Source organism: Nonomuraea sp. B5E05 (assembly GCF_039880665.1).
Taxonomy (GTDB): domain Bacteria; phylum Actinomycetota; class Actinomycetes; order Streptosporangiales; family Streptosporangiaceae; genus Nonomuraea.
Map to the genome: position 1 here is coordinate 1 of NZ_JBDPMJ010000009.1, position 54967 is coordinate 54967.

Consider the following 54967-nt stretch of genomic DNA (forward strand, 5'->3'; position numbering starts at 1 on the left):
TCCGAACCCGGAAGTTAAGCTTCTCTGCGCCGATGGTACTGCACTCGGGAGGGTGTGGGAGAGTAGGTCACCGCCGGACAATCTTTGGAGGGGGTTTCGACGCCTAGCGCGTCGAAACCCCCTCTTTGTGTTTCCGTCAGGTGACGGCGTCTGCCAGGAGCGGTTCGATCCGGTGGGGGATCTGGGTGGACAGGGCGATGGTGGAGTCCGTGCGTTGCACCGCGGGGGACGTCAGGATGTGGGCGATGATCTCCTGGAGGTGTTCCGTGGTTCTGGCGACGACCCGGCACAGTAGGTCGTGTTGTCCGCTCGTCCCGTGCACCTCCAGGATGTGCGGTACGGCGCGCAGGGCTTCCACCGCCTCCTCCAGGCGCCCCTGGGCGATCTGCAGCCAGACGAATGCCAGGATCGGATAGCCTGCGTCGGCCGGTGAGACGGTGGGGCCGAAGTCCTCGATGACGCCTCTGGCGGTCAGCTTTTCGACCCTGGCCTGCACCGTGCCCCTGGCCACCCCGAGCAGGCGGGCGAGTTCGGTGAGGCCGATGCGAGGGTGGGCTCGCATGGTCACGAGCAGGCGGGCGTCTAGATCGTCCACGAGGGCGTCCTCCGCAGCTGTGCGATTCGTCCAGGAAACGCGTGTTCTGGCATGCGGGAACTAGCGTATCGCTCAGTCAAGCTGGTCGCTCTTGCCAGCGAAAGCGGGACTTGTTGTCATGTGGGGCATGTTTGAGGAAGCGCAGTACTTCGCCCCAGTTGCGGCTCAGGCGGACGGCTCCGTGGTGGTCGAGTTGTCCGCCTCGCATCCGGGGTTCGCGGATCCGGTGTATCGGTCGCGGCGCAACGCCATCGCAGGGCTGGCGGTCAACTATCAGCCGGGCACGCCCATCCCGGTCGCCGAGTACACCGAGCAGGAGCACGAGGTGTGGGCGACGGTCACCAGGGAGCTGGGGATCAAGCACGCCAAGTACGCCACGGCGGAATATCTCGACGGCGCCGCCAGGCTGGGGCTGCCTCAGGAGAGGATCCCGCAACTGGAGGAGGTCTCCCAACTCCTGGAGCCGCTGACCGGTTTCCGCTATCTGCCGGCGGCGGGACTGGTGCCGCTGCGGGATTTCTACGGCGTGCTCGCGGACGGGTTCTTCCACTCGACGCAGTACATCCGGCACCACTCCGTGCCCTTCTACACTCCGGAGCCCGACGTCATCCACGAGGTGATCGGGCATGCCAACGCGCTCGCCCACCCTCGGTACGCCGCCCTCTACCGCCTGGCGGGCCAGGCCGCACGGCGCGTCGAGGGGGAGGAGGCGCTGGAGTTCGTGTCGAAGGTGTTCTGGTTCACCATGGAATTCGGGGTCATGCAGGAGACCGGCGAGCTCAAGGCGTACGGGGCGGGAATTTTGTCGTCGTACGGGGAGATCGAGGAGTTCCGCGGCATGGACATCAGGCCGCTGGACCTGTCCGCCATGGGCACCACGCATTACGACATCACGAAATATCAGGATGTCCTGTTCCGGGCCGAGTCGCTCCAGCACCTGGAAGACGTCGTCGGGGACTTCTGGGATACGTGTGACGACGATTCCATCGCGAAGCTGGCCGCCGCTCGCGTCTAGCGCTGTGGCCGAATGATCATCGGGTTGGGGTGGTGGTCAGGCTTCGACGGTTGACGTCGCTCCGTTGCCGGCGACGCGACGTCGACGGCGGTGCTGGAACCGATGCCGGTGTCGCGGGGCCGGGGGTGCGCGTTCGGCGTGGCGGACGGTGCCCGGCGGGGTAGCCTGTCCGGCCAGGGCCGATGTGTCCGGCTGGGCCGTGTCCTGCCGGGGTGCAGCGATCAATGTCCCCCGTCGGCCAGATGCCGTCATGGGTGAACCGGTGGCCCGCGCCGGTCGGGCGCGGACGGTCGGGCACCGACCACGGGGCGTCGTTCGGAGCGGAGTGGGCGTCAGAGGGTGTCGCCTGCGTCCGAGGTCTCAGGTTCCGGTGGGTGGTCATCCCCGGTCCGAGCCATCCGGTGCAGGTGGTCGATCGCCGGTCACCTGTCGGAGACGAGCTCTGCCAGGTGGTGCAGCGAGCTGGTGAGATGGTCAGGGCCGAACGGCGGGAACCGGAGGTATGCCCGGATGGAGTCGGGCACCGCCGACCAGTCGTAGGTGAGCGTGACCTCGGTCTTGGACGGACCGAGCGGGGTGAGGTCGTACCGCCAGATCCAGCCGCCGAATTCCAGTTGACCGTCGCCCTTGTCATAGCCCGTCAGCCAGCCGATGGCGTGCGGTGGGTCGAGCACCTGGACCTTGTTGACCACCTGGTAGTCACCGTTCGGATGGCCGGCGTGATGCATGTCCATCCGGAAAAGCTGCCCCACCTTGGTGAGCGGTGCCTGGTTGACAGCTTCGTGAACCCAGCCGGTGCCGTCGATCGCGGCATGGGTCGTCGGGTCCGCCAGCGCCGCGAACACCCTCGCGGCGGGCATGGCGATGGTCAGGGTGGCGCTGACGTTCTCCTGGTCCATGGTGTGCACGCTCCTTACCGTCTCGTCCCCGGCCGCCCGCAGGCGAGGATGGGGACGTTCCCTACTACAGGCAGACGATGCGGCGAGGCGGAACTCATCGGTCGTGTGGGCGGGTCGGGACGTCCCCGAGCGGTACGGGGCCTTGGCAGACCTGCTACGAGCGGTCCAAATGCTGGGAACGGGACGGCACCCGGGCCCGGCTACTGGAGGAGACGCAGGTCAAGGACGACGCTCTCGGCCAGGTCGAGTCAACCTGCCTCGTCCGGTGAGGCAGCCGGTTCGACGGCCAGCCTCTCCAGCGAGAAGGCCGGCCTGGTGAGCCACTGACCACGCGCACGATCCGGCGCTGCGGTGTTGTGCGTCTCCTCAGCGCCGGGAGGGCCTCGATGCGCGTCTCCTCATCCACACCACAGGCCGACCGGGTTCGCCGCCCGATCCCGATCTCCTCGTCGTCGTTTCCGTCAGGCGGGTCGATGACCGACCCCGCGACCACGCATGGGACGGCAGTCGAAGAGGCGGGCTCACCAGGCACGGGCCCGAGCGGGGCCCTGGTGCAGCGTCCAGCCCTGGCGGCGCGGATATCGAGTGTGTTCTCGAACCGGCGAGACCTCTCATCAGCGGGCGATACGGCTCATGAGGGCTCGACGATCTGCTGGAACTTGTCGAGCACCGCTCGAGGGTCGCCGCTGGGGCCGACGGCGGTGCCCAGTTCGGCTGCCACCGTGCCGCGCAGCTCGGCCCACACCGGTTGCGAGGTCGGGTCGAAGCGCGCCTTGGCCACCATGTCGACGATGGGGCTGACCTTCGGGTCCTCGCGCATGATCGCTGAGGCGGACGACGTGGTCGGCAGCAGGCCCTCGACCTTCAGGTATTCGGCGTAGTTGGCGGCCTGGTAGAAGTAGTCGAGGAACTCGCGGACGAGCTGCTGATTGCCGTCCTTCTTGAAGGCCATCAGGTAGTCCTGGATGCCGTGGGTGGCCGGTTCGGCGCCGTGGTTGGTGGGGTGCGTCGCGGTGCCGTAGTCGACGCCCGACTTCTCCACCTGGTCGAGGAAGGCACGGGTGCCGAAGGAGGCGTATACCATGGCCGCCTTGCCCTGGGCGAACAGTGGCCAGGTGCCGTCGGGGCGGTTGGTCTGGCCGGGGTTCGGCTGGGTGTAGCCGTCCTGGGTCAGCGACTTGAGGAACTGCAGGGTCTCGACGGCCCGCTCGTCGTTGACGGTCCACCGGTCACCGGTACGCCAGTCGCCGCCGTTGGCCCGCATCCAGGTGCCGAACTCGTAGTCGCCGGCCTCGGCGCCGAGCGCCATCGCGTAGGGCACGTAGCCGCCGGGTAGCGCCTTGATCGCCTTGACCGCCGCGCGGAACTCATCCCACGTGGCCGGGGGCTCGTCGAGACCGGCTTCCTTGAGGATCGTCTTGTTGTAGTACAGGCCGTTGACGGTCGCGACGAACGGCAGGCCGTACTGGGCGCCGTCGAAGGAGGCGTTTTCGGCGAAGGACGGCAGGAAGTCCGACAGGACCTCCTTGGAGACCACCTCCTCGGCGCGGTACAGCAGCCCGGCCTCCGCGTAGTCGGCGAAGACGTTGATGTTCAGGATGTCGGGGAACTGCTTCGTCTGCACCATGGTGTTCACCTGGCTCTGCAGGTTTCCCCAGTCGATCACTTGCAGGTCGACGTTCTTGCCTGGGTGCGCCGCCTCGAAGGAGGCGATCAGCTTGTCCCAGTAGGGGCGGGTGCCCTCGGTGTACTGGGCGACGACCAGCTTGATGGAGTTCTGGCCGCCGGAGCCGCCGTCCGCGCCGCCCGGCCCGCCGCCGCACGCGGCCAGCGCGAGCACGAGACCTGCGAGCGCGACCAGAGCGCCGAGCCGTGGTCTGGTTCTGGAGGTCATCTCACACCGATCTTTCTCGTTGTCACTTGGTGCTCCCCGCGGTCAGGCCGCTCACCAGATGCTTCTCGATGAACGCGAACAGGATCACCGCCGGCACGATGGCCATCAGCGCCGCGGCGAAGAGATACTGGTAGTTGGTCTCGTACAGGCCGATGAACTGCTGGACGCCGACCGTGAGGGGCACGCGCCCGCCGGCCGGGTCGTTGAAGAGCGTCAGGGCGATGACGAACTCGTTCCACACCTGGATGAAGGTGAAGATCGCCACGGTGACGAGGCCGGGCGCGGCCAGCGGGAGGATCATGCGCAACATGATCCGGAACTTGCCGAGACCGTCCATCATGGCGGCCTCGTCGATCTCGACGGGGATCGCGCTGAAGTGGGCGTGCAGGATCCACACGGCGAAGGCGAGGTTGAAGGCCGAGTTGATGGCGATGATCACGCCGTAGCTGTTGATCCCGTCGACGAACACCGCCTGCCGGTACAGCCCGATGAGCAGCGCCACGGCGGGGAACATCTGCGTCACCAGGATCACGCTGAGGAACGCGGTGCGTCCCCTGAACCTCATGCGGGCCAGCACGTACGCCGCCGGTGCGGCCAGGACCAGCACCAGTGCCGTGGAGGCCAGCGCGATCGTCAGGCTGACACGGAAGAAGTCCGCCAGGGGGATGCGCCGCCACACGTCCGCGTAGTTGGACCACGCCCAGGTCTCGGGCAGGTAGTTCGCCGGTACGGCGAACAGCTCGGCGTCGGTCTTGAGCGAGCCGAACAACATTGCGGCGTAGGGCGCGATGAAGAACAGCGCCACCGCGAACCCGATCACCGGGAGCACGACGGGACGGATCCGCCGCCACCCGCGCCCCGCCCGCGCGAGCGCCGCCGGCCGTCCGCGGCGCCGCCCCGGCGCCGGGCTCCTGGAGGGTCCGGCGGGCGGACCCACCTGGCTCGCGACCGGCGCAGGCTCTGGGACGGCGGGCGACGGAGCGGGGGGCGCGCTGCTCGCCGAGGGATTGCGGTGCGGCCGCAGCACCAGTACGAAGGCCAGGATGAGCAGCAGCAGGAAGGCGACGTTGAGCACGCCGAGCGCCGCCGCCTCACCCGAGTCGAGCTGCGCGGTGAACGCGATCTTGTACAGCCACGTCACGGTCGTGTCGGCGTGGTTGCCCGCCGTCTTGCCCATGATCACCCAGATGACGGTGAACGCGTTGAAGACGTGCAGCATGTTGAGGACGAGCGCGATCATGATCGACGGCCGCAGGATCGGCAGCGTCACCCGCCGCCAGGTCGCCCACGCGCTCGCGCCGTCGATCCGCGCGGCCTCCAGCACGTCGTGCGGCACCGTCTGCAACCCGGACAGCAGCACGTACGTGGTGAACGGCATCGAGGTGATGATGCCCACGGCCATCACCGAGTACAGCGCCGTGGCCGGATCCTTGTACCAGTCGACGGGCGCGGAGATGATCGACAGGTCCATCAGCATCCGGTTGAGCAGGCCGTTGCCGCCCTCGTAGATGAAGCGCCACACGGTCGCCGTCATCACCAGCGAGGTCGCCCACGGCACCACCAGCGCGAGCCGGACGAACTTGCGGCCGAAGAAGTCCTTGGCCAGGAACTGCGCCAGCGCGAGCGAGAGCAGCATGGTCAGCCCAACGACGATCACCAGCCACAGCAGCGTGTTGCCGACGACGAGGCCGAGGGCGTCCTCGGTGAGCAGGCGGGCGTAGTTGTCCAGCCCTGCCATCCCGGTGACCAGCCCGATCCTGCTGATGTCGAGGAAGGACATCCAGACCATGTAGAGGGCGGGGAATCCGATCACCCCCGCGATGAGCACCGTGCTCGGCGTCAGCCAGCGCCATGGCACGGTGCGCTGCCACAGGCCCGCGACCCGGCCCGTCAGCCCGGGGGCCGCGCCGGAGCCCGCGCGGGGGCCCGCCGTCCGGATGCTCATCGGGGGTTTCTGAGATTGGCGGTCCAGGAGTCCAGCGTCGCCTGCCACTCCGCGGGCTCCTCCGGCCTGCCGGGCACCCCCGGCCGACGCTGCCAGGGCAGCGGGCCGGACTCGCGCCGGTACTCGACGCCGATCGCGTCCAGGCGCGGCAGGTGCGCCTCCAGGCGGCGGCGGAAGTCGGCCAGGTCCCGCTCGGGACCCGACCAGACGGTCTCCGCGAAGGCCGCCAACCGGGGGAAGGCCATGTAATCGACGTGGCGGGTGGAGTCGATCAGCTCGGTCCAGATCCCGCACTGGGCGCCCAGGACTCGTCCCGCGGCCGGGTCTCCGCGCAGCTCGGCGGGGACGGGCTCGAAGGCGTAGACGTCCTCAAGAGTGAGCACGGTCCTGAACGGCAGCGGCTCGTCCTCCAGCGGGCTCTGCCGGTAGTCGAGGTAGACGGCGGTGTTGGAGCAGTTGATGACGTCGTGACCGGCGCGGGCGGCGGCCACCGCGCCCACGTCGGCGCGCCAGGCGGCCACCACCGCGCCCGGCGCGAGCCCGCCCTCCAGGATCTCGTCCCAGCCGACCAGGCGCCGGCCACGCTCGGTCAGGTAGGCGTCGAACTGGTGGATGAACCAGCTCTGCAGCTCGTCCTCGTCGCGCAGCCCCAGCTCGGCGATCCGGCGCTGGGCCGACGGGCTGGCCCGCCACTGGTCCTTGGGGCACTCGTCCCCGCCGACGCACACGTACGGGCTGGGGAAGAGCTCCAGCACCTCGTCGAAGACGTTCTTGAAGAACGTGATCGTGGCGTCCTCGACGTTCAGCACGTTGGAGCCGACCCCCCACGTGGTGCCCACGCCCAGCGGGGTGTCCACGTTGCCCAGCTTCGGGTAGGCGGCGATGGCCGACTGGGTGTGGCCGGGCAGGTCGATCTCGGGCACGACCGAGATGTGGCGGCGCGCGGCGTAGGCGACGATCTCCCTGAGATCGTCCTGGGTGTAGAAGCCGCCGTGCGGCCGGCCGTCCATCGCGCCCATCCAGCCGACCTGGCTCTCCTCGCGCCAGGAGCCGATCTCGGTCAGGCGCGGGTAGCGCTTGATCTCGATGCGCCAGCCCTGGTCGTCGGTCAGGTGCAGGTGCAGGACGTTCAGCTTGTGCAGGGCCATCAGGTCGATGAAGCGCAGCACGTCTGCCTTGGTCATGAAATGCCGGGCCACGTCGAGGATGGCGCCGCGCCAGGCGAAGCGGGGCTCGTCGGCCACGTGCACGGCGGGCAGCTCCAGCGCCTCGCCCGTCCCCGACCGGCGGAAGGCGTGGGCCGGCAGGAGCTGGCGCAGGGTCTGCGCCCCGTAGAAGGCCCCGGCCGCCGATCCGGCGTCGAGCGTGACCCCGCCAGGGGTGACGGTGAGCCGGTAGCCTTCCGGCGGCAGGCCGTCGCCGAGAGCGAGCCGGATCGCCGGCCCCGGGCCGCCCGACGGCAGCAGCTCGCCTCCGGTCACCGGGGCGAGTTCACCGCGCAGCCAGGCCGCGACCGGGCCGAGCACCGGGTCGGCGGTGAGCGCGGTCTCCCTGTCGATGACGAAACGGCCGGGACGCGGCTCGTACCGCAAGGGCTTGGGGACGATCATCGACCGGTCCCCTCGGAACGGACCAGCGCCGGGACGCGGGCGCTTCCGGCCTTCCCCACGTGCACGAACGGCATCGGCTCCACCTCTCTCATAATTACGAAGGAGCCTTTCATTATTAGCATCCGCCCAGATCACGGGTCAATGCTCATTTCTGCGCAGATCTGGCGTTCTTGGTCATCTTTGCGCACTCAACTCCTGGCATAATGAAGCGGCTTACACAGGAAACCTGCGTTAGGACGGACGATGGCAGCCACACTTCGCGGCGGCGACCTGTCACGGCTCAGGCAGCTCAACGTCCTGGCCGCGATCGGGACGCTGCGCAGCGCCGGCCCTCTGACGCTGTCGGCCCTGGCCGAGCGCACCGGCCTGTCGCGCCCCTCCACGAAGGAGGTCGTGGACGAGCTCAAGCGGCTCGGCTGGGTCGAGGAGACCCCGCCCGCCCAGGGCATCGTCGGCCGGCCCGCCCGCCGCTACCGCTTCCGCGCGACAAGCGGTCACCTCGTGGGGCTCGACATAGGCGGCCACAACATCCGCGCCGCCCTGTCCGACCTGAACGGCGAGATCCTCGCCGAGACTCGCCAGCCCGTGCAGCCGGACACGCCCCTGGACGAGCGGCTGGCCGCCATCGAGCGGACGGTCGCGAACTGCCTGGCGCTGGGCGGCAAGACGATCGACGACGTCTGGATCGTCGCGGCGGGCACCATCGGCGTGGTCACCCCGGAGGGACGCATCCGCTACTGCGCCGCGATCCCCGCCTGGACCGGGCTCGACCTGGCCGGGCGCCTTCGAGGGATGTTCCCCTGCGAGGTCCTCGTCGAGAACGACAGCCGCCTGGCCGCCAAGTCCGAGGCCGTGCGCGGCGCCGCGCGGGATGCGAGCGACGTGGTGTTCCTGCACGTCGGCCGGCGGTTGGGGGCGGCGGTCATCATCGACGGCAAGGTCCACCGCGGCTTCGGCGCCGCGGCCGGAGAGATCGCGATGCTGCCGCAGGCGCAACTGTTCGACGCCTCGGAGCACCTGCAGAACTGCCCGGTCATCCCCGACGACACCTCTCCGGCGGACGCCGCCGGCTACACCCTGGCCGCCGCCCGCGCCGGCGACCCGGTGGCGCTCGCGGCGGTCGAACGGTACGTGGACGACCTGGCCGTGGGCACCAGCGCGATGGTCCTGCTGCTCGACCCGCAGGTCGTCGTGCTCGGCGGCGGCTTCTCCCGCTCGGCCGACGTCCTGCTGCCCCGGCTGCGCGAACGCCTGGAGCGCGCCTGCATCCGCCCGCCGGAGCTGCGCGCCTCGACGCTGGGGGACGAGTGCGTGGTCACGGGCGCCATCGACTACGCCGTCGCCCACATCGACGACCGGCACTTCACCCCGGACATCACCCTGCCCACCTCGCGCTGACCACGGATCTCCGGCACGGGCCTCCTGGGCAGAGTCTTCGGCGTGCCGGACCATCAGCCGGGCTCAGGTGCCGTCCCTGTTCCCGGCGTGTGGACCGCTCGTAGCAGGTCTAGCGGCGTGTTGTGAAATGTCGTGATAATGCTTGGATGATCGCGCTTGGGGCGAGAGCGATACCACGACTGGTCATCATTGTCGCCCTGCTCCTGCCGCTGGTCCCGATGCCCAGGCCCGTGCCCGCGAGGATGCACGCTGCCCTGCCGGCCGTGCTGGACGTGACCACGTTCTCCGAGGTGCACCGGGAAGCGCAGGGAAGGATCGAGCAGAGCGCGCGCGAGGAGGCGCTGCCGCCGATCCCGGCCAAGAAGATCACCGAACGCCTCGACCGTTATCTGCGGAGCCGTCCAGGGCCGGTCACGGCCATGGTCAAGGAGCTGGAGACGGGGCGGGTCTACCGCTACCGTCCCGGCGAGCGGCTGATCACGGCGAGCACCGCCAAGGTCCAGATCCTCATGGCGCTCCTGCTCGACACCCCCTGGAAGAAGCTCCCCGCGGCCGTCAGGCACGACGCCGACCTGATGATCCGCTACAGCGACAACCACGCCGCCGACCGTCTCTGGCTGCGCATCGGCGGGGCGCCCGGGTTCACCAGGGCGGGGGAGAAGCTGGGCCTGAAACACACGCAGGGCGTGCCGGGGGACTGCCTCGACCTCTATTGCTGGGGAATCACCCGAACGTCCGTCGAGGACCAGATCCGCCTCATGCAGGCACTGGTATCCGGTAAGAGCCCGCTCAGGGCCAAGGACCGGGAGCAGGTGCTCGACCTCATGGGCCGGGTCGTCGACGGCCAAAACTGGGGGATCAGCGAGGCGACGTGCGAGGGTGAGCGCGCGGCGCTGAAGAACGGGTGGCTCAGGCGCGTTTCGACCAAGCGCTGGGCCACGATCAGCGTGGGGCTGATCAGGGGCGACGGCCGCGACTACGCCGTTGCCGTGCTCACCGAGGGGAGCCCGGAGGTGTGGCACGGCATAGCGACCGTCGAAGGCGTCACCGAGCGCATCATGCGGGATTTCCGGAAATGCTCGGAGTGACGAGGCGGTAACCCACACCGCGTACGGTCTGGATGAGCTGGTCGTCCTCGTCGCCCAGGCGCGCACGCAGGCGTTTGACGTGCACGGCGATCGTGTTGGTCGACGTGGTCGCCGCGGCGTTCCACACGTGACGCATGATCTGTTCGCGGGTCACCGTACGGTCGGCGTTGCGCATCAGATACTGCAGCAGCTCGAACTCCCGCAGCGGCAGGTGCACCGTGCGACCGCCCACGCGCACCTGGTAGGCCTGTACGTCCAGCTCGACCCCGCCCACCGCCAGCACCTTGTGCGACTCGGGAGAGGCCGCCTGGATGAACGGCAGCAGTTCGGGCACCCGGTAGGGCCTGGCCACGCAGGCGGCCGCCCCTGCCGCGAGCGCGCGTACGGCCTGCTCGGCGTGCCCCTCGCCGACGCCGAGCAGCACCGGTACGGCCCGCGCGAGGCGTACCGCGCGGACGAAGTCCACAGCGTCGATGACCGGCAGCGTGGCCGAGACGAGCACCACGTCGGGCTGCAGGGCACCGGCCTGCAGCAGCCCCTGGGCGCCGTCAGGCGCGCCCGTGACGGCCACGCCCTCGCGTTCGAGGGCGGCCGCCAGGGCGTCCACGACGGCGCCGTCAGGGTCGGCGATGAGCAGTACGGGTTTGGTCCTCGTGTCCCCGTTCATCGTGGCTGCCGTCTGCTGTCGGGTCATCAACCGAAGCGTCCCGTGATGTAGTCCTCGGTGGCCTTCTGGGACGGGTTGGTGAACATGCGGGACGTCTCGTCCATCTCGATGACCTTGCCGGGCTTGCCCTGCTCGGCCAGGTTGAAGAAGGCGGTCCTGTCGCTGACCCGGGCGGCCTGCTGCATGTTGTGGGTGACGATGACGATCGTGTACTCGTCCTTCAGCTTGGCCATGAGGTCTTCGATGGCCAGCGTCGAGATGGGGTCGAGCGCCGAGCACGGCTCGTCCATCAGCAGCACCTGCGGTTTGACCGCGATGGCCCGCGCGATGCAGAGCCGCTGCTGCTGCCCGCCGGACAGGCCGGCGCCGGGTTTGCTGAGGCGGTCTTTGACCTCGTTCCACAGGTTGGCGCCCTTCAGCGACTCCTCCACGGTGTCGTCGAGGTGTGCCTTGCTGACGCGGCCGTTGAGGCGGAGGCCGGCGGCGACGTTGTCGTAGATCGACATCGTGGGGAACGGGTTGGGGCGCTGGAAGACCATGCCGATCATCCGGCGTACGGAGACGGGTTCGACGTTGCTGCTGTACAGGTCGTCGCCGTCGAGCAGGACCTTGCCCTCGACCCGAGCGCCGGGGATCACCTCGTGCATGCGGTTGAGCGTGCGCAGGAACGTCGACTTGCCGCACCCGGACGGGCCGATGAACGCGGTGATCGAGCGCGGCTCGATGGTCATCGACACGTCTTCGATCGCCTTGTGCGACCCGTAGTACGCGTCGAGGCCCGAGACCTGGATCTGCTTGGACATATCTGCGGTTACCCCCTATCGGCGCCTGGCGGGTGAACGCCACCAGGCGATCAGACGCGCCACCAGGTTGAGCAGCATGACGATCAGGATGAGCGTGAGGGCGCCGGTCCACGCCCGGTCGATGGCGGTGTCGTTGGGACGCGCCGCCTGGTCGAAGACGTAGAGGGGCAGGCCCATCTGCGGCCCGTTGAACGGGTCGTTGTTGATGGAGTCGGTGAAGAACACCGTCAGGAGCAGCGGCGCCGTCTCGCCCGCGACCCTGGCCACGGCCAGCATGACGCCCGTCACGATGCCGGTGAACGCGGTCGGCAGCACGACCTTGAGGATCGTGCGCCATCTGGCCACGCCCAGCGCGTACGAAGCCTCACGGAGGTCGTCGGGCACCAGCCGCAGCATTTCCTCGGCGGATCTGACCACGGTCGGCATCATGAGGATCGACAGCGCCATGGCGCCGGCGAAGCCGGAGTAGGGCATGCCGAGGAACAGGATCCAGAACGCCAGCACGAACAGGCCGGCGACCACCGAGGGGATGCCGGTCATGACGTCGACGAAGAAGCTGATGGCCCGGCTCAGCCGGCCGCCGTTGCCGTATTCGACCAGGTAGATCGCGGTGAGCAACCCGATGGGCACCGAGATGAGCGAAGAGAGCAGGACCTGTTCCAGGGTGCCGATGATGGCGTGGTAGGCGCCGCCGCCCACGTCGCGCGCGCCGATTCCGCGCATCGAATGGGTGAGGAACGTCATGTCGAACCGCGCCAGGCCGTTGGAGATCACCAGCCAGAGCACGGACACGAGCGGCACCACGGCCAGCGCGAACGCCAGATAGACCAGCCCCTGGACGATGCGGTCCTTGAGCCGGCGGCCGGTCGAGATGTGCTGGATGGTGGTCATGTGTCGGCCTTCATGAGCTCTTTGCGCCGGTTGATGATCATGCGGGCGGCCATGTTGACGAGCAGGGTGATGATGAACAGCACCAGTCCTGAGGCGATCAGCGCGCCACGGCCGATGTCGCCGGCCTCGCCGAACCCGTTGGCGATGTTGGCGGCGATGCTGTTGCCCTGCGGGGTGAGGATCTGGAAGCTGATGCCGAACGTCGCCGGGAAGATCAGCGCGACCGCGATGGTCTCGCCCATGGCCCGGCCCAGGCCGAGCATCGCGGCGCTGATCACGCCGGGGCGGCCGAACGGCAGCACCGCCATGCGGATCATCTCCCAGCGGGTGGCGCCGAGGGCCAGCGCGGCCTCCTCGTTCATCCTCGGAACCTGCAGGAACACCTCACGCGAGATGGCCGCGATGATCGGCAGGATCATGATCGCGAGCACGATGCCGCCGGCGAGCATGGTCTTGCCGCCGATCGCGCCCTCGCCGGCGAACAGCGGGAACCAGCCGAAGTTCTCGTTCAGCCACTGCGACGGCTCCCGGAGCAGCGGCACGAGGAAGGTCACGCCCCACAGGCCGTAGATCACGCTGGGCACCGCGGCGAGCAGGTCGATCAGGTAGCCGAGCGGCCCGGCCAGGCGGCGCGGCGCGTAGTGGGAGATGAACAGCGCCACGCCCACCGCGATGGGCATGGCGATGACGAGTGCGAGTGCCGAGCTGAGCACGGTGCCGAACGCCAGCGCGCCGATGCCGAACACCTGGCTGCTGTTCGGGTCCCAGGTCAGCTCGGTGAGGAAGTCGCCCTTGTTGGCCCGCAGCGCGGGGATGGCCTCGCCGATGAGGAAGACGGCGATGGCCGCCATGATTCCCAGCAGGAGGATGCCGGCCCCGGTGGACAGGAAGCGGAAGGGCGCTTCACCATGGCTGCGCCGCGAGGCGGACCGGCTCGTGACCGGTCCGCCTTCACGGATTTCCGTTTTGGTCGTCATCAGCTCTTAGGAGATCGCCTCGACAGTGGAGCGGACCTTGGTGAGCAGCTCGCCGGACAGCGGGGCGTAGCCCAGGTCCTTCAGCGCCGCCTGGCCCTCGTCGCTGGCGGTGTAGGTAAGGAACGACTTGACCAGCTTCGACTCCTCGGCCGGCAGGCCCTTCTCGCAGGTGATCTCGTACGTCACCAGCACGATCGGGTAGGCGCCCGGCGTCTTGGTGGCGTAGTCGATCGACAGGGCGAGGTCGTTGCCGGTGCCCTTGATCTCGGCGGTCTCGACGGTCTTGGCCGCGCTCTCCGGGGTCAGCTCGACGAACTCGCCGGAGCCGTTGGCGACCTTGGCCTTCTGGAGCTGGGAGTTGTCGGCGAACGACATCTCGACGTAGCTGATCGCGCCCTCGGTGTCCTTGACCGAGGAGGCGATGCCGTCGGAGCCCTTGGCACCCTGGCCCTTGGCCTCGGCGGGCCAGGCCTTGGCGGCCTCGTACGGCCAGTCGGCGGTGGCCTCGAGGAACTTGGTGAAGTTGTCGCTCGTGCCCGACTCGTCGGCCCGGTGGAAGGCCTGGATCGGCGTGGACGGGAGCGTTGCATTGGGGTTGTCGGCCTTGATGGCCGGGTCGTCCCACTTGGTGATCTTGCTGTTGAAGATGCCACCGAGCGTCTTGGGCGACAGCTGCAGGCCCTCGACGCCGGGCAGGTTGTACACGACCGCGACGGGGCCGGTCACCATGGGGATGTTGAGGGCCTTGCCGGTCTTGCAGCGGGCGTCGGCCTTGGCGGGCTCGTCGTCCTTCAGGGCCGAGTCGGAACCCGCGAGCGCGACCGTGCCCTGGATGAACGCCTGGATGCCCGCACCGGATCCGCTGGGCTGGTAGTTGATGCTCACCCCGGAGTTCTTGGCCTGGAACTCCTTCTTCCACTGGTCGATCGCGTTGGCCTGGGCAGAGGAGCCCGCGGCGTTGATCGTGCCGCTCAGACCGCTGTCAGCCGCGGCCTCGGTGGCGGCGGTGGTGCCGCTGGCCCCGGTGTTGTTGTCTGTGCCGCACGCAGCGAGCGAGAGCGCGCCGACGAAGGCGACGGCGGCGAGCCGGCCTGCATACTTCACGGTTGGGTTCCTCCCACTTGGTCCTTAGTCGCCATGAAGCTATGCAGCGAAGGTGACTCAGACCCCTAGCAAGGGTGAACGTTCGGTGAACGCACCAGGTCACCCTCATGATGGGAGCTATGACTTATCGCGTATGCCTCGTATGCATGGGGAACATCTGCCGCTCCCCGATGGCGGAGGCGGTGCTCCGCCAGACGCTCGCCGGCCGCGGGCTGGGGGACCGGGTCACCGTCGACAGCGCCGGGACCGGCGAGTGGCACGTGGGGGACCCCATGGATGAGCGGGCACTCGACATCCTGGCGCGGCACGGGTACGACGGGTCGGTGCACCGGGCGCGGCAGTTCGCGGGCGACTGGTTCGCCCGTTACGACCTGGTTCTAGCCATGGATCGGGACAATCTGTCCACTTTGCGGCGGATGGCGCCGTACGAGGTGGAGGTGCTGTTGTTCCGTTCCTTCGACCCCGCCGCGCCGGAGGGGGCCGAGGTGCCCGATCCGTACTACGGGGGCACTGAAGGATTCGAGGAGGTGCTCGCGCTGGTCAAGGCGGCATCCGAGGGCGTGGTTGAACACATCGCCGATGAGCTCGCCGATGAGACTGACTGAGGACCTCGGCTCGTCGCACGGCTGGCGGCTCCAGCGGGGGGTGCTGGACGACGGGCGCGAGGTGTTCGTGAAGAGCGGCCAGAGCTCCGAGGCGTTCGTGGCGGGCGGCCAGGGCGGCGGGGAGACGTCCGTGGCGGGCGGCCAGGGCGACCGGCGCCGCTCCGAGGTGTTCACCTCCGAGGCCGCTGGGCTGCGCTGGCTGGGCGAGGTGATCGCGGTGCCCGAGGTGATCGAGGTCGGGCCGGACCGGCTCGTGTTGTCGTGGGTACGACAGGAGCCGCCCAGTGCCACGGCGGCCGAGCGGTTCGGGCGTGAGCTGGCCCGGCTGCACCGCGAGGGCGCGGACGATTTCGGCGCGCCCTGGCCGGGGTTCATCGCCGAGTTGCCGATGGACAACGCCCCCGCGGCCGACTGGCCGTCCTTCTACGCCTCGCGGCGGGTGCTGCCGTTCCTGCGGCGGGCCCGGCTGCCGGCGCGGGACGTCTCCCTGGTCGAGCGGACGGTGGACCGGTTCGCCGAGGTGGCGGGGCCTGCCGGGCCGCCCGCGCGCATCCACGGTGACCTCTGGAGCGGGAACGTGTTGTGGTCGGGCGGGTCAGGGGTGCTGGTCGATCCGGCCGCCCATGGCGGGCACAGGGAGACCGACCTGGCCATGCTCGACCTGTTCGGGCTGCCGTACCTCGATCGGGTGCTGGGGGCCTACCGGGAGGAGTGGCCGCTTGCGGAGGGGTGGCGGGATCGGGTGCCGCTGCACCAGTTGCATCCGCTGCTCGTGCACGTGGTGTTGTTCGGGGGCGGCTACCGGGACACCCTGATGGACGCGGTGCGGCGGGTGCTGGCGCTCTAACCGTTCCTGCGTCTGCGGTATGCGCGCTGCTGGCAGGCGCGTGAGCAGTAGACGCGGGGGCGGCCGGACGGGGCCGGTTCCAGCGGGCCGCCGCATTCCGCGCACTTTTCATCACGAATTTCGTCACGCTTTCGAACGAGGACCTCGACGCCGTCGAGCAGCCGGCGCAGGCCGAAGTCGAAGGAGTCCTCGGGGTGGTCCCAGCCGCCCGCGGTCCACAGGTGGGAGAGCGTCGGATAGCGGTCGAGGCGTTCGTAGAGCGAGTCGCGCGAGCCCCACCACTCCTCCTCCGACACCCCGCTGCGCCGCTCCTCCCGCCGGGTCTCGACCAGGACCAGGGCCTCGGCGTCGACGAACCGGCCGACCATGCCCACGACCGCGATGACCTCCGAGGGGCGCAGCGCCGTGCCGGCGAGCGTGCTCAGCATGTAGTCGTAGTGGGCGACGGCGTTGGGGCCGGGGACGTGGCGGCTGCCGCGCACCTCGGCCAGCCACGGGTGCCGCTTGCGGATCTCCCAGGCATGCCTGGCCACGGCCTCCAGGCGGGCCCGCCAGCCGCCCGTCTCCATGGGCTGCGGGTGCTCGCCGAGAACCTCGTCGAGCATCAGGTCGACGAGCTGGCCGCGGCCGGGCACGTGGCGGTAGAGCGACATGGTCGTGAAGCCGAGCCGGTCGGCGACCTTCCGCATCGACAGGCCCGCCAGGCCTTCGTCGTCGGCGAGTTCCACGGCGGCGCGCACGATTCTGGGCAGGCTGAGGCCCTGCCTCGGCTCGCGGTCGCCGGCCCGCCACAGCAGCTCGACACCGTGGTCGGGGTCGTCGGCCCTGCCCCTCGCCATGTGCGCCCTCCCTCGTTTATGGTGTACTACTTCGTGTACGCCATAAACAGCAAAGGTGGTTCAGATGTTCCAATTCCACGTCGCGCCCTCCGGCGACGACTCCTGGCCCGGATCGGCTGGGCGCCCCTTCGCCACCCTCGACCGCGCCAGGGCCGCGGCCCGCGAGGCCGGCGGCGACGCCGTCGTACACCTTAGGGGTGGCGTGCACACGCTCGCGCGGCCGTTCGAGCTCACCGGGGACGACTCGGGGATCGTCTTCCAGGCGTACGGCTACGGCACCTCCGAGCAGGAGGAGCCCGTGATCAGCGGCGGCCGGGTCATCACGGGGTGGCAGGAGCGCGACGGCGTCTGGGTGGCCGAGGTCGGCGAGCTCGACACCCGCCAGCTCTACGTCGACGGGCGCAGGGCCGAGCGGGCTGCCGTCCCCGGGCTGCCCGGCGAGGTCCGCGCGACCGCCACCGGCTACGTCACCGACGGCGGCGAGCCGCTCGGCTGGCGCAGCCCCGCGGACGTCGAGTTCGTCTTCCGGGGCGTCTACCCCTGGACGGAGGCCCGCTGCGGGGTCGCAGGAGTCTCCCGCGACGGGGACGAGACCGTGATCACCATGGCACAGCCCGCCTTCGGGTGGGCCGGCGAGCTCTACAACTCGACGTGGGAGGGTCAGTCGTCGAGCGGGCCCGGCCTGCCCACCCGCATCGAGAACGACGCCGCCTTCCTGGCCGAGCCGGGCACCTTCGTGCTCGACCGGTCGCGTCCGGGGCGGCACGTGCTGATGTACCTGCCCCGCCCCGGGGAGCACCCCTCCCGTACGCGGGTCGTCGCACCCGTCCTGGAGCGCCTGGTGAGCGCCGCGGGGGCGCGCGACGTGTCGTTCAGGGGCCTGGTGTTCGCCGAGGCCACCTGGCTGCGCCCGAGCGCGGCCGAGGGGTTCCTGCACTACCACGGCACCGGCTACTACGAGGGCGGCGGCGTCGAGACGGCGGTCATCGGGGAAGGGGCGTCTGTGACGTATCCCACCGCTTCCGTCACGATCCCCGGCTGCGTCACCTTCGACGCCACCGAGAACGTGGAGATCGAGGGCTGCCGGTTCACCCGGCTCGGCGCCTCCGGGCTGGGCGTCACCGGCGGCGCCGGTCTCGCGGTGCGCCGCTGCACGTTCGACACGTTGTCCGGCGCCGGCATCGAGGTCTCCGGCAGCCGGGCCACCTCGATCGAGGACAACCGCGTGCACCACACCGGGCTCGAGTTCAGCGGCGCGCCGGGCATCTCCGTGTCGGGCACGCGTGACTGCGTGGTCGCGCACAACGAGGTGGCCCACGTGCCCCACTGCGGGATCGTCGTGGGTTCCGGGCAGGGCGCCCAGATCCTGCGCAACCGCACGGCGGACACCATGGAGGTGCTGGCCGACGGGGGCGGCGTCTACCTGTCGGGGCCGCAGGGCGACTCCCCGGACAACCAGGCGCTCGTCCAGGGGAACGTCATCAAGGACACGCGCACGCCGTACAACTTCGGGCTGTACACCGACTACGGGGCCTCGTGGGTGACGGTGGAGGGCAACGTCGTCCTGCGGGCGGACAACACGGCCGTCCTCATGGTGGGGCCGCCGCTGGAGAACGTGGTCTACCGGGGGAACTTCTGGGACCAGGATCCGCTGGGACACGACAATCCGCCCAGCGGTGTCACGTATGGGGGAAATGTGACGTACAAGGATGAACAGGAGCTGAACGCCGCAACCGCCGGCATCCAGTCCGAGGCCGGTCCTAGGCGTTGAGCCGGCGGACGACCTCGCCGTGGAGGGTGCCGTTGGTGCAGACGAGGCTGCCGCCCTCCAGGCCCTTCACGCCCGCCACGTCGGTCCACACGCCGCCGGCCTCCTCGACGATCACGGTGAGCGCCGCCATGTCCCACGGCGACAACTCGGGCTCCGCGGACACGTCCACCGAACCCTCCGCGACCATCATGTGCGACCAGAAGTCGCCGTACGCCCTCGTGCGCCAGCAGGCGCGGCCGAGGTCGAGGAAGTTGTCGAGCCGGCCCGTCTTCTCCCAGCCGTCGAAGCTGGAGTAGGAGAACGACGCGTCCTCCAGGGTCGAGACCGACGACACGGTCATCCTGGACGCCTTGGTTAGGCTCTTGCCGGTCCACGCGCCGCCCCCGGCGGCCGCCCACCAGCGTCTGCCGAGGGCGGGGGCCGACACGAGGCCGACGACGACCTCGCCGTACTCCATGAGTGCGATCAGGGTCGCCCACACGGGCACGCCGCGCACGTAGTTCTTGGTGCCGTCGATGGGGTCGATGATCCACGACCGGGCGCCCCACCCGGTCTTGCCGAACTCCTCTCCCACGACCGCGTCGCGCGGCCTGGCACGGCGCAGCGTGCCCCGGATGGCCTCCTCCACGGCGCGGTCGGCGTCGCTGACCGGCGTCAGATCGGGCTTGGTGTCGACCTTCAGATCGACCGCCTTGAACCGCCGCATGGTCAGGTCATCGGCGGCGTCCGCCATGACATGCGCGAGGCGAAGATCATCGTTGTAACCCTGCACGGTCGCCCACGCTACCGTGAGTCGTATACCGAACATCAGTCACCAACGTCTCTTTTCTGGTAACCGGTATCCCTTTTCACCGTCAGCGGTAAGTACGTCATGTCGAGAGATGTCACTGATCTTCCCCGGCGATCCGCCCCATTTGCCCGCCCATTGACCGCCAGAAATGCGCTGCGTACGAGCGCGCCATGACGGCACCTAAGGGCACGTGAAAGGCTCAGGGAGCGTCGTCGGGTGAGCCCTCGCGGCTGGACAGGAGGCGGCGGAGCGACTCCAGGCGGGCGGGGTCGGCGTTGCCGGCGGCCACCCAGGCGTCCAGGGCGCAACCGTCGCCCAGGTGGGTGCAGCCCTTCGGGCAGTCGACCGTGCCCTCCACCAGGTCGGGGAACCCGGCCAGCACCGTCTCCACCGACACGTGGGCCAGGCCGAAGCTGCGCACCCCCGGGGTGTCGATGATCCAGCCGCCCTCCGGCAGCTCCAGGGCGACGGCCGAGGTGGAGGTGTGGCGGCCGCGGCCCGTGACGGCGTTGACCTGGGAGACGGCGCGGTTGGCGTCGGGGACCAGGGCGTTGACCAGGGTGGACTTGCCGACGCCCGAGTGGCCGACCAGGACGCTGATGCGCCCGGTCAGGTGGTCGCGCAGCTCGTCGAGCGAGCCTCCCTTGCGCACGACGACGTGCGAGACGCCCAGCGGTTCGTACAGGGCGACCAGGGGGTCGGGCGGGGCGAGATCCGGCTTGGTGAGGCAGAGCAGAGCCTCGATCTCGGCGTCGAACGCGGCCACCAGCATGCGGTCGATCATGCGGGGGCGGGGCGGCGGATCGGCCAGGGCGGTCACGATGACGAGCTGGTCGGCGTTGGCGACGACCGGGCGTTCGATGCCGTCGGTGTCATCGGTGTCGTCGGCCGAGCGGCGCAACATCGAGCTGCGCGGCTCCACGCGGACGACCCTCGCCAGGGTGTCGGGACGGCCGGAGACGTCGCCGACCAGGGCGACCCGGTCGCCCACGACGATGCCCTTGCGGCCGAGCTCGCGGGCCTTCATGGCGACCACCAGGCGGCGCTGAGGCTGCTGCCTGCGTTTCTGGGCCGACCCGCGTTCGGGCTCGACCAGGACGGTGTAGCGGCCCCGGTCGACGGCGACCACGAACCCTCCGACGGCGTCCTCGTGCGCAGGACGGATTCGGGTGCGCGGCCGTGACCCCTTGCCCGGCCTGACCCGTACGTCGTCCTCGTCGTACTCCCGCTTTCTCAGCGGTCCGCTCCCATACGCTCGCTTCCCCTCTGTGGTCGGTGACAGGGTGTTCGGTGACGCGGGCCGGGTGCGGCGGGTCGGTGCGGGCAGCGCGCAGTCACGTCTCGCCCATCTCCGACGTGCCCGGGGCTTCCCCCATGAAACCGGCGGCGGGCAGCGGCCGGATCACCGTCGTCATCGGGGGTCCAGCATCGCCGCCCACATCTGGACGAACTCCGGCAGGGTCTTGGCGGTCGTCGCGACGTTTTCCACCCGCACTCCCGGGACCGCGAGCCCGATCACCGCTCCAGCGGTGGCCATGCGGTGGTCGTCGTAGCTGTGGAAGGTGCCGCCGCGCAGCGGGCGGGGGTGGATGACCAGGCCGTCGTCCGTCTCCTCGGCGTCGCCGCCGAGGCGGTTGATCTCGGTGGCCAGCGCGGCCAGGCGGTCGGTCTCGTGGCCGCGCAGGTGGCTCACGCCCCGGATGCGGCTCGGGGTGCGCGCGAGCGCGGCCAGCGCGGCGATCGTCGGGGTCAGCTCGCCGACCTCGTGCAGGTCGGCGTCGATGCCGGTGATCTCGCCCGTGCCCGTGACGACCAGGTCGGCCGTGCGGGTGACCGTGGCGCCCATGGAGGTGAGCAGGCCCCGCAGGGCGTCGCCGGGCTGGGTGGTCTCGGCGGGCCATGCCGGAATGGTGACCGTGCCGCCCGTGACCAGCGCGGCGGCCAGGAACGGGGCCGCGTTGGACAGGTCGGGCTCGACCGTGACGTCTCTCGCCGCGATCGGGCCGGGCTCGACGCGCCACACGTCGCGCTCGCCGTCGTCGACCGTGACGCCGGCCGCCCTGAGCATCTGCACCGTCATCTCGATGTGCGGCTGCGAGGGCACGGGCGGGCCCACATGGCGAATCGTGACGCCCTTTTCGAAGCGCGCGGCCGCCAGCAGCAGCCCCGAGACGAACTGCGACGAACCCGACGCGTCCAGCGTCACCTCGCCGCCCGTGACGGGCCCGGTGATCGTGAACGGCAGCGCGTCGTTGTCGACCCGCGCGTTCAGCGAGCGCAGCGCGTCGAGGATGGGCCCCATCGGGCGCTTGCGCGCGTGCGGGTCACCGTTGAAGTGGACCGGGCCGTCGGCCAGCGCGGCCATCGGCGGGACGAAGCGCATGACCGTGCCCGCCAGGCCGGCGTCGATGCTCGCGCCGCCGCGGACCGGGCCCGGCGTCACGTGCCAGTCGACCCCCGCGGCGCTCTCACCGCCGGCCACCAGCGTGGTGCCGAGCGCCCGCAGCGCGGCCGCCATCAGGTCCGCGTCGCGGCTGCGCAGCGCACCGCGCACGACGCCGGGGCCGTCGGCGAGCGCGGCGAGCAGGAGCGCGCGGTTGGTCACCGACTTGGAGCCGGGCAGCGGGACGGTGGCGCTGACGGGGGTCGTCGCCGTCGGTGCGGGCCAGAGCGGAGCGGGCATGGTCAAAGAGTACTGGGAGTGGCGGGACGCGGTCGAAGTCCGCGCGTCGCCGCCGGGCGGACACGCGAGTGGGAGAAGGACATGGCAGTGTGGTGTCATGTGCGGTAGATACGCCTCGGCGCGCAAGAAGCACGAGCTGCTCGAGGAGTTCCAGATCGAGCAGGACGGCGAACCCGACAAGGAGCTCGGCGCCGACTACAACGTGGCGCCGACCAAGAACGTCTACGCCGTCCTGAGCCGCGTGCCCCACGAGGCCGAGCGGGCGGTCCGCCAGCTCAGGATCCTCAAGTGGGGCCTGGTCCCCGCCTGGGCGAAGGACCCGTCGATCGGCTCGCGGCTGATCAACGCCAGGGCCGAGACGCTGGCGGAGAAACCGTCCTACCGCCGGGCGTTCGCCAAGCGCAGATGCCTGCTCCCGGCCGACGGCTATTTCGAGTGGATGCCGGTCGAGCCGGAGCGCACGAACCCGGACGGAGAGAGCGAGGGCCGAAGCGGGCGCGGCCACAAGCAGGGGAAGAAGAAACAGCCCTACTTCATCCATCCAGCGGACGGCGGGGTGCTGGCCATGGCCGGCCTGTACGAGTTCTGGAAGGATCCGTCGCGCGCCGACGACGACCCGCTCCAATGGCTCGTCAGCTGCACCGTTATCACGACCGACGCCGAAGACCACCTGGGACGCATCCACGACAGGATGCCCATGATGATCGAGCGCGACCGCTGGGCCGAATGGCTCGACCCCAAACTCACCGACACCGAGCGGGCCTCCGAGTTGCTGGTGCCCGCCGAGTCGGGGCGGCTCACGGCGTACGCGGTCTCCACGGATGTGAACAACGTCAGGAACAACGGCCCCGACCTCATCAAACCGCTCCCCGAGGCGGGGGAGCCCGCGCTGTTCTAAAGGTGTAAGAAGCGCGGTAAGTGGGCATTCGGTGAGGAAAGCGATGCAACCGTTCACTCGGTGTCACCGCCACATAGGCCCCCATTGATCGCGCCGGCGGGGACATCCGGGGAGTCCTGGCCGCAGGCTTCCCTCATTCACCCGGAGGTGCGGATTCGTGGACGTCACGACCGCTCGTGAGCGGCTGAAAGACATGCTCGCCGAATTGGACCGCTCGATCGGGGTCCTCAAAGGCGACCCCGTCGCGGTGCGGGAATACTCCGCGGCCGACGCGGGCTCCGACCTGACCGACGCCGACCGCGCGCAGGCCATGCTGACCGTGGCCACCGCGCAGCGCCGCGCGGTGGTGGAGGCGATCGAGCGCATCGACGAAGGCGTCTACGGCAGGTGCGTCGACTGCGGCAAGCCGGTCCCCGAAGGCCGGCTGGAGGCCCGCCCGGAGGCCGCGCGGTGCGTGCAGTGCCAGGGAAAGCGGGAGCGCCGCCGCTGACCTCCTCGGGGCCGCCGGCCACGAAGAACGGCGGCCCGGCCAGGAGGCAGGGCCGGTCGGCAGGGCCTGCCGGCAGGCGGCTGGCGGAACCGCCGGCAGGGCCGTCGGCAGGCGGTCAGCGCTTGCGGGCGCTGGCCACCAGGTGGATGCCGACGGTGTCGTCGTCGTCGGGATGGGCCTCGAGCTCCGTACGCACCAGATAGGACAGGGCGCGCGCGTCGGACGAGAGCACGTGGTCGACCGTGGACGGCGACAACACCGTGCGCGGCCGCATCCACTCCACCTCCAGCCCGGTGCCCGCCAGCAACTCGCGCAGCTGCCCGCTGCTGAAGCAGCGCGTGATGCTGCCGTCGGGCCACGGCACGAGCATGACCTCGCCGGTCTGGCGCAGGTGCTGCCACTGACCCTGCTCGGCCAGGATCGCCATGCCCAGCACGAGCGAGTCGACGCACACCAGCGCCCGGCCGCCGGGGCGCAACACCCTCGCCACGTCGCTCATCGCCGACTCGGCCATCAGCTCGACCGACATCGCACGCTCTTCGGCGAGGACGGCGTCCACGCTCTCGTCGGGCAGGAACGACAGATCGTCGGCGCGTATGTGACGGACGCGGTCGGCGTCGCGCAATCGGGACTGCGCGTCGACCGTGCGGCGGAAGTCGAGCACCTCGATCACCCGGTGCCCGGCCCTGGCCGCCTGGCCGGACCACCGGCCGCGGCCACCGGACAGGTCGAGGATCACGGAGGGCTGGCTGGGAAGCCATCGGTTCAGTTGCTCGGCGGCGACGGCGCGATAGAAGGTCCAGTACGGCCCGAGCGTCCCTGAGCCGTTCAGTTCCTCGGCCGGAATGGGCAGCACACGCGACTCCTGGGTTACGGAAAAAAGGGCTACCAGCCGGTACGTATGACGTTCCCCGCACCGGGTCCTTCGTACCTTCTATCTTGCGGGAACAGACGAGGGCACGGGGGTGTTGCGACGAGCATGCTCACATTGCTCAGCCCCCAACCCGCTGACCAGGAGGTCACGGGCCAGCGGGTATCCTCCCCTGAGTACGGTGTTCCGCCACGGTCGGCCACCGGTGATCTTAGGGGGGTGGGTCCGGTGCCCGCGACAGGCGCGGAGACGCTGGAGCAGCGAAGCGAGCGATTCGAGCGCGACGTCATGCCGTATCTCGAGCAGCTCTACTCCGCGGCGCTCCGGATGACCCGAAATCCCGCGGACGCGGAGGACCTGCTGCAGGAGACCTTCGCCAAGGCGTTCGCGTCGTTCCACCAGTTCCAGCAGGGCACCAACCTCAAGGCGTGGCTCTACCGGATCCTGACCAACACCTTCATCAACAGTTACCGCAAGAAGCAGCGCGAGCCGAAGCAGTCGGGCGCCGAGGAGATCGAGGACTGGCAGCTCGCGCGGGCTGAGTCCCACACCTCGAGCGGGCTGAAGTCGGCCGAGGTCGAGGCGCTCGAGCACCTGCCCGACGGCGACATCAAGCAGGCGCTGGCGGCCCTGCCCGAGGAGTTCAGGATCGCCGTCTACCTGGCTGATGTCGAGGGCTTCCCCTACAAGGAGATCGCCGACATCATGGGCACTCCGATCGGCACCGTGATGTCGAGGCTGCACAGGGGACGCAGGCAGTTGCGGGGCCTCCTTGAGGACTATGCTCGCGAGCGTGGCCTGGTCCCGGCGGAGGGATCGAAATGAGCTGTGGCAACCCGCATGACACCGACTGTCGCGAGGTGCTCGACAAGGTTTACGCCTATCTCGACGGCGAGCTGACCGAAAGCGACGTCGCCGACATCCGCGTGCATCTCGACGAGTGCAGCCCGTGCCTGCAGGAATATGATCTGGACAAAGCGGTCAAGGCGCTTGTGCACAAACACTGCGGCTGCGACCCGGTCCCGGCAGACCTGCGATCCAAGGTTCTGGCCCGCATCGCGCAAGTGAGGTCGGAGCTGGCCGACTAGGATCGACCGCATGCGCGCGTTGGTCACCGGGGGTGCCGGGTTCATCGGTTCGAATCTCGTCGATCGTCTGCTGGGCGACGGGCACGAGGTCGACGTGGTCGACGACCTGTCCTCAGGGCGCCGGGACAACCTGGCGCAGGCTAGCGGCAGCGACCGCTTCCGGCTGCACGAGATCGACGTGCGCGATCCCGCGCTGATCGCCCTGGTCGCCGACCTGCAACCCGAGGTCATCTGCCACCTCGCCGCGCAGATCAGCGTGCGCAAGAGCGTCGCCGACCCGGTGCACGACGCCGGCGTCAACGTCGCGGGCACGGCGTCCGTGCTGGCCGCGGCCCACGAGGGGCGCACCCGCAAGGTGGTGTTCGCCTCGTCGGTGGCGGTCTACGGCAGGCCGTCGGCGATCCCGGTGCCCGGCGACGCGCCGACCGACCCGCGTTCCCCCTACGCCGCGTCCAAGCTGAGCGGCGAGACCTACCTCGCCACGTTCCGGGCCCTCTACGGTCTCGAATACACCACGCTGGTGCTCTCCAACGTCTACGGCCCGCGCCAGTCGCCCGAGGGCGAGGCCGGCGTGGTCGCCATCTTCACCGACGCCCTGCTGTCGGGCACGCCCACGGTCCTCTACGGCGACGGCACCCAGACCCGCGACTACATCTACGTCGACGACGTGGTCGACGGCTTCGTCAGGGCGTGCGGGGCGGAGGGCAACGGCCGCAGGTTCAACCTCGGCACCGGCATCCAGACCAGCGACCGCCGGCTGCACTCGCTCATCGCCGACGCGGCGGGCGCCCAGGACAAGCCGGGGTTCGCGCAGCCGCGCGTGGGCGACCTGCCGGCGATGGCGGTCGACCCGGTGCCGGCCCACGACGGGCTCGGCTGGCAGCCGCGCACCGACCTGTCGACCGGCGTGAAGAAGACCGTGGAGTGGGCCGCCGCACATCGCGTCTCGTAGTGGCTTGATTACGCTTTGCTTGCTATTTCACACTCGGGCGGTGCGACCACGTCCTCTTCTGTAGCGTGAAGTTCCACAAGCCGACCGTGGAGGCATGCGTATGTTGAAGGCTATGGTCGCCCGGCTGTTCATGGCCGCCGTGCTGGCCGCTCCGATGGTCATGGTGTTCGGGGGAGCGTTCGGAGGAGCGATCCCACCCGGGGTTTCCTGGACCTGACCGCCGTAGGGGGCCGCAATGCGTGATCTGCCGTGGCCCGCAAGGGCCTATCTGGTCGCTGTGATCGGGGTGGCGGCCGCTCTCATCGTTCGCGGCATCGTGGTCTCCGGCGCCCCCGTGGCTCCGGAGGACCTCGATATCCTGCTCGTGCTCGCGCTGCTGTTCCTGGTGTGCGAGTCGATGCCGACGCTCCTCAACGTGGAGCAGTTCGCCGTCTCGGTGAGCTTCTCGGCCTCGCTGGCCGCCGTGGTGCTGCTCGGTCCCGAGGGGGCGGCGCTGGTGGGGCTGACCGCGAGCGTGAGCGTGCGGCCGGGGCTGCCGTTGATCAAACGGCTGTTCAACGGCGCCCAGTTCGCCATCTGCGGCTTCGCGGCCGGGTGGCTCTACGTCGCGCTCGACGGGCAGGTCGGCGTGCCCCAGGTCAACGCGTTCGACGACCTGATCGGCCCCTACGTCGCGGCCACGGCCGTCTTCGTGCCGCTCAACATCGTCCTCACCCTCACCGTGATCGCGCTGGCCACGGGATCGCGCGCCACCGAGGTGCCGATGCGCGGCATGGTCCAGTTCCTGCTGTCCTACCTGGGCTACGGCACGTTCGGGCTGCTGGTGGCGGGGCTGTGGGCCACCGTGGCGTCGATCTCGGCGGTGCTGGTGCTGGTGCCGCTCTTCGTGGCGCGGTGGGCGTTCGGCCAGTATCACGCGCAGCAGCGCTCCTACGACGCCACCATCGCCGCACTCTGCCAGGCGGTGGAGACGAAAGACTATTACACGCGCGGCCACTGCACGCGGGTCTCGCACGCCTCCTCCATGATCGCTCAGGAGATCGGCATGGGGGTCGAGCGGGTGCGGGCGATCCGCTACGCCGGCATGCTCCACGACGTGGGCAAGCTCGGCGTGCCGACCAAGGTGCTGCAGAAGGACGGGCCGCTCACCGAGGAGGAGTTCGCCGCGATCCAGCTGCATCCGATGCGCGGGCTGGAGATCGTGCGCGGCATCGGGTTCCTCGACGAGGCCTACGCCGGCATCATGCACCACCACGAGCGCCACGACGGCACCGGCTACCCGATGGGGCTGGCCGGTGACGAGATCCCCGAGTTCGCGAAGGTCATCGCGGTGGCCGACGCGTTCGACTCGATGACCTCCGACCGTTCCTACCGCGGTGCCAGGCCGGTGCCGGTGGCCGTGGAAGAGCTGCGCAAGTGCGCCGGCACCCATTTCGACCCGGTCATGGTCGCGGCCTTCATCAGGGCGCTCGACCGCGAGCCGTGGCAGCCGCCGCGCCGCGTCGACCCGCCGCCTCCCGAGGCCGCCGAGTCCCCGATCAAGGACCACGACGACCCGACCATGCCCATCGAGGTCGTGACCGGTCAATGATCACCACAGCGCGTCCCCGGCGGCGGGCCGAGCGGTCCGTGGGCACGGTGCTGCGCCGGTTCGACTCGGGACAGCTCCTGCTCATCTGCGTGGCCGGGCTGGTCGCGGTGGCGGGGGTCGGCTACACCGCCGCCGCCGGGCTCGAACGCCCGGAGATCGCGGTCGGGTTCGGCGCGCTGATCGCGGTCGGCGAGCTGGCCAGGCTCACCATGCCGGGCAACAGGGAGGTCGCGCCCATCGGGGCCGCCGCGGCGCTCGGCTACACGTTGCTGCTCGACCTCAGCCAGCATCCGCTGCGCCACCCCGCACTGCAGGTGGTCGCGGTGATCGCGGTCGGCATGACCGCGGGAGCGCTGCCGCACCTGGCCGTCGGCCGGCCGCCGCGGCTCGACGCGATGGCCAGGCGGCTGCTCATCGGCGCGTTGCCGGCGTTCGCGTTCCGGCCGCTGGCCGACCCGCTCTACGAGCTCACCAAGCCGCCGACCAGCACGTGGTGGCCGGCGCTCGCGGCGATGGCCACGCTCATCACGATCACCTTGCTGATCGACGTGCTGATCGCGGCGCTGCTCAGGGCGGAGCAGGTGCGCACCGCGTTCCGGGTGGCGGTGCGCGACGAGATCAACATGGCGTTCCCGCTGGGCGCCGCCGTGGGTTCGTCGGGCGTGCTGCTCGCGCTGGCCACGCACAGCATGGATCTGGTGGCGCTGCTGGTGTTCGCCGCTCCGCTGCTGGTCACCCAGGTCGCCTTCAGGAAATACGCCGGCATCCGCGCCACCTACCTGCAGACCGTACGCGCCCTGTCCCGGGTGACGGAGGTCGGCGGCTACGTCGAGCCCGGGCACTCGCGCCGGGTGAGCCGGCTGGCCGTGGCCATCGGCAGAGAGCTGGGCATGGCCGAACCCGAACTGCTGGAGCTGGAATACGCGGCGCTGATGCACGACATCGGCCAGCTGTCGTTGCGCGACCCGATCCCCGGCGGCGCCACCGTGCTCACCGAGCCCGAGCAGGCCCGCCGCATCGCCGAGCTGGGCGCCGAGGTGATCCGGCAGACGGGCGTGCTCGACCGCGTGGCCGAGGTGGTCAGACGGCAGTGCGACCCGATCACCGAGGACCCGCCGCTGTCGAGCCGCATCATCAAGGTCGCCAACGCCTACGACGACCTGGTGGGGCCCTCCACCGACCGCGACCGCGCCGGGGCGGCGCTGGAGCGCATCCGGCAGTCCCCGGGCGGCTCCTACGACCCCCACGCGATCGAGTCGCTCGGGCGCGTGATCGACCGTGGCCGCGTCTAAGCTGTTGTCGCCCGCGCGCAGTCACCGGCGCGTGGAGCGCTCCTGATTGTGGGGTTCCTACAGATCGTGCTGGCCGCTTCGGTGGTTTCGGGGGAAAGGGGTCAAGCCTGTGGCGGCCATAAGGTGGTCGGCGTGCTTACTGAGACGCTCGGACCCGTTCTGGTCGCCAACCGAGGTGAGATCGCGCGACGGATCATCCGCACGGTCAGACGGATGGGCCTGCGTGCCGTCGCCGTGCACTCGGAGGCCGACGCCGACCTGCCGTTCGTCCGCGAGGCCGACGAGGCGGTGCTGATCGGCCCGGCCAACCCCGCGCAGAGCTACCTCGACGCCGGCAAGGTGCTGGAGGCGGCGCGGGCGACGGGCGCGCGGTCCGTGCACCCGGGCTACGGGTTCCTCGCCGAGAACGCCGCGTTCGCCAGGGCCGTGATCGAGGCGGGGATGGTGTGGATCGGGCCAGCGCCCGAGGCCATCGACCGGATGGGCGACAAGATCAACGCCAGGAACCTCATGGAGGCCGCGGGCGTTCCGGTCGCCGCGGGCACCCGCGAGCCGGTCACCGACCTGTCGCTGGCGCTGCGGGCCGCGGAGTCCATCGGCTATCCGGTCATGGTCAAGACCGCGGCCGGCGGCGGCGGCATCGGCATGAGCGTGGCCTACGACGACGAGGGCCTGGGCAAGGCGTACGACCAGGCGGCCAGGGCGGCGGCGAGGTTCGCCGGCAGCGCGGGTGACGCGCTCGACGGGCCCGCCGTGCTGCTCGAGCGCTATATCGAGCGGGCCCGCCACGTCGAGGTGCAGATCTTCGGCCTGCCCGACGGCCGGGTCGTGGCGCTGGGCGAGCGCGACTGCTCGGTGCAGCGCCGCCACCAGAAGGTCGTCGAGGAGTCGCCGTCCCCCGGCATCACGCCGGAGTTGCGCGAGCGCATGCTCGCCGCCGCCGTGCGGGCCGGCGAGGCCGTCGGCTATGCCGGTGCGGGCACCGTCGAGTGCCTGGTCGACGCCGACCGGCAGGATTTCGTGTTCCTGGAGATGAACACCCGGCTGCAGGTGGAGCACCCGGTCACCGAGCTGGTCACCGGCGTCGACCTGGTCGAGCTGCAGCTGCGTGTCGCGGCGGGCGAGAGCCCCGAGGTGCCGGCCGAGCCGGCCGGGCACGCGATAGAGTTCCGCGTCTACGCGGAGGACCCGAAGCGGTTCTTCCCCGGCCCTGGCACGATCACGACGTGGGAGGAGCCGGTCGCCGACGGCGTGCGGGTCGACTCCGGCTATGAGATGGGCAACACGGTCACCCCGTTCTACGATCCGCTGATGGCCAAGCTCTGCGTCCGCGGTGAGAACCGCGCCGACGCGCTGGAGAAGGGCCGCAAGGCGGTGGCGGCGTTCACCGTAGAGGGACCGAAGAACAATCTGCCATTCTGTGCGGAGCTGCTGGAGAACGCGGAGTTCGTCGCCGGCGACTACGACACCGGTCTGGTCGCGCGCATGCGCGCCTAGGTCGTGAACATCATCGGATCATGGAAAGAGGGGAGTCGCGGTGGCTGAGGTACGCGCCGAGATGGTGGCCAACGTGTGGAAGGTCGTCGTCCGCGAGGGCGACACCGTCTCCGAGGGTGACACGCTCGTCATCCTCGAGTCGATGAAGATGGAGATCCCGGTGCTCGCCGAGGACGACGGCACGGTGGCCCAGCTCAAGGTGGCCGAGGGCGACGTGATCCAGGAAGGCGACCTGATCGCCGTCATCGACGACTAGCGGCCCTCACGTCGTGCGCCGTTCGCTCGCGGCCAGGAATCTGGCGCGGTCGACGAGGACGCGCTCGATCGTGCCCTTGCCCACGACGGAGTGCTCGTCGTGGGCCTCGAAGGCGAAGATCAGGCGACGGCCGTCGACCCGCGTCAGCTCGACGCCGAGCTGCACGCGTGTGCCGAGCGGGCTGGCGGCCACGTGCTCCAGCTCGACCCGGGTGCCGACGGACGTCTGGCCCGGCGCGAGGTGCCGCTCGACGGCGCGCACGGTCGCCGCCTCGGCCAGCGCGAGCAGCCGGGGCGTCGCCAGCACGGGCACGTCTCCGCTGCCCACGCTCTTGGCGGTGTCGTCCATCTCGACCACGATGAGCGACTGGGCGCGAAGACCAGGAGCGAGCGTCATGGGATCAGCCTAGCGATCCGGCCGTTGAGTTCCGCGAAACGCGGACAAGGCCCGCCGTGAGGCCGCAGGATAGAGTTTGTACGGCTTGAGGCATTTGAGTGGCATGTGGGACAGGTGAGTCGTACACTCTCTGACTTCCGTGACCACTGTGTTACCTTACCGCGATGAAAGTTCGCTTTGTTGGAGACTCGCGGGGTGGGAGAGGTTACTGAAGTAGGGGGGTAACGGGGGCGTCATGGTGGCACAAGGGACGACGCTGGCGGGGCGGTATCGATTGGATACCCGCATCGGCGCCGGCGGCATGGGCGAGGTGTGGCGCGGCGAGGATATCGTCCTGGCCCGCACCGTCGCCGTCAAGGTGCTGCTGCCAGGCCGTATGGAGGACCCGGGGTTCGTCGCTCGCTTCCAGGGGGAGGCGCGGGCGATGGCCACGATCAACCACAGCGGTGTGGTCGACGTCTACGACTACGGCGTCAGCGGCGACACCGTCTACCTGGTGATGAAGTTCGTCGACGGCGAGCCGCTCGACCGCTTACTGTCCAGGCTGGGCCGGATCGCGCCGCAGCAGGCCATGGAGCTGATCGCGCAGGCCGCCTCGGCGTTGCAGGCCGTGCACGACCAGGGCATCGTGCACCGCGACGTCAAGCCGGGCAACCTGCTCGTGCAGCGCGACGGCACGCTGGTGCTGACCGACTTCGGCATCGCCAGGTCCGATCTGGCCAACCGGCTCACCGACGCCGGCATGGTGCTGGGCACGGCCGCCTACTGCGCCCCCGAGCAGGCCGAAGGTGCGCCTGTCACGCCCGCGGTCGACATCTACGCGCTCGGCGTGGTCGCGTACGAGTGCCTGATGGGGCAGCGTCCGTTCGACGGCGACAGCGCGGTCACGATCGCGCTCAAGCACATCCGCGAGGCCCCGCCGCCGCTGCCCGCCGAGATCCCCCCGGCGGTGCGCACGCTGGTCGAGGTCGCGCTGTCGAAAGATCCGGCCAGGCGCTACCCCTCGGCCAAGGCCATGAGCGAGGCGGCCCGCGCGGCCGCCAGCGGGCAGCCCGTGCCCGAGCCGGTTCAGGCGCCTCCCGCTGCTGCTCCGCCGATGGAGGCGTACCAGACCGGTGCGCACCAGCAGGCATCCCAGGACACGAACGTGTCCGAGCGTCGCGGCGGCAGCCGGCGGGCGGCGAAGGCGCCGCGCAGGACCGGCCTGATCACGGGCATCGCGGTCGCGGTGGTGCTCGGCGCGGGCGCCGGCGCGGTCGCCCTGACGGGCATGACCCCCGGCGAGCCGCAGGTCACCGAGACCGCTGTTCCGCGGGGCGACACGTCGTCCATCCAGCCCCCCCGCGAGACGAAGACCACCAGGCCGCCCAGGCCCGACCCGACGACCTCGGAACCCAGGCCGACCACCAGGCCGCCCAGGCCCGACCCGACGACCTCGGAGCCCAAGCCGACCAGGACCCCCACCCGCACGCCGACGCCCACCACGACGCCCACCACCACGCCGTCGGGCTCTCCCACGCCCACCGCCGGCAAGAAGCGCGTGCCCAAGGTGGTCGGGAAGAGGTTCCTCGAGGCGCAGGACATCCTCCTGGCGATGGGCTTCGAGGTGGACCTCGACGACCAGACCACCACCACCGCCGGTCTGCGCTGCGGCACCGTCAAGGCCATGACGCCCAAGGGCGGCACCCAGGTGAACGAAGGTGCCATGATCACGCTGGTCGTCGTCGACAGCCCCTGCACGAGCGGCAGCCCGAGCCCCACCCCGTCGGCCACCCCGAAGCAGTAGCGTCACACCCCCGTCGTGTTGCGGGGGTAGGCGATCTGCGGGTCGGTGGCGATGTTCACCATGTAGGGGATGCCCGAGTCGAACGCCCTGCGCAGCGCGGGCCCGATCTCCGACGGCTTGGTGACGAGCTCGCCGCCGCCGCCGAGCGCGGTCACGACCTGGTCGTAGCGGCACTGGGGCTGCAGCTCGGCCGCCACGTCGTAGCCGTACAACATCTGCATGGGGTGCTTCTCCAGGCCCCAGATGCCGTTGTTGCCGCAGATCATGACGACCGGCAGCCGGTGGCGTACGAGGGTGTCGACGTCCATCAGGGAGAACCCGGCGGCGCCGTCGCCGAGCAGCAGCACGACCTGTGAGGACGGCCTGGCCAGGCGGGCGGCGATGGAGTAGCCGAGGCCGGTGCCGAGACAGCCGTACGGGCCGGGGTCGAGCCAGTTGCCCGGCTGCCGGGGCTCGACGTATTTGCCCGCGTAGGAGACGAAGTCGCCGCCGTCGCCGATGACCACGGCGTCGTCGGCCAGGATCTTGCCCAGCTCGCCGTAGATGCGCATGGGGTGGATCGGGTCGGAGTCGGAGGCCAGCAACTCGGCGTCGCCGGCGATGGCCGCGGCGGCCGTGTCGGACAACCTCGTCACCCAGGGGGCGTAGGCGTCGGGTTTGACGCCGGCGTCGCCACAGGCGGCGCCGAGGCTCCAGAACACCACTGACAGGTCGCCCGCGGCGGACGCGGCCGGCTGCATGTGCGTGGCCAGCTGCGACGGCGCGTCGGCGATGTGGACCACGCGGGCCAGCGGCGCGCCGTCCTTGCCGCCGAACCAGCCGTAGCCGAGGCGGAAGTCGAGCGGGGTGCCGACCACGATCACCAGGTCGGCCTGGGAGAAGGCGAGCCCGCGCGCCCGGGTGACGAGCAGCTGGTGCCCGGACGGCAGGATGCCGCGGCCCTGGCCGTTGGGGATGACCGGCAGCCGCCACGTCTCGGCGAAGTCGCGGGCGGCCTCCTCGGCGCGCTCCATCCACACGTCGGATCCGTAAACCAGCACGGGCCGCTCGGCCTCGGCCAGCAGCCGTGCGATGCCGGCCAGGTCGCCGGGGTCGGGCTCCAGCGGCGAGGGCGTCTGCGTCTGCACGTCGTGCAACGGCGACGGAGAGAACAGGTGGTCCATGTAGAAGTCGAGGAACACCGGGCCGCGATGGGAGGCGACCGCCGTGCGGAAGGCCATCTCGACCTCGTGGCCGATGGACTCGGCGCCGCTCGCCGTGAACGACAGCTTGGTGATCGGGTCGAGCAGCGGCGGGTGGTCCATCTCCTGCAGCGCGCCGCTGCCCCAGCGCGACTGGGGCGCCCGGCCGCCCATGACGACCACGGGAGAGCCGTTGAAGTGGGCGGTCGCGACGCCGCTGACGCCGTTGGTGATGCCGGGGCCGGCGGTCAGCACGGCCAGCCCGGGCTTCCTGGTCAGCCGGGCCGTCGCTTCGGCGGCGAAGACCGCGCTCTGCTCGTGGCGTACGTCGAGGATGCGCATCTCCTCGTGCACGGCGCCGTCGTAGAGCGGAAAGACGTGCCCTCCCGACAGGGTGAACATGGTCTCGACGCCATAGGCCTTGGACACGGCGACGGCGGCGTCACCGGCGTGCTTCGCAGACTCCATGCCGGGAACTTACCAACCAGTCACAAGAGTAAACAGGTCTTAAGGCCCGGACACAGGTGATCTTCAGCGGCAGCACAGGGTGACGGTGCCGTCCGGCGCCCTCGCGGTGATCTTCCGCGGCGAGCTGGGGTCCCTGCCGATGTTCAGGGTGCTGTTGCGGGCGACCACCGAGACGTCGTACGAGCCCTCGCGTACGTGCACCTGCACGTCGCCGGACGTCCTGACGACGGCCTTCACGGTCGCCGGCGGGTTGGCGAACGACAGGCTCACGTTGCCCGCCCCGACCTCCACATCGGCCTCCTCGGCGTTGAGCGTGTCGGCGCGGACGCTGCCGGTGCCGACCCTGGCCCAGAGGGAGCCGGCGACGTCGTCGACGCTCACGTCGCCGGTGACGGAGGTCAGGCGCACGTCGCCGTACACGTTGTCGACGCTGAGCATGCCACCGGTCGTGCCGGCCTCGATGTCGGTCTCGGGCGGCACGAAGAGCAGGTAGTCGGCCCTGCAGAGAGGGCCGTCCGGCTGGTCGGCGCCGGGGCAGACGGCCTCGAGCCGCAGAGTGCTCGTACGCGCGTCCCAGTCCTCCGTGACGGCGGGCCGGTCGCGGGTCCACCGCAGGGACCTGGAGATGAGCAGCTCGCCGGCGTTGCCCGGCAGGATGGCCACGTCGACGTCGCCCCTGGCGGCGTTGATCTGGATCCTGCGCTCGGTGAACGGAATCGACCGTGATGTAACCTCCTCGGGCGTCCTGGCCCTGGCGAACGTGCGCCAGAGCACCGTCGTGGACACCAGCAGCGCCACCGTGGTCGTCAGCGCGCCCACGACCAGCCAGGCCGCTCTCATGGCAGGCTCCTGATCCTGAGGAAGCGCAGCACGGCGAGCACCCGCCGGTGGTCGCCCTCGGCGGGCGACAGGTCGAGCTTGGTGAAGATGTTGCCGATGTGCTTGCCGACCGCCCCTTCACTGAGCACCAACGCCTGGCCGATGCCCGCGTTAGAACGGCCTTCCGCCATCAGCTGGAGCACCTCGTGCTCGCGCGGCGTCAGGCGCTCCAGCGGGTCGCTGTTGCCGCGTAGCAGCAACTGGGCGACCACCTCGGGGTCGAGGGCGGTGCCGCCGGAGGCCACCCTGCGCAGCGCGTCGATGAACTCGGCCACGTCGGCCACCCGGTCCTTGAGGAGGTAGCCGACGCCGCCGGTCGCGGCCGAGGCCAGCAGTTGGGCGGCGTAGCGCTCCTCGACGTACTGGGAGAGCACGAGGACCGCGAGGCCCGGCTGCTGGCGGCGCAGAAGGAGCGCGGCCCGCAGCCCCTCGTCGGTGTGCGTGGGCGGCATCCTGACGTCGGTGATGACCAGCTCGGGCCGGTGTTCCTCGGCCGCCCGCAGCAGCCCCTCGGCCTCGTCCACGGCCGCCACCACGTCCATGCCGGAGGCGTCGAGGAGCCGGATCAGGCCCTCTCGCAGCAGCACGGAGTCTTCGGCCAGCACTACTCGCACGGCAGTTCCACCTCGATCGTCGTCGGGCCCCCCAGCGGGCTGGACAACCGGAGCGACCCGTCGACCGCGTCGATCCGCTGGGCCAGGCCGCGCAGCCCGGTGCCGCCGTCCAGTGCGGCGCCGCCGCAGCCGTCGTCGTAGACCTCCACGTGCAGGCGGTCGCGCTCGCGCCGCACGTTCACCTCGGCCTTGGTGGCCGAGGCGTGTTTGGCGATGTTGGTCAGTGCTTCGGACACGATGAAGAACGCCACCGCCTCGATGGTCGGACTCGTACGCCGCTCGATGTCGACCCGGAGTTTGACCGGCACGGGCGCGCGGGCGGCGACTCCGGACAGCGCCGCGTCCAGGCCCTGGTCGTTGAGCACGGCCGGGTGCAGCCCTCTGACGAAGTCGCGCAGCTCCTTGAGCGCCTGCTTGGCCTCCTCGTGAGCCTGCTCGATCGCCTGGCGGGCCGGCTCGGGCAGGTCGGTCAGGGTGGCCCTGGCCAGGCCGAGGTTCATGGCGAGCGAGACCAGCCGCTGCTGCGCGCCATCGTGCAGGTCACGCTCGATCCTGCGGCGCTCGGCGTCGGCCGCGTCGATGACACCGGCCCGGCTCTCGGTCAGCGTCTCGATCCGCTGCCCCAGCTCCGAGCGGCTGGGCCCGAGGAGCGTACGCGCCACCAGCAGGTCGAGTGCCGCCATGCCGCGCGCCAGGAAGGGAGCGAGGACGAGCAGCGCGAGCCCCACCCCCATGAAGATCCCCAGCACGCGCTCGTCGCGCAGGTCGAACTCGAACACCATGGGCGGGGGCTCCAGCTGCGGCGGCAGGAACGACAGCAGCCCCACGAACGATCCGCCCCACACCACGGCCACCAGGAACGCCGCGGCGGCGCCCACGAACGGCGACAGCAGGTGGTAGGCGATCTGCCGCCACGCCGTGGGGCTCCGCCATCCCGCCAGGGGCGGTGTGGGCGGGATGCGCACCCCCTGGAACGCCGCGAACCGGGAGCACTGCACCCGCGTGAACCACGGCAGAGCCCGCCACAGCAGGCGAGGGACCACGGCCAGCAGGACCGTCAGCCCGCCGAGCAGCACGGCGACCGGCAGGCCGGTCATGACGTGAGCCGTGTCGAGCCAGGCCCGTGCCGACCACGGACGGGGGACTGTCATGCCTCAACGGTATTGACCGGCGGGGGAGCCGCGAAATAGGCCTGGTGTGCTGGTGCGTGGTGGGGTTAGCCCCACCATCGGAACCCGTGTCAGAGGACCTGCCTCCGGAAGGCCGCGGGGTCGAACGTGCCGCCCAGCGTGGCGCCCAGCCCTTTCCGCGCCACCTCGGCGAACGCCTGCCTGTCCAGGTCGCCCGCGCCGTCGGGCAGCGCTCCGGCCAGCGGCCGCGCGGCCAGCATCTCCAGGTCGGCCACGCCGCTGCGCGCGGCCGTCCCCGGCCGCCGCGGCCACCGGCCGATGACCAGGCCGGCCAGGTCGAGCCCGCGATGGGCCAGCGCCTCCAGGGTGAGCGCGGTGTGGTTGACCGCGGCGCCCCCGGCCCCGGTCACGACGAGCACCTGAGCGTTGAGGGCGCGCGCGAGGTCGGCTACGGTGGCGCCGTCCTCGTCGAAGCGCTCCAGCAGCCCTCCGGTGCCCTCAACGACCACCAGCCGGTTGCTCTCACCCAGCTCTCGCACCAGTTCGGCGGCCCCGGCCAGCGACACGGGCGGCATGCCTGCCGCCCTCGCCGCGGCGGCGGGGGAGAGTGGGTCGGTGAACCGGCGCAGCTCGAAGGTGGTGGTCACCCCGGACAGCCGGATCACGTGGTCGACGTCGCCCGGCTCACCGGGGGTCACGCCGGTCTGGGCGGGCTTGACCACGGCGGTCGCTGCCCCGCGCGCCAGCGACAACACGGCCACGGCTGCCGTCGACACGGTCTTGCCCACCCCGGAGCCGGTGCCGGTGACGACGAGAATGCTCATGGACGTCAGCCTAGGAGTCAGCGAAGAACACGGCCCGCGGCGCGCTCGTCACGGCGAGTGCCCCGTGAGCCCTCACGACCGGCGCTCGACGGAGGCGAGCCGGCGTCGGCGGGTCCGGGCAGGGGGGCCTGCCGTAACGCATGAGGTTCTTCACGGACGGCGCAGGCGCGTGACGAACTTGTACCGGTCGCCGCGATAGAGCGACTGGGCCCACTCGACGGGGTTGCCGTCGGCGTCGAAGGCGTGGCGCGTGAGCAGCAGCATCGGCAGGCCGACGTCGACGCCCAGGGCCTTGGCGTCGTAGGGGGTGGCCAGCACGGTCTCGATGATCTCCTCGGCGTCGGTGAGCCGCACGTTGTAGGCGTTGTGCAGGGTCTCGTACAGCGACGCGTGCACCTCCAGCTCGCGCCGCAGCCGGGGGAAGCGGCGCGCGGACAGGTGGGTCGTGTCGATGGAGACCGGCTCGCCGTTGGCCAGCCTGAGGCGGTGGATGCGCAGCACGCGCCCGCCGGGGTTGATGGCCAGGCGCCGGGCCAGGGCCTCGTCGGCGGTGATGTAGCCGATCTCCAGGATCTTGGTGTCGGGCTCCAGGCCGGCCGTGCGCAGGTCGCCGATGTAGGAGGTGAGCTGGAGCACCTGGGCCACCTTCGGCTGGGCCACGAACGTGCCCTTGCCCTGGATGCGCAGCAGCCTGCCCTCCACCACCAGCTCGGTCAGCGCCTGCCGGACCGTGGTGCGGGAGGTCTCGAAGCGTACGGCGAGCGTGCGCTCGGGCGGCAGGGCGGTGCCGGGCGAGAGGCTCTTGGTGAGCTCGAGCAGGCTCCGTTTCACGTCGTAGTACTTCGGAACGCGGGGGCTGTCGTCGGTCACGCTCTCACCTTCACTTCTGCCACGGCGGTGAGGGCGTGTCTGGTCACCGCGAGATCATCGGAACTCACTTCGGCCCGAGCGGTCAACCGCGGGCCGGAGCCGCCGACCGGCGCCGAGCGCGTACGACAGCTGGCACGCACGGATCCGGGCTGCTCAGGTTGATGGTGAAGGATATCCACAGCGATGTGCGCGATCGCAACCGAGGCCGGTCCGCGAGCCGTGTCGCGGAGGAACCACCCGCCCGTGCGGATCACCTCCGGCTGGTGGCGCGCAGCCCTTTTCCTGGAGCTGGGCGGTGTCGGCTGTGTGACGCTTCTCACCATATGAGATTTCATGAAACGGTCATCAGAGGGCACGGTGTCGGCACTGTGCGAGTAAGGCGCAGTACGCCCGCACTCGTACGGAGTTGCGCCCGAGTACCGGCTACGCGGTCAAACGCCCACCTCAGCGGGCCCGCCGCCCGATGGCCGGTTTGGCTGTTGCGGGGGAAAGCACGCATGATGCACTCGTGCCGACACTGAGCGACCTCGTAGCCCGCCACACAGCGCTGGACGAGGCGGATCTCGACTGGCTGCACTCGCTGGTCTCCGACTGGCAGTTGCTGGCCGACCTGTCCTTCGCCGACCTCATCCTGTGGGCGCCGCTGCTGGGGGAGAACGGCTGGATCGCGATCGCCCAGATGCGGCCGACGACCGGCCCGACCGTCTACCACGACGACATCGTCGGCACCGTGGCGGCCAAGGGCGAGCGCTACCTCATCGACACCGCCTGGAACGAACGCCGCATCTGCCGTGAGGGAGATCCTGACTGGTCCACCGGTGTGCCCGTCAGGGAGGAGACGATCCCCGTGCGGCGCGCCGTCGAGGGTGGTGAGGCCCGCTTCCTCGCGGTGATCCAGCGCTCCACCAACCTCTCCTCGGCCCGCACGCCCTCCCGGCTGGAGCTGACCTACCTCCAGAGCGCCTCCGACCTGGCGCAGATGGTGGCGGAGGGGCGGTTCCCGTTCTCCGGCGACGAGCCGATCCTGGTCCGCTCGCCACGCGTGGGCGACGGCCTGCTCAGGCTCGACCGGGCGGGGCGCGTCACGTACGCCTCGCCCAACGCCCTGTCCGCCTACCGGCGGCTGGGCCTGCACGCCGACCTGGTGGGGGCGGAGCTGGGGCGGGTCACCGCGCAGTTGTGCTATTCCGACGAGCCCATCAACGAAGATCTCATGATCGTGGCCAGCGGGCGGGCGGCGAAGGGCACCGAGGTCGAGTCCGGCGGCACGATCGTGCAGCTCAGAGCCATCCCGCTGATCGTGGGCGGCGGCCGCATCGGCGCGCTGGTGCTCATCAGGGACGTCACGGAGCTGCGCCGGCGCGAGCGCGAGCTGATGACCAAGGACGCCACGATCCGGGAGATCCACCACCGGGTGAAGAACAACCTGCAGACCGTCGCCGCCCTGCTCCGGCTGCAGGCCAGGCGGCTGCAGGTGCCGGAGGGCAGGGAGGCGCTCGAGGAGGCGGTACGCAGGGTCGGGTCGATCGCGATCGTGCACGAGACGCTCTCTCATGCGCCGGAGGAGTTCGTCGACTTCGACGAGATCGCCGACCGGGTGATCGCGATGGCGGGCGAGGTGTCGGCGGCGGAGGTGGCCGTGACACCGCGGCGCGTCGGAGGCTTCGGCGTGCTGCCGTCGCTCATCGCCACGCCGCTGGCCATGGCGCTGACCGAGTTGTTGCAGAACGCGTTGCAACATGGGAGGCCCAAGCGGCTGGAGGTGGTGGTCGAGCCGGGGCCCGACCGGCTCAACCTCACGGTCTGGGACGACGGGGGCGGGCTGCCCAGCGATTTCGACCTCGACAGCTCCACCAGCCTGGGGCTGCAGATCGTACGCACGCTCGTGGTGGGGGAGCTGTCGGGCCGGCTGTCGATCCAGCCGCGGCTGGAAGGCGGCACGGAGGTGGTGATGTCGATCCCGCTCCCGCCGGCCTGACCCGGGCGAATCCGCGTCCGAGCCGCCGGCGGGCACATCCTGTGCGGACGCACCGGAGCAGGGGGTGTGATCGGGTCAGGCGGAGAGCCGGGCGCGGGCGCGGGCGGAGCGGCGCTTGAGGGCGCGGCGCTCGTCCTCGCTCAGTCCGCCCCAGACGCCGGCGTCCTGTCCGGACTCCAGCGCCCACTTCAGGCAGGCCTCGACGGCCGGACAGGACCGGCAGACCTGCTTGGCCTCCTCGATCTGCAGGAGGGCCGGGCCGGTGTTGCCGATCGGGAAGAACAGCTCGGGGTCCACGTCACGGCAGGCAGCTCGGTGGCGCCAGTCCATGCGTCACTCCTTAGTAGATGGAGCCTCTAGGTCGGCTCCGTGCGGCTACTACTTTGTGAAGAGTTTCACTAACTCGCGCGAACGATCACCCGGGATCCTGTTGAGGACCGGGGTCGCCCGCTTGACGCCCGGAGGACCTCGGGGTGGTGAAAGGTCCTACGTTCCGACGTCAGTGTTGAGCCTTTCAGTCACTTTTAGTGCACGCAAGAGGGTTGACGCGAAGTTTTGGCTGTTATGGATGTCGGATGCGTCACACAATGACCGAATGTAACCAGCTAGACCAGAACCTGTAACGCGTTCGGCGTGGACCGGAACGTCACGGTTTCGCGTTCGCCCAGGTAGTCGCCGTCCAGCTCGAAGGCCACCGGGCGGCCCGCGGTGAGCGTGAACTCGGGCTCGTCGTGCAGCTGGACGAGGTGCCGGCCCGACGGAAGGACGTCACTCTCCGTGAGAATCTGCTGGATCACCGGCGCGAGCGCGATCGGACTCATGCGCCGCAGCCCGAGCAGATCGAGCCCGGTCTCGAAGGAGGCCCACGGGGTGGGCGTCACGGGCCGCGTGCCGACGTACGTCCACGGCGAGGTGTTGGAGATGATCGCCATGAACACCCCCTCGGCGGCCGGGATGCCGGGGCCGGTCAGCGTCATCGCCGGATGCCGCTTGTCCGTGGCCAGATAGTGCCGCAGAGCCGTGTTCACATACCGCGCGGGGGTAGCCTTCCTGCCGGCGCCTCTCAGGCCCTCCACGGCCCGCACAACCTCCGCGTCATATCCCATGCCCGAGCAGAAGGTGAAGTAGCGGCTCTGCCCCTCCCAGAGGGCCTGCCCCAGCCCCACGGTCCTGCGCCGCCCCTCCCTGAGCGCCTCCAGCACCGCGCCCGTCGACTCGACCGGATCGTTCGGCAGCCCCAGGGCACGGGCGAAGACGTTCGCGCTGCCACCGGGGATGACGATCAGGCCGGGGCGGCCGGCGCTGGGGTCGTCCCCCGCGGGCTCGCCGTCCACCGGGTTCAGCAGGCCGTTGACGGTCTCGTTGATCGTGCCGTCGCCTCCGAGCACCGCCACCAGGTCGTAGCCCTTGGCCCGTGCCGTGGACGCCAGCGAAGCCGCGTGGCCGCGGTAGCGGGTCTCCTCGACGGCGAGGTCGACGGCCGCGCCGAGCGCGCGGATCAGCACGTCACGCGTGCGAGCGTTGGTGGTGGTGGCCTTGGGGTTGACCAGCAGCATGGCGCGCATATCGCCAGCGTAGCCGGTTAAGCGCGTCCGCTTTGTGGGCCTAACGTCCTATTTCTCGGACCGTACGGCCCGGGCGGTAGGGTACGGGCGTGAACGGTCGCCCGCTTACCCTTCTCATCGCCGCCGCCGTCGTCGCCCTGGAAGGGCTCGTCGCGCTGGCGCTCGGCGTGCTCGTCGCGGTGCAGACGCTGACGGGAGCACCGGCCAACGTGACGACGGCCCTTGCGGAGTCGGGGTTCGCGCTGCTGGTGGCCGCCGGGCTGCTCTGGGTGGCCTGGGGCGGTCTGTTCAGGATGGAACGGTGGGGGAGGTCACCGGCCGTGCTGACGCAGATCTTCATGTTGGTCATCGCCGTCACGCTCATCCGGTCGGACCAGCCGCAGCTCGGCATCCCGCTGATCGTGGTCGCCGTGACAGGGCTCGTGACCCTGCTGGCGCCCCCCACCACTCATGCTCTCTATGGAGACGGTTAGTCGTCGGCGGTCAGGCCCTCGCGCAGCTGGGCCAGCGTGCGGGCGAGCAGGCGCGAGACGTGCATCTGCGAGATGCCCAGCTCGGTGGCGATCTGCGACTGCGTCATGTTGCCGAAGAAGCGCAGCAGCAAGATCCGTTTCTCCCGCGGAGGCAGCCGCTCCAGCAGTGGTTTGAGCGACTCGCGATATTCGACGCCCTCGAGCGACTCGTCGACGATGCCGAGGGAGTCGGACACCGCGGGAGCGTCGTCGTCGCCGGAGTCGGGGGCGTCGAGCGACACGGTCGAGTAGGCGTTGGCCGACTCGAGGCCCTCGAGCACCTCCTCCTCGGTCATTTTCAGGTAGGAGGCCAGCTCGGACACGGTCGGCGCCCGGCCCTCGCGCTGCGACAGATCGCTGATGGCCTTGGTGAGCGAGAGCTTCAGCTCCTGCAGGCGGCGCGGCACGCGCACCGCCCAGCCCTTGTCGCGGAAGTGCCGCTTGATCTCGCCGACGATCGTGGGCGTCGCGTAGGTGGAGAACTCGACGCCCCGGTTGAGGTCGAACCGGTCGATCGACTTGATCAGGCCGATGGTGGCGACCTGGGTGAGGTCGTCGAGCCACTCGCCCCTGTTGCGGAAGCGGCGCGCCAGGTATTCCACCAGAGGAAGGTGGAGCTCGACCAGCTCGTCCCTGATGCGCTGGCGGCGCGGCTCCTCAGGACCCAGCTCGGCCAGCTCGGCGAAGAGCCTGCGGGCACGGACCCTGTCGGGCACGGCGTGTTCGCTGGTGGCCATGGCTCCAGTCCTTTCCGTCACGCCGGCCCCGCCGTTCTCTGGGCCGCGCCTCGGCGCTTACGCAGGACGATCGCCATGCGATCGGGGAAGCTCTGGGAAGGTGCCACGGCGTCCACGTCATCGGCCAGGGCCGTCAGCACCATCCAGGCGAAGTCGTCACGCTTGGGAGCGGAGCTGCCGACGGTCGTCACCTCGACCCTGACCTGCATCTCCTGGCCGGTCAGCTCGAACTCGGCGGTCAGGTCGGTGCCGGGCACCGCCTCGCTCAGCAGCATGGCGCACGCCTCGTCGACCGCGATCCGCAGATCCTCGATCTCGTCCAGCGTGAAGTCGAGCCGCGCCGCGAGCCCGGCGGTGGCCGTGCGCAGCACGGACAGGTAGGCACTAGCGGCGGGGAGCCTGATGCTCACCACGTCGCGGATGCCGGCCACGCCCTCCGCGCGGGTCTCGGTTTCCTCGGTCACGTTCCTCCTCGCGTACGTGGGAACCGCCACGTGGCGGGCCGCTGACCGCGACCCACCGTGTATCCGACGCCAACTGCAACTTACCGCCCCCGAGCGGTGCTTGGACGCTTCAGACTCGCCATCAATGGAAAAGGCTCTGTGCGGCCGCTGACCGCACAGAGCCTTAGGTGCCGTTTTAGGCGGCCTTGGTCTCCCAGAAGATCTTGGAGATCTCGTCGATCTTGCCCAGCAGATCCTCGGCCTTGCCGACGTCGACCGTGCCCTTGGCGCCGGCGGCGCCCGCGAGCTTTGTCGCGTCCCAGAACAGCTGGTGAAGCTGAGGGTACTGCTCGAGGTGCGGCGGCTTGAAGTAGTCGGTCCAGAGCACCCAGAGGTGGTGCTTGACCAGCTCCGCGCGCTCCTCCTTGATGGTCACCGCGCGGGCCCGGAAGACCGGGTCCTCGTTGGCCGCGTACTTCTCCATGATCGCCTTGACCGACTCGGCCTCGATGCGGGCCTGGGCGGGGTCGTAGACCCCGCAGGGCAGGTCGCAGTGTGCGGATGCGACATGCTTGGGTCGTAGCAGTCGTGCGAGCATCGGAAAGTCCTTCCTTGATGCTGAATCAGCTTGGTCCACAACCGACCTTACTCGGGTCCCAGTGCCCGTGGAGTAGGGGGTCGCAGCCCATGAGAGTGCGTGTCGAAGGCGATTCGATGCGTCCGGCGCTGGCGCCGGGAGACTGGCTTCTCGTCCGGCGCGGCGCGACCGTGCGACCGGGGGACCTCGTGGTGGCCAGGCTCCCCGGCGACCCCGAACGCCTCATCGTGAAACGGGCGCAGTGGCACGGGGCGGACGGCTGGTGGCTGGAGAGCGACAACCAGCGGGCCAGTGGCCGGCGCGACAGCTGGGACTTCGGCCCCGTTCACGACATCGTCGGCCGGGTGGTGCTGCGCTACTGGCCGTTGGGGCGCCGGGCACGCTCGCCGGTGCGGTGAGTCAGGAGGCGTTCCTGCGGCGGGCGCGGAAGGCGGCCACGTTCGCGCGGCTGGCGCAGCGGGCCGAGCAGTAGCGGCGCGAGCGGTTGGAGGAGGTGTCGAGGAACGCCTTGCCGCAGCGCGGGTCGAGGCACCGGCCGAGCCGGTCGACGCCCAGCTCGGCCACGACCGCGGCCAGGCCCATCACGGCGCAGGCGGCGTAGTCGTCGGCCAGGTGGAGATGCCAGGGCCGGCCCTCGTGGTCGGAGAGCTGGGGGCGTACGGGATAGCGCACGAGCAGGGTGTTGAGCAGCGCGACCACCCGCCGGTCGTCGCCGGCCGCGTCGAACACGGCGGCCAGCTCGTCGCGCAGGCGGGCGAGGTCGGGCGGCGGGGCGGGATCGTCGGCCAGCCGGACAGCCCACTCGGCGTAAGAGGTCAGGTCCATCCTGGTTCATTACACCATGGCCGGCGGGCCGGCGGGGCGGCTCGGGGAGACGCCCCGCCGGTCGCGGCTATCCCTCGGGGTGCAGCACCCGGTGCAGGAACGCCTGGGTGCGCTCGTGCCGCGGGTCGCCGATGACCTGCGACGGAGGGCCGTCCTCGACGACCACGCCGCCGTCCATGAACACCACCCGGTCGGCCACCTCGCGGGCGAAGCCCATCTCGTGGGTGACCACGAGCATGGTCATCCCCTCCTCGGCCAGCTTGCGCATGACGGTCAGCACGTCGCCGACCAGTTCGGGGTCGAGCGCCGAGGTCGGCTCGTCGAACAACATCAGGCTGGGGTCCATGGCCAGCGCCCTCGCGATGGCCACCCGCTGCTGCTGCCCGCCCGAGAGCTGGCCGGGCAGCGAGTCGCACTTCTCGCCGACGCCGACCTTGTCGAGGTTCTCCCTGGCGGCGACCTCGGCCTCGCGCTTGCCGCGCTTCAGCACCCGCTGCTGGGCGATCATCACGTTCTGCAGCGCGGTCATGTGGGGGAAGAGGTTGAACTGCTGGAAGACCATGCCGATGCGGCGTCGTACGGCGTCGATGTCGACGTCGGGGTCGGTGACCTCGGTGCCCTCCACGAACACCTTGCCCTTGGTGGGCTGCTCCAGCAGGTTGACGCAGCGCAGCAGGGTGGACTTGCCCGATCCCGAGGGGCCGATCACGCAGACCACCTGCCCGGGCTCGACCGTCATGTCGATGCCCTTGAGCACTTGGTTCTTGCCGAAGTATTTGTGCAGGTCCTTGAGCTCGATGGCGTGCGTCATCGGTTCCTCCCCTTACGTCCCTCCAGCCGGGACGCGAGGTATCCCAGCGGGATCGTGACGATCAGGTACGTCAAGCCCGCCACCATGATGGGCGTGGCGTTGGCGTACTGGGAGGCCAGGTCGTTGCCGAACTTGGCCAGCTCGACATATTCGCCGGAGACGCCCAGGAACAACACCAGCGACGAGTCCTTGAGCAGGGAGACGAACTGGTTGGTCGTCGGCGGGATGACCATGCGCACGGCCTGGGGGATCACCACCGTGACCTGTGCCCTGGTCGCCGACATGCCCAGCGACCTGGCGGCCTCGGTCTGCCCCTTGGGCACGGCCTGCAGCCCGGCGCGGAACACCTCCGCCTGGTAGGCGGCTCCGACCAGGCCGAGCCCGAGGATGCCCTGGCCGTAGGTGCCGAACGGTACCTCGAACCCGGGCAGCGCCAGCGGCAGGAAGGTGATCATCAGGAAGATCAGCAGCGCGGGCAGGCCGCGGAAGATCTCGATGTAGAGGATCGCGATCCATCGGTAGGGCTTGACCTGGGAGAGGCGCATGAGCGCGAGCACCAGGCCCAGCACGAACGCGAAGAGGAACCCTCCGACGGCGTAGATGATCGTGTTGCGCAGCGCGATGGTGAAGAGGTCGGGCAGCGCCTGCTCGGCCACCTGGACCTTGGCGAAATTCTCGGCGAGGCTGCCCCAGTCGGCGTACAGCGCCACGGCGACGAGCGCCACGACCAGGATGGCGTACTGGATACCGCGGCTGATCTGCTGTTTTTTCCGGGGGCTGAGCCTGGCGCGGACAGGCTCAGCCGTCGTCGGCTGGTCGGCCATGGATCAGCTCAGCTCGCCCGGCTTCTTGTCGAACCACTTCACGAAGATCTTCTCGTACGTGCCGTCCTGCTTGGCCTTGGCGAGCTCGTCGTTGATCGTCTTGAGGAGCACCGGGTCGGCGTCCTTCTTCAGGCCGATGCCGTACTGCTCGCCGGTGTCGAGGCTGGAGATCATCTCGAACTTGGCCGCGACCTCCGGCTTCTTCAGCCAGGTGAGCACGACAGGCAGGTCCTGGACGATCACGTCGGCCTGGCCGGCCTGCAGGGCGAGCAGTTCCTTGGCCGAGTCGGCGTACTCGGTCGGGTTGTGGCCCTTTTCCTTGACGTAGGAGAGGCCGGTGGTGCTGGCCTGCGCGCCCAGCTTGAGCCCCTTGGCCTTGACGTCCTCCAGCGACGTGGCGCCCGTGCCCTTCTTGGCCAGTAGCGCCTGCGTGGCGTCGAAGTACGGGTCGGAGAAGGTGATGTTCTGCTTGCGCTCCGGGGTGATGGTCATGCCGGCGGCGGCCACGTCGCACTTCTTGGCGGCCATGGCGGCACCGCTCTTGATCACCGCGAAGTCGATGTCCACGATGTTCTGCTCCACGCCGAGCTTCTTCGCGGCGAGGTCGACGATGTCCACGTCGAACCCGACGATCTTGCCGGTGTCGTCCTTGAACTGGAAGGGTTCGTACGGGATGTTGGTGCAGACGGTGAGCTTGCCCGGCTGGACGAGCTGGGCGCCACCGGCCGCGGAGGCGCTGGCGCTCGTGGTGCCGGAGCTCGAGCCGGATTCGCTGCCGCAAGCTGTCAGCGCGAGAGCGGCGGTCAGGGCGAGCGCGCCGGCGGCGTAGCCACGGCGGCCTTTGAGGCTGAGGGCCATGAACGGCCTCCTAGGAGTGAAAAGCCACGAAACTTGCGTTTTGTGCAGTTTAAATGGGGTTTTGTGCAGGTACGTCATCTGTGATTTAACGATGCGTCAACGGAACGGCGTCGGCGCCGACACCATCTCACCATGTGGCAAGATGGGCACACGGGTCACCCCCGTACACCCCTCCGAGACGACCGACGAGGGGATCCTGGCAGCTACCGAGGCCAGCCCGCTCGCGCTCGTCCGCCGAAGGTCTCTTCCGCTACCGATCAACACAGGGGTCGTTGTGGCTGCCACGCCCGCATCTTCTTCTCTTGACACGCTCGACGCCGATCCTGCTTTCGCGCTGCATCGCGGGGGCAAGCTCGAGGTCCGTTCCACCGTTCCCGTCCGTGACGCCGATGACCTGTCGCTGGCCTACACGCCCGGCGTCGCCAGGGTCTGCACCGCGATCGCCGAGAATCCCGCCCTGGCCGGCGACTACACCTGGGTCCCCAACGTGGTCGCCGTCGTCTCCGACGGCACCGCCGTGCTCGGCCTGGGCGACATCGGCCCCTCGGCCGCCATGCCGGTCATGGAGGGCAAGGCCCTGCTGTTCAAGGAGTTCGCCGGCGTCGACGCCGTGCCGATCTGCCTCGACTGCACCGACGTCGACGCGCTCGTCGAGACCGTCGTGCGGCTCGCGCCCTCGTTCGGCGGCATCAACCTGGAGGACATCAGCGCCCCGCGCTGCTTCGAGGTCGAAGACCGGCTGCGCGACCTGCTCGACATCCCCGTCTTCCACGACGACCAGCACGGCACCGCCATCGTGGTGCTCGCCGCGCTCCAGAACGCCGCCCGCCTGACCGGCCGCGCGCTCGGCGACCTGCGCGCCGTGGTGGCCGGCGCGGGCGCCTCCGGCGTCGCGGTCACCAAGATCCTCCTGGAGGCGGGTGTCGGTGACATCGCCGTCGCCGACTCCAAGGGCATGATCTACGAGGGCCGGGAGGGCCTCAACCCGGTCAAGGAGGCGCTCGCCCGCCAGACCAACCGGGCCGGGCACACCGGGTCGACGGAGGACGCCCTCGCGGGCGCCGACGTGTTCATCGGGCTGTCGGGGTCGACGGTGTCGGAGCAGGCCATCGCGTCCATGGCTCCCGAGGCCGTCGTGTTCGCCCTGTCGAACCCGACGCCCGAGGTCGAGCCCGACGTGGCCGCCAGACACGTCGCCGTCGTCGCCACCGGGCGCTCCGACCACCCCAACCAGATCAACAACGTGCTGGCCTTCCCCGGCGTCTTCCGCGGCGCCCTCGACGTGCGCGCCACGACCATCACGGAGAACATGAAGGTGGCCGCGGCCACCGCGCTCGCGACCGTCGTCAGTGACGACCTGTCGGCGACGTACGTCATCCCGAGCCCGTTCGACGACCGGGTCGCCCCCGCCGTGACGGCCGCCGTGGCCGCCCAGGCCCGCGCCGACGGCGTCGCCCGCGTCTGACCTGCGGCATCTCTTCTGAGCGGGGGCCCGCCGGCCCCCGCTCTCTTGTTGCCGCGGTCATCTACCGCGACGGCGGGTAGTGGCGATCCTCTCCAGGAGGAGGGGGTCGCCGACGGGCCGGGTGTGGCACGAAGTCTGGTCGAGGTCAGCGAACTGCCATATTCTTTTTACGCTAGGTGCTATAACTGTAGCTCTCTGTAAAGATTGTGGGCGCCGGCTCCTGCAACGAGGAGAGCGATGGAACGCGAGCCTAACCGTCTGCTGCAGCAACTCATCGCGGAGGCGGGGTTCTCCCATAAGGGACTGGCCAGACGTCTCAACGATCTGGGTGCCGCACGCGGGACACCAGGCCTCAAGTACGACCACAGTTCCGTGCTGCGCTGGATCAGCGGCCAGAAGCCGCGCGATCCCGTGCCGAGTCTGCTCACCGAGATCTTCGCGCTACGGCTGGGCAGACGGGTCACCTCTGACGACCTGGGCATGCCGGCCATCTCCCCCCTCGATCTCGGACAGGAGTTCACGCACACCTGGCAGGAGGGGGTCGCGACCGTGACGGCGCTATGGCGTGCGGATGTAGAGCGACGAAGGTTCCTGATCGACTCGACATTCGCGATCGGAGCCGGCTCCGTAGGAGCCATACGCTGGCTGACGTCCCCCACCGAGGGACGCCCGAGCGGCATGGGCGCGCGGCGGGTGGGCCGCGCGGACATCGTCGCCATCCGCGAGGTCACCCGATCGTTCGGTGAGCTCGACAACCGCTTCGGCAGCGGCCGCGTCCGCGCGTCCGTGGTGAGATACCTCGACAGCGCCGTCTCGCCGCTGCTCAAGGACGGCTCCTACGACGACGCCACCGGCAGGCAGCTGGCCTCCGCGGCCGCCGAGCTGACCCGGCTGGCCGGGTGGATGGCCTACGACATGGAGCAGCACGGCCTAGCCCAGCGCTACCTCATCCAGGCCCTGCGCCTGGCCAGGGGCGCCGACGACCAGACCCTGGGCGGCGAGATCCTGGCCGGCATGGCCCACCAGGCCATCTACATGGGCCAGCCGGCGCACGCACTCGACCTGGCCAGGGCCGCCCAGATGGCGGCCCGCAACGCCGGCGTCAAGACCCTGCTGGCCTCCTCCCAGGTCCTGGAGGCCCACGCCCACGCCGGCATGGGCGACACCCGCTCCTGCTCCGCCTCGCTCAACGAGGCGGAGCGCGCCTTCGACGCCCGCAGGCCCGCCGACGAGCCCCCGTGGCTGAGCTACTTCGACGAGGCCTACCTGTCGGCCAAGTTCGCCCACTGCTTTCGCGATCTGGGGGAGGGCGAGCAGGTCGTCCGCCACGCGCACCGCTCGCTCGACATGGACTCCCGCTACGTGCGAGGGCGGATGTTCAACCTGTCGCTGCTGGCCGCCGGCCTGCTGCAGTCGGGCGAGCTGGAGGAGGCCTGCCAGGTCGCCTCGGGTGCGCTGGCGTTGTCGGGCGAGCTGCAGTCGGCCAGGTCCCGCTCCTACGCCGACGACCTCCGGCGGCGCCTGAAGCCCTACCGCAACGAGCGGCCCGTGCGGGCGCTGCGCGAGCGCGAGCTGTCCACCGCCGTCTGAACCCGCCGTTCTCCCCGTGCCATCCGGACACGGAACGGCCCGGACCGCCCTCACGGGCGATCCGGGCCGTCGCGCTGTGCTTCTTACTTGAGAAGCTCGCCGTTCGGGCCGACGATCTTCTTGGTGGTCGCGTAGTTGGCCTTGTTGTACACGTCGGCCGTCTCACTGTCGAAGACAGCCGAGCTGATGTGGTCGATCCGGCCGTTCTTGTCGGTGTCGTGGAACATGCTCGTCACGCCGTTGACGTAGCCCACGCGCTTGGCGTTGCTGTACTTCATGAGCCACGGGCCGCCGTCGGCGCCAGGGGTCATCGAGCACTTGAGCGTCTGGTGCGTGTCGACCCTGAACATGTTGACCTGCGTCGTCTTGGTGCCGGTCTTGCCGTAGCAGTGCTTCGGCGTCACGCCCGTGAAGGGCTTGTCGCCGTCGGGGTGCGGGGCGGAGGGGTAGCCGAAGGCCATGACCGTCTGGTTCAGCGGCTGGTTCCAGGCGAAGCCCTGACCGCCGACGGTGTCGCCGAGCCGGCCCATGTCCCTGGCGATGCCCACGGTGAAGACCGTCTTGAAGTACTGCGTCTTCGTGGTCTCCTTCACCCAGTATCCGAGGAAGTAGTGGGTGATCGTGTAGTTGCCGAGGGCATCGATCTTCTGGTAGCCCGGGCCCTTGTAGGACTCGTACTGCGACTTCGTGACGTTGTCGACGACCGTCTTGAGCGGCTCCTTGGCACCGTTGCCGTTTCCTGACGGAGCCTTGCTGTACTGCTCCTTGGTGACTTCCTTGAACGCGCGCTTCTTGTTCGGGTAGTCGGGCCCGACGACATCGGCGTTGGTAGAGAGCTTGGCCCAGCAGTCGGGCGTCTCGCCGCCGTGCAGGTCGACGCACTTGGTGTACTCGGCCTGGGTGATCGCCACGTCCTTGGCCCACTTGTCGCCCAGCCACTTGTCGTACTGGGCCTTGGACACCTGCTTTTCCGGGCCGAGGCCGAAGCCGTTGTGCACGGCTACGAAGGCGTAGTCGCCGTCGTAGTCGTCGTAGGTGTCGAGGTCGTACGCGGTGAAGGCGTACGCGCCGACGTAGACGCCCCAGGGGGCCTTGCCCTGGTAGTAACCCGGAACGAAGATCCACTTGTCGTAGACGTCGTCCTTGCCGTTCTCGAACACGCAGTGCCCGGCGGTGGCGACCAGGTTGCGGTTCCTGGACTGGATGGACGTGGCCGTACACCAGCGGTAGCGGCCGGACTTGTCGAGGAAGAAGACCTTCCCGACGGTCTTGGGCAGGTTGATGTTCGAGACCTTGGCGGAACTCTTGGTCGTGCCGGTGGGGGCGGTGCTCCCGGGCTTGCCGTTGTCCGTGGTGCCGCTGCCGCCCGACGTCACCATCTTCGGCACGGACTTGGTGTCCAGGGTGTACTGGGTGGCCTTCTTCAGCGCGGCTCCGTTGGAGTCGAGCCAGAAGAAGGCGGCGCCGTAAGCGTCGGCGGGCTTGGGCTGGAGGTCGTCGGACGCCCAGTGCGGCTGGGCGCTGGCGGGCGCGGCAAGGGTCACGGCGCTCAGGCCGGCGGCGGCTAGGGGGATGAGCAGGCGCTTCACGGGAGGCTCCACAGTTGTCAAAACGGGCGTAAGAACCCTATCGACCCTTGAGTCACTCTTGTAAGGGGAATCACGGTTTTTACGCTGAAAATGGGCAGAGGGCCCGGCTGGATGCCGAGCCCTCTGGTCATGCTGGTGAACGAAGACGAGTCCTCGTTCGGGGTCCGCAGCGAACTACGGGATGAGCTTGCCGGACCACGCGGCCGCAGCGGCCTTGTAGACCGTGTTGGCCTCACCGTCGAAGTACGCCGAGGTGATGGTGTCGTAGCGCTTGTTGTCGTCGCTGTCGACGATCAGGCTGGTGACACCGTTCACGTAGCCGAGGCGCTTCGCGTTGCTGTACTTGGCCAGCCACGGGCCACCGGCGTAGCCACCGGTGACGGCGCACTTCAGCGCCACCTGCTCCTCGACCCGGTACTGGGCGATCTTGTAGCTGTTCTTGCTGGTCTTGCCGTAGCACCACTTCGGCGTAACGCCCGTGTAGGCCTTGTTGCCGTCGGGGTGCGTGCCCTGCGGGTAACCGAACGTCCGGACCGTCTGGCCGGGCGCCTGGTTCCACGCGAAGCCCTGGCCGCCCACGTTGTCGCCGAGCTTGCCAACGCTCTTGACCTCGTGAACCACGACGAAGAACTCAGTCCGGAAGTACTGGACCGAGCTCGACTCCTTCACCCAGTACTTGAGGAAGTAGTGGGTGATGGTGAAGTTACCCGCAGAGTCGATCTTCTGGTAGCCCGGGCCCTTGTAGGCCTTGTACTCGGACTCGGTGACGAACTCGGTCACCGTGGCGCCGGGAGCCTTGGAACCGTTCGTCTTTCCGCTGGGAGCGGCAAGGTACTTGTCCCTGGAGACTTCCTGCAGAGCCTTCACGGCGCCGGGGTAGTCCGGGCCGACCAGGTCCTTGGAGACGTTGGCCTTGGCCCAGCAGTCCGGCGTCTCGCCGCCGTGGTAGTCCTTGCACTTCTCGTAGTCCGCCGCGGAGATCGGAATGTCCTTGGTGAACTTCTCGCCCTTGTAGGCGTCGTACTCGTCCTTCTTGACCTGCTTCGGCTTGTTCAGCGACCCGCCGATGCCGTCGTAGACGGTGACGAACGCGTAGTCGCGGTCGAAGTCCTCGTACACGTCGAAGTCGTAGTGGGTGAAGGCCTGCTTACCCACGTAGACGCCCCAAGGAGCCTTGCCCTGGTAGTAACCGGGGACGAAGACCCAGCGAGACACGGTCTCCTGGTTGGCCTTGATGTCGTACACGCAGTGACCGGCCGTGGCGACCAGGTTGCGGTACTTCGACTGGATCGAGGTGCCCGAGCACCAGTACAGCTTGCCGTCGCGACCCTCGAAGAACACCTTACCGATGGACTTCGGGAAGTTGACGTTCTGGGTCTTGGAGGAGGACTTCGTCTCCTCGCCGATCGGCGCGGTCGAACCGGGCTTGGTGTCCGCGGAATAACCGCCGCTGCTCTGGATCTTCTTGACCTCGAGGGAGTCGGGGCTGAACGCCACGGCACCCTTGAGGGCAGCGTTGTTGGACTTGGTCCAGAACTCGAGCGTCTCGGCCGCCTTCTGGGCGTTCGCCGCCAGAGCGTCGCTGGCGACGGTCTGGTCGGCGGCCTGAGCGGTGCCGGCCAGGCCGGCAGCCAGCAGACCGGTGGCCAGAACCACGCCACCAGCCGG

55 protein-coding genes, 1 rRNA gene and 1 pseudogene (1 of these 57 cut by a window edge) are annotated in these 54967 nt (G+C 69.7%); 24 read left to right on the forward strand and 33 right to left on the reverse strand.

Annotation, left to right across the window (positions count from 1 at the left end; genetic code table 11):
* Positions 1-79: ribosomal RNA gene (gene rrf / locus ABGB01_RS18165) — 5S ribosomal RNA — on the forward strand; the annotation flags it as partial.
* A gap of 57 nt (positions 80-136) precedes the next feature.
* On the opposite strand, the gene ABGB01_RS18170 is transcribed toward rrf, so the two are convergent.
* The gene (locus ABGB01_RS18170) at positions 137-595 is read right to left on the reverse strand and encodes an Lrp/AsnC family transcriptional regulator (RefSeq protein WP_347624534.1); all 459 of its coding nucleotides are present in this window, start codon (positions 593-595) and stop codon (positions 137-139) included.
* 127 nt (positions 596-722) lie between these two features.
* Here ABGB01_RS18170 and ABGB01_RS18175 point away from each other — a divergent pair, with 127 nt between their 5' ends.
* Complete coding sequence (locus ABGB01_RS18175; RefSeq protein WP_347774615.1) at positions 723-1610, forward strand: phenylalanine 4-monooxygenase; 888 nt, start codon at positions 723-725, stop codon at positions 1608-1610.
* A gap of 422 nt (positions 1611-2032) precedes the next feature.
* On the opposite strand, the gene ABGB01_RS18180 is transcribed toward ABGB01_RS18175, so the two are convergent.
* Positions 2033-2509: an SRPBCC family protein gene (locus ABGB01_RS18180; RefSeq protein ID WP_347774616.1), complete on the reverse strand. Its 477-nt coding sequence runs from the start codon at positions 2507-2509 to the stop codon at positions 2033-2035.
* A 115-nt stretch (positions 2510-2624) separates the two neighbouring features.
* Between ABGB01_RS18180 and ABGB01_RS18185 the strand changes: the two are divergent.
* Positions 2625-2715 (forward strand): annotated as a pseudogene (locus ABGB01_RS18185) (IS5/IS1182 family transposase); the annotation flags it as partial.
* A 425-nt stretch (positions 2716-3140) separates the two neighbouring features.
* Here the strand turns inward: ABGB01_RS18185 and ABGB01_RS18190 are convergent.
* From ABGB01_RS18190 to ABGB01_RS18200, 3 genes are read right to left on the reverse strand one after another with little or no spacing between them, the layout of a single operon-like run.
* Positions 3141-4403, reverse strand: a complete 1263-nt coding sequence (locus tag ABGB01_RS18190) for an extracellular solute-binding protein (RefSeq protein ID WP_347774617.1) — start codon at positions 4401-4403, stop codon at positions 3141-3143.
* A gap of 22 nt (positions 4404-4425) precedes the next feature.
* Positions 4426-6348, reverse strand: a complete 1923-nt coding sequence (locus ABGB01_RS18195; protein WP_347774619.1) for an ABC transporter permease subunit — start codon at positions 6346-6348, stop codon at positions 4426-4428.
* Entirely contained in the window at positions 6345-7958 is a 1614-nt protein-coding gene (locus ABGB01_RS18200; RefSeq protein ID WP_347774620.1) for a beta-N-acetylhexosaminidase, read from the reverse strand. The genes ABGB01_RS18195 and ABGB01_RS18200 overlap by 4 nt, the downstream gene beginning before the upstream one ends.
* 243 nt (positions 7959-8201) lie before the next feature.
* Between ABGB01_RS18200 and ABGB01_RS18205 the strand changes: the two genes are divergently transcribed.
* Positions 8202-9356 (forward strand): ROK family transcriptional regulator, encoded by a 1155-nt coding sequence (locus tag ABGB01_RS18205; RefSeq protein ID WP_347774621.1) that lies wholly within the window; start codon positions 8202-8204, stop codon positions 9354-9356.
* A gap of 146 nt (positions 9357-9502) precedes the next feature.
* Positions 9503-10444: a serine hydrolase gene (locus ABGB01_RS18210; RefSeq protein ID WP_347774623.1), complete on the forward strand. Its 942-nt coding sequence runs from the start codon at positions 9503-9505 to the stop codon at positions 10442-10444.
* Here the strand turns inward: ABGB01_RS18210 and ABGB01_RS18215 are convergent.
* The 5 genes from ABGB01_RS18215 to pstS are packed head-to-tail and all read right to left on the reverse strand — an operon-like array spanning position 10413 to position 14886.
* The gene (locus ABGB01_RS18215; protein WP_347774625.1) at positions 10413-11138 is read right to left on the reverse strand and encodes a response regulator transcription factor; all 726 of its coding nucleotides are present in this window, start codon (positions 11136-11138) and stop codon (positions 10413-10415) included. The genes ABGB01_RS18210 and ABGB01_RS18215 overlap by 32 nt on opposite strands.
* Entirely contained in the window at positions 11138-11914 is a 777-nt protein-coding gene (gene pstB / locus ABGB01_RS18220) for a phosphate ABC transporter ATP-binding protein PstB (RefSeq protein ID WP_347650464.1), read from the reverse strand. The genes ABGB01_RS18215 and pstB overlap by 1 nt, the downstream gene beginning before the upstream one ends.
* A 15-nt stretch (positions 11915-11929) precedes the next feature.
* Positions 11930-12805 (reverse strand): phosphate ABC transporter permease PstA, encoded by an 876-nt coding sequence (pstA, locus tag ABGB01_RS18225; RefSeq protein WP_347774626.1) that lies wholly within the window; start codon positions 12803-12805, stop codon positions 11930-11932.
* The gene (pstC, locus tag ABGB01_RS18230; RefSeq protein ID WP_347774628.1) at positions 12802-13782 is read right to left on the reverse strand and encodes a phosphate ABC transporter permease subunit PstC; all 981 of its coding nucleotides are present in this window, start codon (positions 13780-13782) and stop codon (positions 12802-12804) included. The genes pstA and pstC overlap by 4 nt, the downstream gene beginning before the upstream one ends.
* A gap of 6 nt (positions 13783-13788) precedes the next feature.
* The gene (gene pstS / locus ABGB01_RS18235; RefSeq protein ID WP_347774630.1) at positions 13789-14886 is read right to left on the reverse strand and encodes a phosphate ABC transporter substrate-binding protein PstS; all 1098 of its coding nucleotides are present in this window, start codon (positions 14884-14886) and stop codon (positions 13789-13791) included.
* A gap of 119 nt (positions 14887-15005) precedes the next feature.
* On the opposite strand from pstS, the gene ABGB01_RS18240 reads away from it, so the two are divergent.
* Positions 15006-15491 carry a low molecular weight protein-tyrosine-phosphatase gene (locus tag ABGB01_RS18240; RefSeq protein ID WP_347774631.1) on the forward strand — a complete coding sequence of 162 codons (486 nt, stop codon included), beginning with the start codon at positions 15006-15008 and terminating at the stop codon, positions 15489-15491.
* Positions 15478-16338: a fructosamine kinase family protein gene (locus ABGB01_RS18245; RefSeq protein WP_347774632.1), complete on the forward strand. Its 861-nt coding sequence runs from the start codon at positions 15478-15480 to the stop codon at positions 16336-16338. Before ABGB01_RS18240 ends, ABGB01_RS18245 begins: the two co-directional genes overlap by 14 nt.
* Here ABGB01_RS18245 and ABGB01_RS18250 read toward each other — a convergent pair.
* On the reverse strand, positions 16335-17177 hold the full coding sequence (locus ABGB01_RS18250; RefSeq protein WP_347774633.1) for a TetR/AcrR family transcriptional regulator: 843 nt from the start codon (positions 17175-17177) through the stop codon (positions 16335-16337). The two genes, ABGB01_RS18245 and ABGB01_RS18250, sit on opposite strands and share 4 nt — an antisense overlap.
* A 64-nt stretch (positions 17178-17241) precedes the next feature.
* Between ABGB01_RS18250 and ABGB01_RS18255 the strand changes: the two genes are divergently transcribed.
* Positions 17242-18948 carry a right-handed parallel beta-helix repeat-containing protein gene (locus ABGB01_RS18255; protein WP_347774634.1) on the forward strand — a complete coding sequence of 569 codons (1707 nt, stop codon included), beginning with the start codon at positions 17242-17244 and terminating at the stop codon, positions 18946-18948.
* Here the strand turns inward: ABGB01_RS18255 and hisN are convergent.
* The 3 genes from hisN to aroA form a co-directional block, all read right to left on the reverse strand.
* On the reverse strand, positions 18938-19720 hold the full coding sequence (gene hisN, locus ABGB01_RS18260) for a histidinol-phosphatase (RefSeq protein WP_347774636.1): 783 nt from the start codon (positions 19718-19720) through the stop codon (positions 18938-18940). The genes ABGB01_RS18255 and hisN overlap by 11 nt on opposite strands.
* Positions 19721-19937: 217 nt before the next feature.
* The gene (rsgA, locus tag ABGB01_RS18265; protein ID WP_347774971.1) at positions 19938-20975 is read right to left on the reverse strand and encodes a ribosome small subunit-dependent GTPase A; all 1038 of its coding nucleotides are present in this window, start codon (positions 20973-20975) and stop codon (positions 19938-19940) included.
* A gap of 174 nt (positions 20976-21149) precedes the next feature.
* Positions 21150-22421, reverse strand: a complete 1272-nt coding sequence (gene aroA / locus ABGB01_RS18270; protein ID WP_347774638.1) for a 3-phosphoshikimate 1-carboxyvinyltransferase — start codon at positions 22419-22421, stop codon at positions 21150-21152.
* A 97-nt stretch (positions 22422-22518) separates the two neighbouring features.
* On the opposite strand from aroA, the gene ABGB01_RS18275 reads away from it, so the two are divergent.
* Positions 22519-23319: an SOS response-associated peptidase gene (locus ABGB01_RS18275; protein ID WP_347774639.1), complete on the forward strand. Its 801-nt coding sequence runs from the start codon at positions 22519-22521 to the stop codon at positions 23317-23319.
* Positions 23320-23476: 157 nt separating this feature from the next.
* The gene (locus ABGB01_RS18280; RefSeq protein ID WP_347774640.1) at positions 23477-23809 is read left to right on the forward strand and encodes a TraR/DksA C4-type zinc finger protein; all 333 of its coding nucleotides are present in this window, start codon (positions 23477-23479) and stop codon (positions 23807-23809) included.
* Between the two features lie 115 nt (positions 23810-23924).
* Here ABGB01_RS18280 and ABGB01_RS18285 read toward each other — a convergent pair whose 3' ends face one another.
* The gene (locus ABGB01_RS18285) at positions 23925-24665 is read right to left on the reverse strand and encodes a methyltransferase domain-containing protein (protein ID WP_347774642.1); all 741 of its coding nucleotides are present in this window, start codon (positions 24663-24665) and stop codon (positions 23925-23927) included.
* A gap of 234 nt (positions 24666-24899) precedes the next feature.
* Between ABGB01_RS18285 and ABGB01_RS18290 the strand changes: the two genes are divergently transcribed.
* The 8 genes from ABGB01_RS18290 to ABGB01_RS18325 all read left to right on the forward strand — a co-directional run bounded on the left by ABGB01_RS18290 (position 24900) and on the right by ABGB01_RS18325 (position 31356).
* The gene (locus tag ABGB01_RS18290) at positions 24900-25505 is read left to right on the forward strand and encodes a sigma-70 family RNA polymerase sigma factor (RefSeq protein WP_132510087.1); all 606 of its coding nucleotides are present in this window, start codon (positions 24900-24902) and stop codon (positions 25503-25505) included.
* Entirely contained in the window at positions 25502-25768 is a 267-nt protein-coding gene (rsrA, locus tag ABGB01_RS18295; RefSeq protein ID WP_132594015.1) for a mycothiol system anti-sigma-R factor, read from the forward strand. Before ABGB01_RS18290 ends, rsrA begins: the two co-directional genes overlap by 4 nt.
* Before the next feature lie 10 nt (positions 25769-25778).
* Positions 25779-26720, forward strand: coding sequence for an NAD-dependent epimerase/dehydratase family protein (locus tag ABGB01_RS18300; RefSeq protein ID WP_347774644.1), 942 nt, complete (start codon positions 25779-25781; stop codon positions 26718-26720).
* Positions 26721-26814: 94 nt separating this feature from the next.
* Positions 26815-26937, forward strand: coding sequence for a hypothetical protein (locus tag ABGB01_RS18305; RefSeq protein WP_347624878.1), 123 nt, complete (start codon positions 26815-26817; stop codon positions 26935-26937).
* Between the two features lie 18 nt (positions 26938-26955).
* Positions 26956-28311: an HD-GYP domain-containing protein gene (locus ABGB01_RS18310; RefSeq protein WP_347774646.1), complete on the forward strand. Its 1356-nt coding sequence runs from the start codon at positions 26956-26958 to the stop codon at positions 28309-28311.
* Positions 28308-29603 (forward strand): HD domain-containing phosphohydrolase, encoded by a 1296-nt coding sequence (locus tag ABGB01_RS18315; RefSeq protein WP_347774647.1) that lies wholly within the window; start codon positions 28308-28310, stop codon positions 29601-29603. The genes ABGB01_RS18310 and ABGB01_RS18315 overlap by 4 nt, the downstream gene beginning before the upstream one ends.
* 132 nt (positions 29604-29735) lie before the next feature.
* A complete protein-coding gene (locus ABGB01_RS18320; RefSeq protein ID WP_347774648.1) occupies positions 29736-31100 on the forward strand; it encodes a biotin carboxylase N-terminal domain-containing protein in 1365 nt (454 codons plus the stop codon).
* A gap of 40 nt (positions 31101-31140) precedes the next feature.
* Positions 31141-31356: a biotin/lipoyl-binding carrier protein gene (locus ABGB01_RS18325; protein WP_132336371.1), complete on the forward strand. Its 216-nt coding sequence runs from the start codon at positions 31141-31143 to the stop codon at positions 31354-31356.
* Between the two features lie 6 nt (positions 31357-31362).
* On the opposite strand, the gene ABGB01_RS18330 is transcribed toward ABGB01_RS18325, so the two are convergent.
* Positions 31363-31752 carry a hotdog domain-containing protein gene (locus ABGB01_RS18330; RefSeq protein WP_347774650.1) on the reverse strand — a complete coding sequence of 130 codons (390 nt, stop codon included), beginning with the start codon at positions 31750-31752 and terminating at the stop codon, positions 31363-31365.
* 235 nt (positions 31753-31987) lie between these two features.
* Here ABGB01_RS18330 and ABGB01_RS18335 point away from each other — a divergent pair, with 235 nt between their 5' ends.
* Positions 31988-33538, forward strand: a complete 1551-nt coding sequence (locus tag ABGB01_RS18335) for a serine/threonine protein kinase (protein WP_347774651.1) — start codon at positions 31988-31990, stop codon at positions 33536-33538.
* A 2-nt stretch (positions 33539-33540) separates the two neighbouring features.
* On the opposite strand, the gene ABGB01_RS18340 is transcribed toward ABGB01_RS18335, so the two are convergent.
* From ABGB01_RS18340 to ABGB01_RS18365, 6 genes are all read right to left on the reverse strand, one after another.
* Positions 33541-35187, reverse strand: a complete 1647-nt coding sequence (locus ABGB01_RS18340) for an acetolactate synthase (protein WP_347774652.1) — start codon at positions 35185-35187, stop codon at positions 33541-33543.
* Positions 35188-35250: 63 nt separating this feature from the next.
* Positions 35251-36027 carry a hypothetical protein gene (locus tag ABGB01_RS18345; RefSeq protein ID WP_347774653.1) on the reverse strand — a complete coding sequence of 259 codons (777 nt, stop codon included), beginning with the start codon at positions 36025-36027 and terminating at the stop codon, positions 35251-35253.
* Complete coding sequence (locus tag ABGB01_RS18350; protein WP_347624504.1) at positions 36024-36680, reverse strand: response regulator transcription factor; 657 nt, start codon at positions 36678-36680, stop codon at positions 36024-36026. Before ABGB01_RS18350 ends, ABGB01_RS18345 begins: the two co-directional genes overlap by 4 nt.
* Positions 36671-37831 (reverse strand): histidine kinase, encoded by a 1161-nt coding sequence (locus ABGB01_RS18355; protein WP_347774654.1) that lies wholly within the window; start codon positions 37829-37831, stop codon positions 36671-36673. The genes ABGB01_RS18350 and ABGB01_RS18355 overlap by 10 nt, the downstream gene beginning before the upstream one ends.
* An 89-nt stretch (positions 37832-37920) precedes the next feature.
* Complete coding sequence (gene bioD, locus ABGB01_RS18360; RefSeq protein WP_347774655.1) at positions 37921-38634, reverse strand: dethiobiotin synthase; 714 nt, start codon at positions 38632-38634, stop codon at positions 37921-37923.
* Between the two features lie 150 nt (positions 38635-38784).
* On the reverse strand, positions 38785-39504 hold the full coding sequence (locus tag ABGB01_RS18365; protein ID WP_347624501.1) for a GntR family transcriptional regulator: 720 nt from the start codon (positions 39502-39504) through the stop codon (positions 38785-38787).
* A 508-nt stretch (positions 39505-40012) separates the two neighbouring features.
* Here ABGB01_RS18365 and ABGB01_RS18370 point away from each other — a divergent pair.
* Positions 40013-41482 (forward strand): histidine kinase N-terminal domain-containing protein, encoded by a 1470-nt coding sequence (locus tag ABGB01_RS18370; protein WP_347774656.1) that lies wholly within the window; start codon positions 40013-40015, stop codon positions 41480-41482.
* 75 nt (positions 41483-41557) lie between these two features.
* Here ABGB01_RS18370 and ABGB01_RS18375 read toward each other — a convergent pair whose 3' ends face one another.
* Positions 41558-41812 carry a WhiB family transcriptional regulator gene (locus tag ABGB01_RS18375; RefSeq protein WP_347624499.1) on the reverse strand — a complete coding sequence of 85 codons (255 nt, stop codon included), beginning with the start codon at positions 41810-41812 and terminating at the stop codon, positions 41558-41560.
* Between the two features lie 275 nt (positions 41813-42087).
* The gene (locus ABGB01_RS18380) at positions 42088-43047 is read right to left on the reverse strand and encodes a diacylglycerol kinase family protein (RefSeq protein ID WP_347774658.1); all 960 of its coding nucleotides are present in this window, start codon (positions 43045-43047) and stop codon (positions 42088-42090) included.
* A gap of 89 nt (positions 43048-43136) precedes the next feature.
* Here ABGB01_RS18380 and ABGB01_RS18385 point away from each other — a divergent pair, with 89 nt between their 5' ends.
* The gene (locus ABGB01_RS18385) at positions 43137-43520 is read left to right on the forward strand and encodes a hypothetical protein (RefSeq protein WP_347774659.1); all 384 of its coding nucleotides are present in this window, start codon (positions 43137-43139) and stop codon (positions 43518-43520) included.
* On the opposite strand, the gene ABGB01_RS18390 is transcribed toward ABGB01_RS18385, so the two are convergent.
* From ABGB01_RS18390 to sodN, 3 genes are all read right to left on the reverse strand, one after another.
* Positions 43517-44296, reverse strand: coding sequence for an RNA polymerase sigma factor SigF (locus ABGB01_RS18390; RefSeq protein ID WP_171055307.1), 780 nt, complete (start codon positions 44294-44296; stop codon positions 43517-43519). The two genes, ABGB01_RS18385 and ABGB01_RS18390, sit on opposite strands and share 4 nt — an antisense overlap.
* Positions 44297-44313: 17 nt before the next feature.
* A complete protein-coding gene (locus ABGB01_RS18395; protein WP_347774660.1) occupies positions 44314-44760 on the reverse strand; it encodes an anti-sigma factor in 447 nt (148 codons plus the stop codon).
* A gap of 175 nt (positions 44761-44935) precedes the next feature.
* Positions 44936-45337, reverse strand: coding sequence for a superoxide dismutase, Ni (gene sodN, locus ABGB01_RS18400; protein ID WP_132331356.1), 402 nt, complete (start codon positions 45335-45337; stop codon positions 44936-44938).
* 17 nt (positions 45338-45354) lie between these two features.
* Here sodN and ABGB01_RS18405 point away from each other — a divergent pair, with 17 nt between their 5' ends.
* On the forward strand, positions 45355-45735 hold the full coding sequence (locus tag ABGB01_RS18405; protein ID WP_347774662.1) for a S24 family peptidase: 381 nt from the start codon (positions 45355-45357) through the stop codon (positions 45733-45735).
* Position 45736: 1 nt separating this feature from the next.
* Here the strand turns inward: ABGB01_RS18405 and ABGB01_RS18410 are convergent, their stop codons facing one another.
* From ABGB01_RS18410 to ABGB01_RS18425, 4 genes are all read right to left on the reverse strand, one after another.
* Complete coding sequence (locus ABGB01_RS18410) at positions 45737-46162, reverse strand: CGNR zinc finger domain-containing protein (protein WP_347774663.1); 426 nt, start codon at positions 46160-46162, stop codon at positions 45737-45739.
* 67 nt (positions 46163-46229) lie between these two features.
* On the reverse strand, positions 46230-46973 hold the full coding sequence (locus ABGB01_RS18415; protein WP_347774664.1) for an amino acid ABC transporter ATP-binding protein: 744 nt from the start codon (positions 46971-46973) through the stop codon (positions 46230-46232).
* A complete protein-coding gene (locus tag ABGB01_RS18420) occupies positions 46970-47797 on the reverse strand; it encodes an amino acid ABC transporter permease (RefSeq protein WP_347774665.1) in 828 nt (275 codons plus the stop codon). The genes ABGB01_RS18415 and ABGB01_RS18420 overlap by 4 nt, the downstream gene beginning before the upstream one ends.
* A gap of 3 nt (positions 47798-47800) precedes the next feature.
* Complete coding sequence (locus ABGB01_RS18425; protein ID WP_347774666.1) at positions 47801-48655, reverse strand: ABC transporter substrate-binding protein; 855 nt, start codon at positions 48653-48655, stop codon at positions 47801-47803.
* Positions 48656-48929: 274 nt separating this feature from the next.
* On the opposite strand from ABGB01_RS18425, the gene ABGB01_RS18430 reads away from it, so the two are divergent.
* Entirely contained in the window at positions 48930-50120 is a 1191-nt protein-coding gene (locus tag ABGB01_RS18430) for an NADP-dependent malic enzyme (RefSeq protein ID WP_347774667.1), read from the forward strand.
* 237 nt (positions 50121-50357) lie between these two features.
* Positions 50358-51710, forward strand: a complete 1353-nt coding sequence (locus ABGB01_RS18435; protein ID WP_347774669.1) for a hypothetical protein — start codon at positions 50358-50360, stop codon at positions 51708-51710.
* Between the two features lie 83 nt (positions 51711-51793).
* On the opposite strand, the gene ABGB01_RS18440 is transcribed toward ABGB01_RS18435, so the two are convergent.
* On the reverse strand, positions 51794-53299 hold the full coding sequence (locus tag ABGB01_RS18440) for a hypothetical protein (RefSeq protein ID WP_347774670.1): 1506 nt from the start codon (positions 53297-53299) through the stop codon (positions 51794-51796).
* Between the two features lie 174 nt (positions 53300-53473).
* Positions 53474-54967: the 3' portion of a hypothetical protein gene (locus ABGB01_RS18445; RefSeq protein WP_347774671.1), read on the reverse strand. Its footprint extends 18 nt past the window's final position; the window shows 1494 of its 1512 coding nt (coding positions 19-1512); the start codon falls outside the window, past its right edge — the gene reads right to left on this strand; the stop codon is at positions 53474-53476.

Bases quoted from the DNA above. Each gene is read 5' to 3' on its own strand.
- ABGB01_RS18175 (WP_347774615.1), top strand. From the start codon at position 723: ATGTTTGAGGAAGCGCAGTACTTCGCCCCAGTTGCGGCTCAGGCGGAC.
- ABGB01_RS18180 (WP_347774616.1), bottom strand. From the start codon at position 2,509: ATGGACCAGGAGAACGTCAGCGCCACCCTGACCATCGCCATGCCCGCC.
- ABGB01_RS18190 (WP_347774617.1), bottom strand. From the start codon at position 4,403: ATGACCTCCAGAACCAGACCACGGCTCGGCGCTCTGGTCGCGCTCGCA.
- ABGB01_RS18195 (WP_347774619.1), bottom strand. From the start codon at position 6,348: ATGAGCATCCGGACGGCGGGCCCCCGCGCGGGCTCCGGCGCGGCCCCC.
- ABGB01_RS18200 (WP_347774620.1), bottom strand. From the start codon at position 7,958: ATGATCGTCCCCAAGCCCTTGCGGTACGAGCCGCGTCCCGGCCGTTTC.
- ABGB01_RS18205 (WP_347774621.1), top strand. From the start codon at position 8,202: ATGGCAGCCACACTTCGCGGCGGCGACCTGTCACGGCTCAGGCAGCTC.
- ABGB01_RS18210 (WP_347774623.1), top strand. From the start codon at position 9,503: ATGATCGCGCTTGGGGCGAGAGCGATACCACGACTGGTCATCATTGTC.
- ABGB01_RS18215 (WP_347774625.1), bottom strand. From the start codon at position 11,138: ATGACCCGACAGCAGACGGCAGCCACGATGAACGGGGACACGAGGACC.
- pstB (WP_347650464.1), bottom strand. From the start codon at position 11,914: ATGTCCAAGCAGATCCAGGTCTCGGGCCTCGACGCGTACTACGGGTCG.
- pstA (WP_347774626.1), bottom strand. From the start codon at position 12,805: ATGACCACCATCCAGCACATCTCGACCGGCCGCCGGCTCAAGGACCGC.
- pstC (WP_347774628.1), bottom strand. From the start codon at position 13,782: ATGACGACCAAAACGGAAATCCGTGAAGGCGGACCGGTCACGAGCCGG.
- ABGB01_RS18240 (WP_347774631.1), top strand. From the start codon at position 15,006: ATGACTTATCGCGTATGCCTCGTATGCATGGGGAACATCTGCCGCTCC.
- ABGB01_RS18245 (WP_347774632.1), top strand. From the start codon at position 15,478: ATGAGACTGACTGAGGACCTCGGCTCGTCGCACGGCTGGCGGCTCCAG.
- ABGB01_RS18250 (WP_347774633.1), bottom strand. From the start codon at position 17,177: ATGGCGAGGGGCAGGGCCGACGACCCCGACCACGGTGTCGAGCTGCTG.
- ABGB01_RS18255 (WP_347774634.1), top strand. From the start codon at position 17,242: ATGTTCCAATTCCACGTCGCGCCCTCCGGCGACGACTCCTGGCCCGGA.
- aroA (WP_347774638.1), bottom strand. From the start codon at position 22,421: ATGCCCGCTCCGCTCTGGCCCGCACCGACGGCGACGACCCCCGTCAGC.
- ABGB01_RS18275 (WP_347774639.1), top strand. From the start codon at position 22,519: ATGTGCGGTAGATACGCCTCGGCGCGCAAGAAGCACGAGCTGCTCGAG.
- rsrA (WP_132594015.1), top strand. From the start codon at position 25,502: ATGAGCTGTGGCAACCCGCATGACACCGACTGTCGCGAGGTGCTCGAC.
- ABGB01_RS18300 (WP_347774644.1), top strand. From the start codon at position 25,779: ATGCGCGCGTTGGTCACCGGGGGTGCCGGGTTCATCGGTTCGAATCTC.
- ABGB01_RS18305 (WP_347624878.1), top strand. From the start codon at position 26,815: ATGCGTATGTTGAAGGCTATGGTCGCCCGGCTGTTCATGGCCGCCGTG.
- ABGB01_RS18310 (WP_347774646.1), top strand. From the start codon at position 26,956: ATGCGTGATCTGCCGTGGCCCGCAAGGGCCTATCTGGTCGCTGTGATC.
- ABGB01_RS18315 (WP_347774647.1), top strand. From the start codon at position 28,308: ATGATCACCACAGCGCGTCCCCGGCGGCGGGCCGAGCGGTCCGTGGGC.
- ABGB01_RS18330 (WP_347774650.1), bottom strand. From the start codon at position 31,752: ATGACGCTCGCTCCTGGTCTTCGCGCCCAGTCGCTCATCGTGGTCGAG.
- ABGB01_RS18335 (WP_347774651.1), top strand. From the start codon at position 31,988: ATGGTGGCACAAGGGACGACGCTGGCGGGGCGGTATCGATTGGATACC.
- ABGB01_RS18340 (WP_347774652.1), bottom strand. From the start codon at position 35,187: ATGGAGTCTGCGAAGCACGCCGGTGACGCCGCCGTCGCCGTGTCCAAG.
- ABGB01_RS18345 (WP_347774653.1), bottom strand. From the start codon at position 36,027: ATGAGAGCGGCCTGGCTGGTCGTGGGCGCGCTGACGACCACGGTGGCG.
- ABGB01_RS18355 (WP_347774654.1), bottom strand. From the start codon at position 37,831: ATGACAGTCCCCCGTCCGTGGTCGGCACGGGCCTGGCTCGACACGGCT.
- bioD (WP_347774655.1), bottom strand. From the start codon at position 38,634: ATGAGCATTCTCGTCGTCACCGGCACCGGCTCCGGGGTGGGCAAGACC.
- ABGB01_RS18375 (WP_347624499.1), bottom strand. From the start codon at position 41,812: ATGGACTGGCGCCACCGAGCTGCCTGCCGTGACGTGGACCCCGAGCTG.
- ABGB01_RS18380 (WP_347774658.1), bottom strand. From the start codon at position 43,047: ATGCGCGCCATGCTGCTGGTCAACCCCAAGGCCACCACCACCAACGCT.
- ABGB01_RS18390 (WP_171055307.1), bottom strand. From the start codon at position 44,296: ATGGCCACCAGCGAACACGCCGTGCCCGACAGGGTCCGTGCCCGCAGG.
- sodN (WP_132331356.1), bottom strand. From the start codon at position 45,337: ATGCTCGCACGACTGCTACGACCCAAGCATGTCGCATCCGCACACTGC.
- ABGB01_RS18405 (WP_347774662.1), top strand. From the start codon at position 45,355: ATGCTGAATCAGCTTGGTCCACAACCGACCTTACTCGGGTCCCAGTGC.
- ABGB01_RS18410 (WP_347774663.1), bottom strand. From the start codon at position 46,162: ATGGACCTGACCTCTTACGCCGAGTGGGCTGTCCGGCTGGCCGACGAT.
- ABGB01_RS18415 (WP_347774664.1), bottom strand. From the start codon at position 46,973: ATGACGCACGCCATCGAGCTCAAGGACCTGCACAAATACTTCGGCAAG.
- ABGB01_RS18420 (WP_347774665.1), bottom strand. From the start codon at position 47,797: ATGGCCGACCAGCCGACGACGGCTGAGCCTGTCCGCGCCAGGCTCAGC.
- ABGB01_RS18425 (WP_347774666.1), bottom strand. From the start codon at position 48,655: ATGGCCCTCAGCCTCAAAGGCCGCCGTGGCTACGCCGCCGGCGCGCTC.
- ABGB01_RS18435 (WP_347774669.1), top strand. From the start codon at position 50,358: ATGGAACGCGAGCCTAACCGTCTGCTGCAGCAACTCATCGCGGAGGCG.